40 protein-coding genes and 1 riboswitch (1 of these 41 running past the window's edge) are annotated in these 57671 nt (G+C 63.1%); of the genes, 6 read left to right on the plus strand and 34 right to left on the minus strand.

The genetic code is table 11. From position 1 onward, the window contains the following. Window positions 1–234: 234 nt before the first annotated feature. Window positions 235–1743: a lipopolysaccharide biosynthesis protein gene (locus ACS8Y6_RS14570; RefSeq protein ID WP_440855860.1), complete on the minus strand. Its 1509-nt coding sequence runs from the start codon at window positions 1741–1743 to the stop codon at window positions 235–237. Between the two features lie 814 nt (window positions 1744–2557). On the opposite strand from ACS8Y6_RS14570, the gene ACS8Y6_RS14575 reads away from it, so the two are divergent. From ACS8Y6_RS14575 to ACS8Y6_RS14585, 3 genes are all read left to right on the plus strand, one after another. Further along, complete coding sequence (locus ACS8Y6_RS14575) at window positions 2558–3565, plus strand: glycosyltransferase family 2 protein (RefSeq protein ID WP_440855861.1); 1008 nt, start codon at window positions 2558–2560, stop codon at window positions 3563–3565. Window positions 3566–3807: 242 nt separating this feature from the next. After that, entirely contained in the window at window positions 3808–4845 is a 1038-nt protein-coding gene (locus ACS8Y6_RS14580) for a glycosyltransferase family 2 protein (protein ID WP_440855862.1), read from the plus strand. After that, window positions 4845–5879: a glycosyltransferase family 2 protein gene (locus ACS8Y6_RS14585; RefSeq protein WP_440855863.1), complete on the plus strand. Its 1035-nt coding sequence runs from the start codon at window positions 4845–4847 to the stop codon at window positions 5877–5879. Before ACS8Y6_RS14580 ends, ACS8Y6_RS14585 begins: the two co-directional genes overlap by 1 nt. Before the next feature lie 6 nt (window positions 5880–5885). On the opposite strand, the gene ACS8Y6_RS14590 is transcribed toward ACS8Y6_RS14585, so the two are convergent. The 28 genes from ACS8Y6_RS14590 to hldE form a co-directional block, all read right to left on the minus strand. Next, window positions 5886–7163, minus strand: a complete 1278-nt coding sequence (locus ACS8Y6_RS14590) for a glycosyltransferase (protein WP_440855864.1) — start codon at window positions 7161–7163, stop codon at window positions 5886–5888. Between the two features lie 14 nt (window positions 7164–7177). Further along, window positions 7178–8587, minus strand: a complete 1410-nt coding sequence (locus tag ACS8Y6_RS14595; protein ID WP_440855865.1) for a putative O-glycosylation ligase, exosortase A system-associated — start codon at window positions 8585–8587, stop codon at window positions 7178–7180. A gap of 2 nt (window positions 8588–8589) precedes the next feature. Beyond that, the gene (locus ACS8Y6_RS14600; protein ID WP_440855866.1) at window positions 8590–9744 is read right to left on the minus strand and encodes a hypothetical protein; all 1155 of its coding nucleotides are present in this window, start codon (window positions 9742–9744) and stop codon (window positions 8590–8592) included. Continuing rightward, on the minus strand, window positions 9741–10937 hold the full coding sequence (locus ACS8Y6_RS14605) for a carboxylate--amine ligase (protein WP_440855867.1): 1197 nt from the start codon (window positions 10935–10937) through the stop codon (window positions 9741–9743). Before ACS8Y6_RS14605 ends, ACS8Y6_RS14600 begins: the two co-directional genes overlap by 4 nt. Next, on the minus strand, window positions 10934–12118 hold the full coding sequence (locus ACS8Y6_RS14610; protein ID WP_440849686.1) for a glycosyltransferase family 4 protein: 1185 nt from the start codon (window positions 12116–12118) through the stop codon (window positions 10934–10936). Before ACS8Y6_RS14610 ends, ACS8Y6_RS14605 begins: the two co-directional genes overlap by 4 nt. Continuing rightward, the gene (locus tag ACS8Y6_RS14615; protein WP_440849685.1) at window positions 12115–13359 is read right to left on the minus strand and encodes a glycosyltransferase family 4 protein; all 1245 of its coding nucleotides are present in this window, start codon (window positions 13357–13359) and stop codon (window positions 12115–12117) included. The genes ACS8Y6_RS14610 and ACS8Y6_RS14615 overlap by 4 nt, the downstream gene beginning before the upstream one ends. Further along, window positions 13359–15296: an XrtA/PEP-CTERM system amidotransferase gene (locus tag ACS8Y6_RS14620; protein ID WP_440849684.1), complete on the minus strand. Its 1938-nt coding sequence runs from the start codon at window positions 15294–15296 to the stop codon at window positions 13359–13361. Before ACS8Y6_RS14620 ends, ACS8Y6_RS14615 begins: the two co-directional genes overlap by 1 nt. Before the next feature lie 15 nt (window positions 15297–15311). Beyond that, entirely contained in the window at window positions 15312–16445 is a 1134-nt protein-coding gene (locus tag ACS8Y6_RS14625) for a glycosyltransferase (RefSeq protein WP_440855868.1), read from the minus strand. Further along, the gene (gene xrtA, locus ACS8Y6_RS14630; RefSeq protein WP_440849682.1) at window positions 16442–17989 is read right to left on the minus strand and encodes an exosortase A; all 1548 of its coding nucleotides are present in this window, start codon (window positions 17987–17989) and stop codon (window positions 16442–16444) included. The genes ACS8Y6_RS14625 and xrtA overlap by 4 nt, the downstream gene beginning before the upstream one ends. Then, window positions 17986–19218, minus strand: a complete 1233-nt coding sequence (locus ACS8Y6_RS14635) for a TIGR03087 family PEP-CTERM/XrtA system glycosyltransferase (RefSeq protein ID WP_440849681.1) — start codon at window positions 19216–19218, stop codon at window positions 17986–17988. The genes xrtA and ACS8Y6_RS14635 overlap by 4 nt, the downstream gene beginning before the upstream one ends. A gap of 87 nt (window positions 19219–19305) precedes the next feature. Further along, window positions 19306–20376, minus strand: a complete 1071-nt coding sequence (locus tag ACS8Y6_RS14640) for a FemAB family XrtA/PEP-CTERM system-associated protein (RefSeq protein WP_440849680.1) — start codon at window positions 20374–20376, stop codon at window positions 19306–19308. Beyond that, window positions 20337–21197 (minus strand): XrtA system polysaccharide deacetylase, encoded by an 861-nt coding sequence (locus ACS8Y6_RS14645; protein WP_440849715.1) that lies wholly within the window; start codon window positions 21195–21197, stop codon window positions 20337–20339. The genes ACS8Y6_RS14640 and ACS8Y6_RS14645 overlap by 40 nt, the downstream gene beginning before the upstream one ends. Before the next feature lie 68 nt (window positions 21198–21265). After that, window positions 21266–22468 (minus strand): ExeA family protein, encoded by a 1203-nt coding sequence (locus tag ACS8Y6_RS14650; RefSeq protein ID WP_440849679.1) that lies wholly within the window; start codon window positions 22466–22468, stop codon window positions 21266–21268. Between the two features lie 2 nt (window positions 22469–22470). Beyond that, entirely contained in the window at window positions 22471–24351 is a 1881-nt protein-coding gene (locus ACS8Y6_RS14655; RefSeq protein WP_440855869.1) for a TIGR03016 family PEP-CTERM system-associated outer membrane protein, read from the minus strand. Window positions 24352–24355: 4 nt separating this feature from the next. Further along, the gene (locus ACS8Y6_RS14660; RefSeq protein ID WP_440849677.1) at window positions 24356–25216 is read right to left on the minus strand and encodes a P-loop NTPase; all 861 of its coding nucleotides are present in this window, start codon (window positions 25214–25216) and stop codon (window positions 24356–24358) included. Continuing rightward, window positions 25213–26802: an XrtA system polysaccharide chain length determinant gene (locus tag ACS8Y6_RS14665; RefSeq protein ID WP_440855870.1), complete on the minus strand. Its 1590-nt coding sequence runs from the start codon at window positions 26800–26802 to the stop codon at window positions 25213–25215. Before ACS8Y6_RS14665 ends, ACS8Y6_RS14660 begins: the two co-directional genes overlap by 4 nt. A 63-nt stretch (window positions 26803–26865) precedes the next feature. Next, complete coding sequence (locus tag ACS8Y6_RS14670; RefSeq protein WP_440849675.1) at window positions 26866–27477, minus strand: XrtA/PEP-CTERM system exopolysaccharide export protein; 612 nt, start codon at window positions 27475–27477, stop codon at window positions 26866–26868. Window positions 27478–27680: 203 nt separating this feature from the next. Continuing rightward, on the minus strand, window positions 27681–30515 hold the full coding sequence (gene prsT / locus ACS8Y6_RS14675; RefSeq protein ID WP_440855871.1) for an XrtA/PEP-CTERM system TPR-repeat protein PrsT: 2835 nt from the start codon (window positions 30513–30515) through the stop codon (window positions 27681–27683). Window positions 30516–30681: 166 nt separating this feature from the next. Next, the gene (gene prsR / locus ACS8Y6_RS14680; protein ID WP_440855872.1) at window positions 30682–32046 is read right to left on the minus strand and encodes a PEP-CTERM-box response regulator transcription factor; all 1365 of its coding nucleotides are present in this window, start codon (window positions 32044–32046) and stop codon (window positions 30682–30684) included. A gap of 3 nt (window positions 32047–32049) precedes the next feature. Continuing rightward, window positions 32050–34155 carry an XrtA/PEP-CTERM system histidine kinase PrsK gene (prsK, locus tag ACS8Y6_RS14685; protein ID WP_440849672.1) on the minus strand — a complete coding sequence of 702 codons (2106 nt, stop codon included), beginning with the start codon at window positions 34153–34155 and terminating at the stop codon, window positions 32050–32052. A gap of 45 nt (window positions 34156–34200) precedes the next feature. Further along, window positions 34201–35607, minus strand: coding sequence for a TIGR03013 family XrtA/PEP-CTERM system glycosyltransferase (locus ACS8Y6_RS14690; RefSeq protein WP_440855873.1), 1407 nt, complete (start codon window positions 35605–35607; stop codon window positions 34201–34203). A gap of 608 nt (window positions 35608–36215) precedes the next feature. Further along, complete coding sequence (locus ACS8Y6_RS14695; RefSeq protein WP_440855874.1) at window positions 36216–36536, minus strand: PEP-CTERM sorting domain-containing protein; 321 nt, start codon at window positions 36534–36536, stop codon at window positions 36216–36218. Window positions 36537–36683: 147 nt separating this feature from the next. After that, entirely contained in the window at window positions 36684–37784 is a 1101-nt protein-coding gene (wecB, locus tag ACS8Y6_RS14700; RefSeq protein ID WP_440855875.1) for a non-hydrolyzing UDP-N-acetylglucosamine 2-epimerase, read from the minus strand. Window positions 37785–37911: 127 nt separating this feature from the next. After that, window positions 37912–40143 (minus strand): hypothetical protein, encoded by a 2232-nt coding sequence (locus ACS8Y6_RS14705; protein WP_440855876.1) that lies wholly within the window; start codon window positions 40141–40143, stop codon window positions 37912–37914. Between the two features lie 97 nt (window positions 40144–40240). Beyond that, a riboswitch (cyclic di-GMP riboswitch) is annotated at window positions 40241–40331 on the minus strand. 824 nt (window positions 40332–41155) lie between these two features. Beyond that, the gene (putP, locus tag ACS8Y6_RS14710; protein ID WP_440849668.1) at window positions 41156–42649 is read right to left on the minus strand and encodes a sodium/proline symporter PutP; all 1494 of its coding nucleotides are present in this window, start codon (window positions 42647–42649) and stop codon (window positions 41156–41158) included. Window positions 42650–43129: 480 nt separating this feature from the next. Continuing rightward, a complete protein-coding gene (locus tag ACS8Y6_RS14715; protein ID WP_440849667.1) occupies window positions 43130–43981 on the minus strand; it encodes a PEP-CTERM sorting domain-containing protein in 852 nt (283 codons plus the stop codon). A gap of 768 nt (window positions 43982–44749) precedes the next feature. Beyond that, a complete protein-coding gene (locus ACS8Y6_RS14720; protein WP_440855877.1) occupies window positions 44750–46036 on the minus strand; it encodes a 3-deoxy-D-manno-octulosonic acid transferase in 1287 nt (428 codons plus the stop codon). A gap of 78 nt (window positions 46037–46114) precedes the next feature. After that, complete coding sequence (hldE, locus tag ACS8Y6_RS14725; RefSeq protein ID WP_440849665.1) at window positions 46115–47569, minus strand: bifunctional D-glycero-beta-D-manno-heptose-7-phosphate kinase/D-glycero-beta-D-manno-heptose 1-phosphate adenylyltransferase HldE; 1455 nt, start codon at window positions 47567–47569, stop codon at window positions 46115–46117. A 123-nt stretch (window positions 47570–47692) separates the two neighbouring features. On the opposite strand from hldE, the gene ACS8Y6_RS14730 reads away from it, so the two are divergent. Then, the gene (locus tag ACS8Y6_RS14730; protein WP_440849664.1) at window positions 47693–48649 is read left to right on the plus strand and encodes a lysophospholipid acyltransferase family protein; all 957 of its coding nucleotides are present in this window, start codon (window positions 47693–47695) and stop codon (window positions 48647–48649) included. Here the strand turns inward: ACS8Y6_RS14730 and ACS8Y6_RS14735 are convergent. The 5 genes from ACS8Y6_RS14735 to groES all read right to left on the minus strand — a co-directional run bounded on the left by ACS8Y6_RS14735 (window position 48622) and on the right by groES (window position 55927). Beyond that, the gene (locus tag ACS8Y6_RS14735; protein ID WP_440849663.1) at window positions 48622–49377 is read right to left on the minus strand and encodes a 3-deoxy-D-manno-octulosonic acid kinase; all 756 of its coding nucleotides are present in this window, start codon (window positions 49375–49377) and stop codon (window positions 48622–48624) included. The genes ACS8Y6_RS14730 and ACS8Y6_RS14735 overlap by 28 nt on opposite strands. Before the next feature lie 183 nt (window positions 49378–49560). Beyond that, window positions 49561–50511 carry an ADP-glyceromanno-heptose 6-epimerase gene (gene rfaD, locus ACS8Y6_RS14740; protein ID WP_440849662.1) on the minus strand — a complete coding sequence of 317 codons (951 nt, stop codon included), beginning with the start codon at window positions 50509–50511 and terminating at the stop codon, window positions 49561–49563. Between the two features lie 287 nt (window positions 50512–50798). Beyond that, window positions 50799–53606, minus strand: coding sequence for a bifunctional [glutamate--ammonia ligase]-adenylyl-L-tyrosine phosphorylase/[glutamate--ammonia-ligase] adenylyltransferase (gene glnE / locus ACS8Y6_RS14745; RefSeq protein WP_440849713.1), 2808 nt, complete (start codon window positions 53604–53606; stop codon window positions 50799–50801). Between the two features lie 327 nt (window positions 53607–53933). After that, complete coding sequence (gene groL / locus ACS8Y6_RS14750) at window positions 53934–55580, minus strand: chaperonin GroEL (protein ID WP_440849661.1); 1647 nt, start codon at window positions 55578–55580, stop codon at window positions 53934–53936. 59 nt (window positions 55581–55639) lie between these two features. Further along, the gene (gene groES / locus ACS8Y6_RS14755) at window positions 55640–55927 is read right to left on the minus strand and encodes a co-chaperone GroES (protein ID WP_440849660.1); all 288 of its coding nucleotides are present in this window, start codon (window positions 55925–55927) and stop codon (window positions 55640–55642) included. 263 nt (window positions 55928–56190) lie between these two features. Between groES and ACS8Y6_RS14760 the strand changes: the two genes are divergently transcribed. Both ACS8Y6_RS14760 and ACS8Y6_RS14765 read left to right on the plus strand, forming a co-directional pair. Next, entirely contained in the window at window positions 56191–57477 is a 1287-nt protein-coding gene (locus ACS8Y6_RS14760) for an acetyl-CoA C-acetyltransferase (RefSeq protein WP_440849659.1), read from the plus strand. 149 nt (window positions 57478–57626) lie between these two features. Next, window positions 57627–57671: the 5' portion of a sodium-dependent transporter gene (locus tag ACS8Y6_RS14765; protein WP_440849658.1), read on the plus strand. 1305 nt of this gene lie beyond the right edge of the window; the window shows 45 of its 1350 coding nt (coding positions 1–45); the start codon lies at window positions 57627–57629; its stop codon lies beyond the right edge, outside the window.

Here is a 57671-nt window from a genome sequence, read left to right on the forward strand (position 1 = left end):
ATTTAGCCATGAACCTGGCGGCCTGTGAATGATGGGGTTTGTGGATCGCTTACGAACATTTGATTGCAGACGATACACGCGCAAGTCAGGTGCGTTTTATTGATCCGGCAGAAAAACACTTTCATGCCGGATCAATAACGCCGGCATGCCCGCCGCGGCCAGGGCGACAGCCCGAATATCAACGTTGCCGGGCTGGGCTCGGCATTTACCGGCGGCTTGGAACAGGCGGCGAAATCACGAGCTCGCCGTCGATCGAGCCGACGCACGCTTTCTCAGCAGCGCCATAACTTCTCGCCAAAGAGGATGGTCGACCAACCAGGCCCCGAATATTGCACCGATCGCTAGGGCTGCACCTGCACAGATCAGCGGGCTCCATAAATGGTCGGCAGTTGGCGGCCACAGTACACGCAACAGAATGACCGGCGCCAATGCAAAGCCGGCAAGCATCAGGCTAGGCACCAGCGCAAGGGCATAGTCTCGAAACGTGATGTCGGTGTATAAGACCAACCCGGCCAAAACACCTATAACGGCGACCGCCGTCGCAGGCACTAGCGCAACGGCTACCCATACAACGCCGAAGAAGGCCCCGCCTACTAAAGCGCTGATAGTGATGATCTGCCAAGCAGTCATCCACAATGTGGCCAAGCCTACTCGCCCAACCGCGGTGAGCAGATTCTGATACTGCAATACCAAAAGCGCCAACGCAGACGATATAGCCAAGCACCGGAGAATGGGAACGGCCGTATCCCATTGATTGCCAAAAAATATGCGAATAATGGGGAAGGCCATTAACGCCGCGAACCCCAGGAATGGCAGGCCCACACCCGTGATGTAGGTAATCGCGCGCAAAAACAACGCACCGGCTCCGCCTCCGTCACGATGCTCTCGAGAGAACGCCGAGTATGAGACGGACCCGATGGCGCCGCTGATATTGTCGTTAAACATTCGCACGAGACCGTACCCGCGGCTGAACATACCGACATCCACAAACCCAAGCATTCGGCCGATCACAAAGTCCGGCGCGGCCTCGCCAGCTTGGTTCATCATAGTGCCCAGCGTCTTTTTCCAGCCGAATTGCGCCACATCGCGCCAATTTTGCAGGCTGAAACCACGCACCCTATATTCGCGCCCCCAGTACAGACACCCCACAACAGTCGCCACCATACCGGCGACCGCCCCCCAAGCCGGGCTGTAGTAACCCCACCCGCGCCACGCAAGAAGTATGGTCACTCCGGTCTGAATAACCGCCGCCGTAATATTGATTTTATAGCGGATAGCGAACTGCATCTCGCGAACAAGCAGCGCGCCGGTGGTCGACCCAATTGGCAAGAGCAGGTAGGTAATACTGAGAATACGCAGCACCGCGCCAAGCCCCGGCTCTCTAAAAAACTCAGCGACGTAGGGGCTCGCAAGGAAAAGCAACGCCGCCAGGGTCCAGGCGATGATCAATGTAACGGTGAACGCCGAACGCTTTGTTTCCTGATCAAGGTTCTCGACCTGCACCAAGTACTCCGTGGTGCCGAAGTCGCGAAGCATATGAACGAGATTGAAGAACGCGATGGCCACCGAATACACACCGATTTGAGCCGGGGTAAGCAGCCGACTGAGAATCATGATCGACGGGACGGTGATCAGCAGCTGCGTATATTGCTGTGCACCCGAAAACAAGAGCGCGACGCGAACCGTTGCGGGTTTCGGTTTGGCATCAGATGATGCCGGACCGCGTGGACGTCGAAGACGCATTCAGCCGGCTCCTGAGTTTGCAAGGCGAAATGCCGCGCTAATAGCAAGCGATTGGCGAGTCAAACGGTGCCCCGCCTGTAGAGATGCGCCGGCATATCGATCAAATGGCAACACTGCATATGATGCATCTGAAAACTCTTTTGGATGGCTTCCGAGCGGATCCCAGCTTGTATCTGCGCCGCTAGCCGACATGAGCAATGATCGAGGCCACCAGCGCGCATGCCGCAGCCAACGGGAAGTGCGCTACCCGCTTTGGCAAATCACACAACGTGGCAATCTCCCCGCCCCTAAACCGCGCCGCAAATTCCGAGCGCCCGCCCGTCTCGCATTGCCCACTGACATGCCCTATGGGCCACGCTAGAGTGCCACACTAGTAATGGGTCCGTGACGACTATATCTGACGTTTTCTTTCGGGCACTGGTCAACTGATGTCTGGCGCAGTTGAAACCCGGCAACAAGAGCCGCTTTGCCCGACTTCCGCGGAATGAGGATATCGCCGCCCCCCTGTATTCACGCGCGCCGAAGCATCGTACATTAGGGCCAGCTCCCGTTTCATGCCAATCCAGCCTCACGGTTAGCACCTCATGAGTAGCCATACAAAGTGCCCGTTCACTCGTCTGGCACAACGCAACACGGGATGCCAGGTGCCGACATGCACTGTCATGACTTCTCATCGGCGCTTGTATAAACCGCCATCGACACCCGTAAATTGATTACGCGGCAAACCTGGGTCGGAACGCATCGAGTTGAACCGAAACAAGCCATGTCGCAGTTAACCCGCCCTCGAAGCGCCCAAATAAAGAAGTAAGGATTCGTGAACACCCAGCCTTTCGTAAGCGTCATCGTGCCCGCCTACAACATAGCCGACTATATCGGGCCGTGCTTAACATCGCTGCTTGTGCCTGAAGCCACGCAGTGCGAAATCATAGTGGTCGACGATGGTTCAACCGATGCCACGCCCGAAGTAATTGCCGGTTACGATGACCCGCGCCTGCGCGTCATTCGGCAGGCGAATGGCGGACTTGGCAGCGCTCGCAATACGGGATTGGATGCCGCCCAAGGCCATTACATCCTTTTTGTTGACGGCGACGACTGGGTTGAGCCCGATCTCATTCCTCAATGTATTTCACATATTCAACGATATCCAGATGCTGATCTGTTTGTATTTGATTACGTAGACATTACAGAGCACGGCAGTGAGAAACGGATCTGCGGCAATGACTTCTGGGGAGCTAAAAGCTCGGCGTGGAACAAGCTTTTCAAACAAACACTAATCGGAAATGATCGCTTCGACGAGGATATCTTCTATGAAGATCTGGCCGTTGTTCGGCCATGGGTTGCACGTGCCGCCGAAATACAACGAATCGACGCAGTATTATACAACTATCGCTTCGCGCGGTGGGGCTCGATCATGAATTCGTTCGACGTACAGCGACTGCTCGACTTGCCGTTGGCGGTCAATCGATGCGTGGCACGAATTGAGTCAGATGCCCGTCAGAGAGGCATGAGATCTCCCGCTGAACGACTTGGACAAGAATGGAAAACCCGGTTGTACACCTTTGAAGCGTTCATTCAGGGCGTAATCAACCGGGGACAACAGCTACCAGATCGCCATATCCGGATAAATTACGTCAAGCAATTCATCGACCGACTAAACGAGCCGGAAAGTGTCGATACCGAAATCATTCAGCGGCACCACGGCCTTTTAGTCGCTGTAGCGAGCCGTTGCCACCTGATTGGCGCACATGCCTTAGGAGATTTATTATTACACGGACTGGGCGAAATAAAAAATGGGCTCCGATCTAAGTTTGGCTTTAGTTGATTAAGAAACGCGGAAATATAACAATCCGCCCGCGTAGTCAGTCGGTATTCCGCAACTCGTATTTGGCGCAGCCTCGTCGACAACTTACTCAACCCCACCTCCACTAGCTTTGGCCGAGGGGTATTTCGCACCGGCATATTGATAACGAAAAGGTCACCTGTGGCCACTTTTTCGATATGCTACTTTGCCGCTATTACGTGTAAGCGGACCAAACGTTACGTGGCTATACGGGGATTTTGATTATGCCGCCTCAAGGTCAGGGGGTTGAACTGCCGACACTTAGCGTTATCGTAGCCGCTTATAATATTGCCGATTTCATCGGGGAATGTCTCGACTCTCTAGTGACCGAGGCCGATAGAGATCACGAGATCATCGTCGTGGACGACGGCTCGACAGACGCCACTCGCGATATTCTGGCTGATAGAAGTGCCCGACACCCACAACTACGAATCATACAGCGCAAAAACGGTGGACTAGGCGCCGCGCGAAATACGGGAATTGATGCGGCCTCGGGACGCTATTTGACGTTCGTCGATGGCGACGACTGGGTGGAGCCTGGCTACGTAGATACTTGTTTGGCAGAAATTTCGGCCCATCCTGAAATCGAACTCTGGGTGTTTGATTATATCGACGTAACTCCAGAGAGCCGCCAGCGGCAAACCTGTGCTGACGATTTCTGGTCGTGCCGAAACGCCGCCTGGAACAAAATCTATCATCGCGATTTGATTGGTGACGACAGGTTCGATGAGGGCATCCTGTACGAGGATCTAGCGGCAGTGCGGCCTTGGGTTGCACGCGCCAAGCGTAAACGCCATCTGGATCGAGCCCTTTACAACTACCGCAACCAGCGAGTGGGGTCGATCATGAATTCTATTGACACCACGAGATTCTCTGAGCTCTTTACAGCAGCCAGTCTCTGCGTTCAACGCGTTGAGATTTCACTCGGTGCAAACGGAGCCCAGGCGACACTAGGAGCGGACTGGCGGCGACGTTTCTATACTTGCGACGTATTCGTTCCAGGTTTGGTCCAATGGTCACGAAAGATTCACGAAGCGTCATTGCGTCGACGCTATGCGGAGGAATTTACGGCGTACTTCGACAAGAACACGGATGGTCTCAGCAAACGTCAGCTGGCTCGCCATTTTGGTCTAAAGTTCGCCGTAGCTGCCTTTTGTTACGAACATAATGCGTTCGCGGCTGGCGACTTTCTACTCCATCGGATGGGACGTATGAAGCGGCGCTTGATGGCTCGCATCTCCGGCGCAGGTCGTTTTACGTGATGGCCGCCCGAGATACGCCTCGCTACAGCTTCATAGTAGCGGCCTATAATGTGGAAAGCCTTATAGAAGAATGCTTAGCTTCTCTGCTATCGCAGCAGGACGGAAACTACGAAATTGTAGTCGTCAACGATGGGTCGACTGACGCAACGCTCGAGATAGTCCAGACATTCGCCGACAACCCTAAATTGACCATCGTGGATAAACAGAATGGTGGGTTGAGTGACGCCCGCAACGCCGGTCTCGAGGTCGCGCGGGGTGACTACCTGATGTTTATCGACGGGGATGATTGGATCGAGCCAGACACCTTACTGTGCTTCGAGAAAATATTGTCTGAGGAAACCGAAGCCGATCTACTAGTTTTTGGTTTCTACGAAGTTCACGGCGCGACTCGATATCATAGCCCGCATGTTGCCGATTTCTGGAAAATGACAAATTCCGCCTGCAATAAACTCTTTGCCCGAACACTATTCGATAATATCCGGTTCGATCGTGGCATCTGGTATGAAGATCTTGCGATAGTGCCCATGCTTTTTGCTCGAGCCCGACGGCCGGTTACCGTGCACGCACTGCTCTACAACTACCGTCGAGACCGTCCTGGCTCCATCATGAACACGGTTGACTTTGAGCGGGTCTACGATCTCCCTATCGCCGCCCTGCGCTGTCTTGAGCGTATCCGCACAGACGAGGCCGCTGGTCGAATTGCCCCAATGGCATCACGCTTCGGCGCAGACTGGGAACAACGCTTCCTGACTATCGAAATATTCATTCCTGGCGTACTGCATCGCAGCCGAATGATTACCGACCGCGCCGCGCGTCGCCGTTATATCGCAGAGATGATGAAGCAGCTCCCCAGCCGAGACGACATTCGTATTGATGTTGTCAAAGAACGTTATGGTTTCAAGCCCGCCCTCGGCGCCGCATGCTATCGCTTTGGCTTCGATAATATTGCGCATTTCCTCCTGCACGATACCGGCGCAATCAAGCGCTGGCTTCAGGTGCAGCTTAAGTCCTTGGGTCTTCAGCGCGCGGCCTAGCCGCGTCTAGATGGCGTTGGCAGATCGGTTCACCGTGACCGAATCAAGCAAGGTCGCCAGCTCGGCCGTGATTGCCCGGCGCGAGTAATGCGACACTCGCTCGCGCTCCGGGACGATAGTCGAGGTTTGTCCTGATTCGATTACTTCCAGAAAGCGCTTCACGCCCATCGCGATCGCTTCGACGGAGCTGGCATCCGCCTGTATACCTGCTTCCAATTCAGTGAGGACCGCCGCAGTATCCCCGTCCGCATCGACCAGCGCCAGAATGGGGCGCCGGGCTTGTAGATACTCAAACAGCTTGGCAGGCACTTGGAGATTGAATTGCGCCCCCTGGAGCAACAGCAGACCGTCTGCGGCAGATTGCTCTTGCAACGTCAGCGGATGGGACAGGCGGGGTTGCAGGGAAACGATATCCTCTATTCCCCGCTGTTTGGCTTCGCGTCGATAGCGACGCTCGTGCTGACTGTTACGCAATACGATTTGCAGGCGGTTCGCATCGATAACACCGGCCTGCTTAAGCAACTGCAACGCGTCGAACAACGCGCTCGGATCACGCCCCTCGGGATACAGATGGCCGCTGTGTAGCAGACGAATCGGGCGCGAAGCGCCGCTCGGCCTACGGGACGCGTCGGGTGGATCGAGCGATTCGTCAAAGCCATTGGGGAGCACACTAGATCTGTCGGCCAATCCGGGATACCGACGCGCGGCCTCCCGGCGTGCGCCCGGCGTTACGAACACCATATGCTGCGCCCTATTCATCGTTTCGCGCTCAATCCAGCATTGCGCGCGTTGCTGCATGGGTTGTCCGTCCGGCCGCAGAGGGTCACGGAACTCCGCGACCCAGGGCAACCCGCTCATTCGCGACAAGGCATCCGCTATCAGATGCGCAGTCGGGATCGGGTAAGTCGACCAGATAGCCTCGATCGGGTAACGGCGAATCAATCGCATACCCGTCACAATTGCCGCCGGCGCCCAACTGATCCAGCGATCGGGCGTTGCCGTGATAGCCGCATACCGGCCGCGCCAACCCATATGCCGCTTGGCATCCAGCGCCCAACTGCGGTGAACTTCGGCTTGCGAAGGCAGAACGCCGCAGTCATCGCGCTCGGCATAAACAAATGAGGACGGAGTCAAAACATGGGCACGCCACCCGTAATCAGGCAGATAAGAAGCAAAGGCGCGCGTGCGTAGTGCCCCGGCCGAGGCCGCAATGGGCGGGTAGTGAAACGCCACCATTAATACTAGACGATCGCGCTCCACCGGATGACACATTGTTTCCCGCATGGGCTGTCGACCACCTACCAAGGTGGCAGATCCTGTACGCCTTCGGCCCGCGAACCATCATGCGCACCGGTATGGGCAGTATTTTTGTGCTTTGGCGCCGAACGGCGCCGTTTTTGTTTGCGGTTTAATGGCGTGGTCGCCGGGATCGGCACCGGCGTCGGTCCGGGCGCACGGTTATGTTGGGCCACGAGACGTGTCATCAGTACTTGCATCACGGCGACGAGCGCGATCATTTGATAGTAGATATCAATGTACGGCATCGGCAGCAGCGCTCCTGCCGCGGCAAAACCGATAAGGCTAACCTGAAGCATTCCGGCCAGGTCTCCCAGCCACTGAAGCTCGGGGCCCGCCCTGGCCTGCTTCTTCACGCGAGCGAGCCCGAAATAGCCAGCCGCAAGCATAAGTACGAACAGCGCCAGCCCCACGAACCCCTGCTCGCCCAACACCTCGAAAAAGATGCTGTGGATGGCCCGATGTGCCGCGCCAGGCGGCCCATAGGTATCCCACATCGAGCCGCTCGACCATACCTCGAACCCGCCACCAACAAGGGGATGCGCCAGCGCCACGTTGGTCGCGAATTTCCACGAGTCGATGCGCCCTTGCGACGATCTGTCGTGGTGATAGTTGCTGATACTATCGATACGTGAAAAATACTGTTGGGGCATGAACGATAGAATAGCCAGCACCAGGAAGGGCGCGACGATCAATAATCCGGCCCGCCGCCGGCTTTTAAGAATCAGCATGAAACCCACGACACCCAGTGCAAGGAAGCCGCCGCGCGAATAAGTGCCGACGATGGCGACCGCCGTCAGCGCCATCACAATCCAGAGCGCTCGCCGAACCCAGCGATTGTTCGTATACAACTGCACGTAACGCATCAGCGGCAGGACCATGCACATAACCATCGCGAACGCGTTGTTATCGCGAAAGAAACTCGCCTGCGGCCCCAAAACGTGATAGCTGCCGCCGGTGAGCAAGGTAAACAGGCCGCCTTTAGCGCCCCAGAAACCGAACGAACCGACAATCACCCAGACGACCCACTGAAGTTTCTTTCGATCGGTAACCAGTATGGCGGTGACGTACGCCATAACGATCATCTTGGCAAATTCGGTTAAACGCCCGAAAGCGGCATCGGGCAACACGGCCTGGCTGGTAGTGACCGCTGCCCAGATCAAAAACAGCGCCATCAAGATCATTACAGGCTTCATGCGTAACGATCCGCGCTGCTCGGGATGTGCCACAAGACCAATCAAGGTGACAATCGCTACGAGCATGACCCAGGGAAAATTGACGGCGAAGCCCCAGGTCATGCGATGTGGGTTCAGGTAACTGAACATCATCCACAGCAGCAGGCCGATGATGGGGCGCATGAACGCCATGGGGATCGTGCCGACCACAAAAAGTAGCAACGCCAGGGAACGCATGCTCAGCGTGCCTCGAGCGATAGCATGATCGCGTCCATGAAGAACTTGGCCGCCCAGTTCGGATAGCGATCGGTCATGTAGCCCCCTTGGCGCGGATACGAACCGGCGATCGCGCCCCGCCGCTCCAAATCCATTGTGGCAAGGTCCTGCGTGGACTGCACGAATTCGATCGAGCGGCGCGCGTGGTGAATCCAGCCCTCGGTTTGATCGATGCGGGCGAGCTGCAGCCAGGCGTGGGCGATCTGAACGTCGCCGGTCAGGCAACTCCACGGCGCCGCCGCCCGCCATTGTTCATCGAGCCGACCCGGCAGGCTGCCGTCGCGGCGCTGACATTGGGCGATCCGGCCCAGACCGAGGCGCGCCGCATCGACGAAACGCGAGTCGCCGAGCCGCATGCCCGCTTCGAGCATCGCCTGCAGCGCGTAACCGAGCGTATGCGTCAGGGGCCGGCGGTTATCCTCCAGGTCATTGTTGTCGAGCCACCCGTTTGGACGCATCTGTGTCAGCGCCCAGTTCAGGTTGGCACGCGCGGCCTCGCTGTAGCGCGCCGCGTCGAGCGCGCGTGCGGCATCGAGCAGGCCGAGGGCGGTACGGGTGTTGTAGGTATTCAGTGGATGGGTGGCAAACGGCGAGCCGTGGCGGCGCCAGGCGCCGTCGTCGTCCTGGATGGATACGAGCCAGTCTGCGGCGCGTTCGAGCGAGTCCGCGAAACGCGGCTCGCCGGTGCGCTCGAAGGCGGCGGCCCAGCCGAAAAGCACCTGGCCGGTATTGAACACCGTGGGCACGAGCCGGGGCGCGGCGAGCGTGCCGGCACAGACGCCGCCGTTATCCATCTGGACATCGGATTCCCAGTGCGCCATGCGCGTTGCGCGATCGAAATAAGCCTGATCGCCGGCGTGCTCGGCGTAGGCATAGAGGGTGGGAATGATATAGCCGGTGGTTTCCGGGTAAGACGCTTCCCAGCGTTGACGTCGGGCGTCGTAGAATGCCGGCACGCCACCGTACTGGCCCACGTCGTGCGCATGCGCCAGCCACTCGGCCGCCGCGCGAAGATGGATCTCGGAATCGGACAGCGGATGGCGATCGCGCCGGGCCCAGCGCCGTAGTTCATGGCCCACCCAGCGCGGATGCGCGCGTTCCAGAAGCAGCGGGATCACGAGCGACGCACCATCAGGCGAGCCGCCCGGGCTCGCGCGCGATCGTACAGATCGAGCAAGCCGGGCCCCGGGTCCGACCGCCGCCAGAGGGCATCGACGACCCGTGCATCGCTCGGCGCAGGGAAAGCGATCGCCTCTCCCGCCGCGGCCGCATTGGCATCCGCCATCGGGTCTTTCCAGATCCGGGCCGGCGCGACGCGTGCCACGCGCGGGGCCACCTGGCCGAGCGCCTGGCGATAGGCCGCCCATGGCAGATTCACACCGTTCAACGTGGCAATTTCTTCCTGGTGGTCGGTGCGTCCGATGGTCGGCTCGATCATCACATATTCCCGGGTTGTCGCACGCCATTTGTACTCCATACCGGCCAACCCGATGACGCCCTGCTCGCGAAAGAAGCGTGTGGTCAGGGGGATCAGTGCCGCGGCCGCCTCGGGGGCGGCGACACAACGCGCCGTGCCGCCGGTCTGGCGCGGCCAGGCGCGCAGTTTGCGGCCCACGAACGATACCGGCTCACGATCGCCGTCGCCCAGGCACTGCAAGCAGAAATAGATGGTCGAATCGTCGCCGTCGACCCACTCCTGAACGACCAGATCGTCCGAGACGGTGAGCATGTCCCGCAATTGATCGCGCGCGCCATCGATCGATTCGGCGCGGCAAGCCCGGGGAAAGCGGGCAAGAAATGCGCGCTGGCGGCCCGCGGGCTTGATCACCAGCGGCGGCACCAGCGCCGAGAGCCTGTCCAGATCGTCGATCGAACCGATATGGCGGGTGCGCGGAACAACATACCCGCCGGCTTCGGCCGCTGCGTGGAAGCGATCCTTGCTTAGCAGACGTATCACCGTGTCCGCTGGCGGCAGCTGGAGAACGTAGTTGGATTCGAGGTGTGCCCGTTGCCCGGATACGGCTGCGACTTTCTCTTCTTCGGTGAGAATCAACGGCCGTCGCGGGCCCGGCTGCCGCGCCGCCCAATCGGCCAGCGCGCCGACTGCGTTTTCCGGCTCACGGTCATCGTAACGATGGAAATCAACGTAACGACTCCGCGCGGCCGGCAGGTCAGGCGAACCCGCCAGTAGATGCACCGGCACGCCTGCGCTCGCCAGGCTGCGTACCACACCAAGCGCATTGAGCCCACCGCCGACCACCACGGCCGCGGGCCGGCGACGGTATATCGAACTCGGACGCTTGCGAATCATCGGCCACCGTGCCCGGCATCCGACGCGCCCGCCGCGAGATCGTTGGCAATCGAGACCACCCGCCGCGCATTGGCGGCCCAGCTCAGGTCGCGATCGACCAGCGTCGCGCGGCCCGCCTTGCCCAGGCGCGCCCGCAGCGACTCGTCCTCGATCAGCCGCCGCATGGCGGCCTTGAAGGCATCCCGCGAGCCTGGCTCGAACAGCACGGCATCGTGGTCGGCTGTGAGAATCTCGCGCAGATTGGGCTGATCCGGCGCAATGATCGCCTTGCCGCAGGCCATGTATTCGAACAGCTTCAGCGGCGAGGCATAGGCGACTACATTGGGTAACATCGCCACATCGAACGCATTCACATGGCGTTGCACGTCGTTGCGATCGACCACGCCGGTCACGGTCACGGCATCGGCCACGCCCGCCGCTTCGGCCTGTTGCCGCAGTGCTTCGGTCGCCGGTCCGTCACCCACCAACAGGAAATGCAACGACCGCGTGTCGCGGTATTCCGCCAACAACTCGATCACGGCATCGAGCCCGTGCCACTCACGGGCGAAACCCACGAAACCGATCACCGTGGTGCGCGGATCAAGGCCGAGCCGTGTCTTGGCCGCGGGTGCATCCATCTCCGGGGCGAACCGTCGATGATTGATGCCATTCGGCGTCACCGTGATGCGCGCCGCCGCGACGCCCGCCTCGGCGACCTGATCGGCCAGAACCTGGGTCACGGCAAACACATGATCGGCGGCGCGCCAGGCGCGTCGCTCGGTCCAGCGCCCCAGGGACGCCAGTTTGAACCCACCGTATGCCGATCGCTCGGCAAACAAGGGGGCATTGATTTCTAGCAGCAGGGGCACGCCGAAACGGCGGCGCGCGATCGCCCCGGACAACAGCGACAGGTTGTAGCGCTCATAGATGACATCCGGGCGGAACGCGTCGATCGCGCGGGCCAGCCGGGCGTAGTCGACGGCGTTGTAGCCCAGTTCCATCAGTTCATAGATCGCGCCCGGAATACGGGCCTTGAGCTTCGACACCAGCCCCGACTCACCGCCGAACTCACGCTGATCGAAACCCTCGGGGCCGACGAGCCGCACCTCGTGGCCGGCGGCGCGCAGCGCCTCGACCATTTCCTCGATGTGTACGTACTGGCCGTCCTTGGACCCGATCCGGTGGTGGTACAGGATCTTCATGGCGTGCCCGAGCCCGTATCGTCCACCCCGCACCCATCCAACGCGATTCCGGTAAGCCGCGAAAAGATCGTCAATTGACCTCGGGTCGTAGGCGTCCAGCCGAACTGTTCGGCGTAGCGCCGGCGGGCTGCGCGCCCCCGCTCATCCAGCGTACCGACCGCCTTGAGGCGACGCCAACACTCGGCCATGGCGCCGGCATCCCGGGAAGCCATCAAATAGCCCGCCGGCAGACCGGTCATGATCTCCGGGATACCACCCACCGGCGTTGCAATGATCGGGCATCCACAGGCCAACGCCTCAAGCAAGACGTTGGGCATACCCTCACGATCGGCAGCGTGCATGAGCACGTCCGCGGCCGCGAAGTAACCGGGCAGATCGTCGTGCCTCACCGCACCGACGAAGCGCACGCGCGGCGCCACGCCAAGCCGCTCGGCTTGTGCTTTGAGCGCTGCCTCATCCTCACCCTGGCCAATCAACAGCAGCATTGCATCCGGGATTTCTGCCAACGCATCGATCGCTATGTGCATGCCCTTGCTTTCGGTCAAACGACCGACACACAGCCATACCTGGCCAGACAAGCCTAAGCTGTGCCGCAGAGCAGCACGATCACCCGGCCTGAATCGGAGCAGATCCACGCCATTGCGCAACGCAGCGATGCGTTGCCGATCGATACCCAGGGTATCGGCCATGCAATCACCCAGCGCACGAGAAACAGCAATCAGCGCGCCGGCGCCGTCAACGGCGCGACGGATCTGGCGCCATGGCCCGGGCATCGATGCGATCACATTGATATCAGTGCCACGCGCCGTAATCACCACCGGGCGGCGGAACCGGCTCCCCGCCATGACGGCCGCCACGCCGTCCGGATAGACATAATGGGCATCAATCAAATCGAAATCGAAGCCGTCCCGGCGCAGCCGCGACAGAGCGCGGCCGATTGTGAGAGAGAGCGTATACGGAGCGACCGTCATGCCGATTTTGGGTATGACGACGTAGCGTGGATGTTCAATCTGAATGCCGTGACGAACTTCCTGCCGAGGCACAGCTGCCAGCCGAGCATAGCCGCCAAAGCGCGGATGCGAGGAAAAGAACCAGGGCACGGGCGCGATCACACGAACATCGATCGCGCCCGTTGCCACCAACGCGCGCAATCGTTCCTCGACAAACACACCGTGATGGGGCTGTTCGGCGTTCGGGTACAGTGTCGTGACGAGCGCCACGCGAATCGGACGCTGACTCATCAAACCGCCCCACAGGCGATGACATCGCCGCTTCGAGCGATCGCATCGCCGCCCGCCTCGCGCTCGAGAAACCGCGATAACATCAACAGCGACCAGATCACCGTGCCGTGATCGCGCCGGCCGCTTGCATGATCAGCCCATATCCGGCCGAGCGCGTGCGGCTCGAAGATGCCGGATTCGACCAGCGGGCCGGCGTTGAGCGCCGCGGCGCCGATGTCGCGCAACGGACCCCGAAACCAGTCGGCGAGCGGCACGGAAAATCCCTTCTTCTGGCGATAGAGGATGTCGTTCGGCAGGTGGTGCTCGAAACTCTTCTTGAGCAGGTACTTGCCCTGCCCTCGACGCAGCTTGTAGTCGGGCGGCAGGCCGGCGGCCCAGGCAACGAATTCGTGGTCGAGCAGCGGCACGCGCACTTCAAGACCGTGCGCCATGCTGGCGCGATCGACCTTGGTGAGAATGTCCCCCGGCAGCCAGGTCTTGTAATCGAGATACTGGGCGATCGACAGCGGGTCGTCACTGCCGGCGTTGGGCGCCAGATCGTTGAACAGGTCGCGCACGCGATAGCCGCCCAGCTGTTGCTTGAAGGCGCGGCTGTAAAGACGCTCCCGCAGGTCCTCGGCCACCATCGACACGCTGTGGCAATACGCTTCGGCCGTATCCATTGCCAGCGCCTGAAAAGTGGTCCGGGCGCGCAGGAAACGCGGCGCGCGATCCATTTTCGGATAAACGCGACCGAGCATGCCGAACAGCGGCCTGCGAATCGCGCGCGGTATCCGGGCGCGTGCACGGGATTCGTTGGCATGCAGGCGATAGCGGCGATAGCCGGCAAAATCCTCGTCGCCGCCGTCGCCGGACAAGGCAACCGTGACCTGCTGACGCGCCAGTTCGCAGACACGATAGGTCGGCAACGCCGAACTGTCGGCGAACGGCTCGTCGTAGACATCCACCAGCGTATCGATCAAACCGAAGTCATCGCCCGAGATGCGATGCTCGCGATGATCCGTGTCGTACTGTTCGGCGATGCGCCGGGCGTAATCGGACTCGTCGAAGGCTTTGTCGTCGAAACCGATGGCACAGGTCCGGACCGGGTCGGGCGAGGCGCCGGCCATCAAGGAAACCACCGCGCTCGAATCCACCCCACCGGAGAGAAACGCCCCGAGCGGCACGTCGGCCACCAGCCGCATGCGCACCGCCTCGTCCAGCCGGGCGTACAGCTCCTGGGCCGCGGCCCCGTCGTCCGGCGCATCGCGCGGTCCGAAATCGACGTCCCAGTAGGCCTCGGCGCGCGGTTCGCCCTCGCCGGCGGCCCAGGATAATCGATGCCCGGCAGCAAGCTTGTAGGCACCGGCAAAGATCGACAACGGTTCCGGCACATAGCCGAGCGCCAGATAACCCTCGATCGCACGGGGTTCCAGCCGCCGCGACAGATCGGGATGCGCCATCAGCGTCTTCAGTTCCGAGCCGAAGACCAGGTCGCCGGCGGCGGTCACGGCGTAATACAGCGGCTTGATGCCGAGCCGGTCGCGCACGAGATGAATGCGGCCGGATTCGGCGTCCCAGACCGCAAAGGCGAACATGCCGCGCAGCCGCTGTACGCACGCCGCGCCCCAATGCTGCCAGGCCCGCAGCAGCGTCTCGGTATCGCAGTGACCCTGGAAACGGTACCCGACGGCTTCGAGCTCGCGGTTGATGTCGCGATAGTTGTAGATTTCGCCGTTATAGATCAGGGTGAACCGGCCGTCCTCGGTCGCCATCGGCTGTTCGCCGCTGGTGGGGTCGAGAATCGTGAGCCGTCGATGGGCCAGTCCGCAGCCGGCGACAACCGTTTGATCGTGCTGATCCGGCCCGCGATGTGCCTGCGCGGTGTTCATCGCGTCCAACACGGCCGCATTCGGGCGTCGGCCATTGCCGGTAACGATTCCTGTCAGACCACACATGGCATGTTCTCCTGATCAACGCGCCAGCAACGCATCGTAAAGCGAGCAATAGCCGGCCACCATCGAAGCCACGCTGAATTCCGCCTGCACCCGACGGCGTGCCGCCTGCCCCATCGCCTGCGCCCGCTCCGGCGCGGACAGTACACGCGCCAGCGCCGAGGCCATGGCCTCGGGCCGGCGCGCCGGCACCAGCAGGCCGGTCTCGCCGTCCGCCACCAGTTCCGGATTGCCGCCCACGGCTGTGGCCACCACCGGCAGGCCGCTGGCCATGGCCTCCAGCACGGTCAACGCGATGCCCTCGGCAATCGATGCGCAGACATAGACATCGAAATGCTTGAACCAGGCGTCGGCGTCGTCGCGCTGGCCGGCCAGCGTCACCCGCCCGTCGAGCCCGAGCTCACGCACGCGACCGGCCAGGCGTTCTTTTTCAGGTCCGTCGCCGACGATCACCAGATGTAGCGGCGGCATGCCGCTCCGGGCCGTCAAAACGGCCACCGCGTCCAGCAGATGATCGAAGCCCTTCACCGGATCGAGCCGGCCCACCGTGCCGATCACGCGAGTCCCGGCCTCGATCGCAGGCAGGCCCGGCACGACGGCCGCTTCGCCGGGCGCGAAGCGCTCGGTATCGATGCCGTTGCGAATGAGCACGATCTTCGAGCGCGGTATGCGCACATCTCGCGCCAGCCAGCCCGCCAGATCCGCCGATACCGGCACGAAACGGCTGATGGCCGGCGCGAGCAGACGACGCAGCCAGCGATACCTGGCGTTCGAACCGTTCGGATCGGCCGCGTCTCGCCCGTGTTCGGCGTGCACGATGTACCGGCAGCCGGCCAATCGGGCGGGCACGGCGGCATCGATGGCGCCGATGTTGTAGCTGTGCACGATGTCGGGCGCGAGCGCGCGCAGACGGCGATACAGGCGAAGATAGGCCGCCGGATCCTTGCCCGGCTGCTTGTCGATGGAATCGACCGTTACCCCCAGCGCTTCCGCCCGGGCGGCCAATTCGCCGCGATCACGCAGACCGATGATGTGATGCGCATACCGATCGCGCGTTGCCGCAATGACCGCGAGCGCGACCGATTCCATGCCACCGACGCCGAGCCGGTCGATCACATGCACCACCCGGGGCCGTTGTGATTGGCGCGTCATGAACCCGAGCCCCCCGCACGCCGTAGCGACGCGGCCGCATCGGCCGCGACCCGCGCCAGCTTCGCGGGCCGGGGCCGACCGGCTTCGGAGACCACCAGCATGCCGGCCGGCGTCGCCTGGCCGAGCAACCGATCGATCGATTGCCATAGCTTGAAACGCAGCGGCGAGGGCGTCCATCGCGCCCCGATGCGATAGGCGTAGAGCAGCACGCGCGTGCCGTCGCCACGCGTCGCCTTGAGCGTCAGGGTGGTGAATCCGGCGCCTTTGCCGCCCACCTTCACGGTCGTGGGGCCGGCGACGACCTGCCATGTCGAGGCGTCGTAAAGCCCGCGCCGGATATCAAGAATATCCGGGCCGTCGCTGCCGGCATCGATACCCAGGTAATCAACCCGAATCGGACGCGCGATATCGCCGTAACGGCGGGTCAAATGAACATCCAGCCCCCGTTCCGGGGGGGCGGAATTGCCGTTGGAGCCGTCGTTCAATGCCCGGTAATCGGCCAGCTGCGCCGGCAGCGTCGCCGGCCCCGGCCGGTCGTCGCTTGCCGCCAGCAAGCCGGTCACCGCATACCAGGTCGCCGGCAGCACGATCAGTGCGAGCGTCACCGGCACCATCCAGCGCATGCGGGCCGCCCCATCCTCGGGCAGGCCGTGATCGGGTTCGGGACCCGACGGCGGCGCCTGATGCCACGGCCAGCCGCATACGAACAGCAACACCAGGACCGTGCCGAAGAACTGCCAGCCAAAAATCAGATGGTCGGTGCCGGTCGCATACTGCAGGCCGAGATATTCACCGATCAGAATGGTGAAATACACCCGCAGCGCGTTGGCGATGATCGGAACGACCAGGGCGAAGCCCACGAACACCAGCCGCCGTCGCAGGCTGGTGTAGAACAGATGGGCGTAGAGCACGCCGAACGCCGTGGTGGCGACGAAGAACTTGATGCCACTGCAGGCCTGGGCCACATGCCAGGCCGAGGCCGGGGTATCGATGAAATGCCCATCCATGACGACCGGCACACCGGTCAGCTCGAGCGCCAGCACCGACAGATGGGCAGTGACCGTCTGCAGCGGCCCGACCATGAAATTGCCGAACGGGATCGCGAACAACAGATAGCCGAGTGCAAATGCGATCACCCCGGTCACCCGCGGCCCGTAGAACAGGTACACCATCACTGGCCAGATCAACACCGCCGCGATGTGGCGCGCCAGATTGATGTCCGCCACGGCACCCACGAGCCAGAGCGCGCCCAGCGCGGCCACGCCGAAGAAAGCGATCGGTCGCGGGCGTGCCGCCACCCGCGCCAGCCAGTGTCGTCGCCCCCAGACGAGAACGGCGCAGATCGGGAAGATCAGAAAGGCGTACTGAAAGGTACCGGTGTCGGCCCAGGTTTTGACAAGCGAGCGATAGCTGCTGGCGTAGAGCACAATGAACGCCACCATGCAGGCGACAAATCCCAGATGCACCGCAATCTGCGGGGCGGCGCCGGCCCGGCTCGCCGTCGCGCGCTCGATGCCGCTGCCCTGTGTCCGGCCTTCGCTCATAGTGATATCTCCGACTTGGGCATAACGTCCGGGCCCGCCGGGACGAGCAATCGATCGAGTTCGGCGACGCGCGCCGGCCACGCGTAGCGGGTCAGCACATAATCGCGTGCGGCACGCCGCCCGGCTCCGTCCGGCGCAGCGGTCAGACGGGCGATGACCGCCGCTGCGAATGCCTCGGGCGTATCGGCCACATCGCAGACCTCATGGTGCCCGGTTTCCAGCCCGGCCGCGGCCTGCGGTGTCATGACAACGGCCAGGGACATCGCCAGCGCCTCGAGCACCTTGTTCTGCAGGCCGCGTGCGATGCGCATCGGTGCGACGGCAACGCGCGCATGCGCAAGATAAGGCCGTACATCGGGTACGGCGCCGGTGACCTCCACGCCCTCATGTGCGGCAAGCGCTCGCACGTCGCGCGTGGGCCGCGTGCCGACGATGACAAATCGTGCTGCGGGCACAACGGCGCGCACGCGATCGAAGACATGCTCGACAAACCAGGTGACGGCATCGACGTTCGCGCCGTAGTCCATGGCGCCCGTGAACACGATCCGCGCCGCGCCGCCCCGGTCCGGATCGGAATAATCGGCCTCCGGGTCGAAATACCCGGCATCCACGCCATTGGCGACCGCATGCACGCGGTCGCTACACTCCGGCACCATGCGCCGGAAGAAATCCGCTTCGGCGGCCGACACGAACACGCTTGCATCGAATGTACCTGCCAGCCGGCGCTCGCCCGCGGCCAGTGTCTTCGCTTCGCGCGCATAGACCCAGCGCATCGGTGCCCGGGCGTGTCCGGCGTATTGGGCCCACTTGTCGGAATCCACATCGACAAAGTCGAGTACACGACGAACGCGGTCGTGCCGAAGCACATAAGGCGCCATGGTCGATGAGAACACCAGCACGGCATCGATGGCGCGCTCATGCATGAGCCGGTCGACCCAGGCCTGCATCTTCCGGTCGCGATAATAGGCAAAGCTCAAGGCCTCGCGACGGGCCAGAGCGGTCAGGCTCCGCAGCCGGGCCCGGCGCGGTGCAATCGGCCGTAACAAGACCTGATCGCACCACTGGTTCAGGCAACCCCGATGGGCCCAGTCATCGGGGGTGTCGACGAATGCGCCCAGATGCACCACATGCCGGCTGGAGAGCGCGCGCAGCCAGTTGAAGGCGCGAATCTTGTCGCCCTTGTTCGGGGGATAGGGTATGCGATGACACAGATAAAGCAGTTCAGCCATGGTGAGTGCGGCTGGTCATCGCGCGGCGCTGGCCGACGGATGGCAAGGGCGTCACGCCGCTGGGCCGAAACCGGTCGCTGCCCATCACTAACCCAGGTCCTTCGACAGCCAGGGGCCCACCAGGCACGTGATCGGCAGCGGCAGCTTCTGCCATGCCTTGATGAACATCGCATACTTCGGATTATTGGGGCTGATGTCCGGGATCGAGTCCAGGCCCGAGAGATAGTATTCGTAAGCCAGCGGCTCGGGCTCGAAGCCCCAATGCCGCTTGAAATGATAGGGCCCCGTATCGACCTTGCTGCGCCCGAAATCGAACAGGCGGGCGCCGCGCGCGGTAGCGTGCTGCATGAGCGCCCAGTAGAGATAATCGTTGGCCTTGAGGTCGCGGGCACTCGCCCCGGCGCCGGAGTAATACGGCAGGACCTGGTCGCGAAAATAGAAGTTGAGTACCGCCGCCACCGGCAGGCCCTCGTGGGTCACGGTCAACACGTCGCAGTCGTCACCGAACACTTGCAGCAGCTCGCGCATGTACTTCCGGGAGAATACCGGCGTGCCGAGGCTTCGCAGGTTGTAGGCATAGAGCGGATAGAGCCGATCGATCGTGCTGTCGATGGTCCAGTTCAGCCCGTTCTTGATGCCCTTGCGCACCACCGCGCGCTGCTTGCGCGGGATGAGCTGCAGGTTGTCCTCGTCGTTGTCTGCGAGTTCGCGGCGAAACGTGGTGTAAAGATCCTTGCGTGGCCAGTCGGCGTGTCGCGGCGTGCGTTCCCGCGACTCGAAGTAATCCACCCCGAGCGTGCGGGCGCGCTCGCAGGCGTGGGCATAGAGCGCCGACTCGGCCTCGGCGGTATCGGCCACCACGCCACCGTAGACACAGAACGGCGTCGAAATCAGGGCGTTGGCGAACAATCGGCTATTGACGTGGACCAGGGGCAGAATGCCCTCGATCCGACCGTCGCGCTCGGCGTACAGGAAATAGCAGCGATGTCCGAACGCGCGCTCGATGACCCGTTTCCAGCCGGCGCGATGAAAGAAGGTGGCATCGGCACTCGCCGCCACAAAGGCCTCCCAGGCGGTCTCGTCCTGGCCCAGCGTGTGCACCTGAAGCGATTCGGCACTCATGCGTTGCTCATCCTTGAAGCGGCGGCGTCGCTGCATCCGTCCTCGATCGCAAAGACCCGGTCCATGCGATCCCAGCGGAAATCCGCCAGCAGACGTCGCAGGCGAGGTTCGACCCGATGGATGTTGAGGTAATGGCGGAAACGGCGCCGGGGATCCAGCCCCGGGACGCGCGGCTGCTCCGGATCGACTTCCCATGGGTGAAAATAGAATACCGTCGGCTGTCGATCACGCCGGTTGACGCGCCGCAAGGCGGCGCGGGTGGCCCGATACGGATACAGTCTGAAAAAGCCGCCGCCGGCGCAGGGCAACCGTCGCCCGCCGATTTCCACCGTAGTGACGGGAATTTCGATCAGGCGGCTCGCCGGGCCGGGCCGAAACGGGAACCGCGGCGCCCCGGGCATGCCGTAGGCATCGTGCGTGCCCGGATAGATACTCGAACTGTAGCGGTATCCGGCCGCGGCCAGTTCGTCGAGCGCCCAGAGGTTGGCCGCACCGATCGAGAAACTCGGGGCGCGATAGCCTTTGACCGCCTGCCCGCCGGTGTCCTCGAGTACGGCCTTGGCTTGACGGATATCGGCGCCGAAGGTCTCGCGATCCTGATTGATCACACGCACATGATTCTGGCCGTGGCTGGCCAGTTCGTGCCCAGCGTCCACGATGCGACGAATCAGTGCGGGGTGACGCTCGGCCACCCAGCCCAGCGTAAAGAAGGTGGCGCGAACCCCGGCGAGCTCGAACATCGCCAGAATGCGGTCCGTGCTCGCCTCGACCCGCGACGGCATGCGGGCCCATTGCTCGAACGCAATATGCTGCTCGAAGGCCGAGACCTGGAAGTATTCCTCCACATCCACCGTCATGGCGTTCGCGCTGACGCGTGTGGGGCTGGATATCGCCTCGGGCTGCCAGTCAATGGCCGTCACGGCGCTCACTCCCGGTTGAATAGACGCCTAAGTTTATAAGCCGCGGACCCCGGCGCGACGGAGCTTGCCGCGCGGCGCTCGTTATCGGGCCATTCAGTATAGGCCGGGGTCGTCTCGGCGGAGTTTTCAGGCACGAGATCCCGCAACGTGGCTTCGAGCCGCTCGACACGAAGGATGGCATCGACCAATTCGCGGTGCGCCGCGCTGGTCTCGTGATGGCGCATCAACTCGGCCACACGCTCTTCGCCGTAAGCGCTGCGCAAGGCGCGTTCGACCGCGGCCACCCGTTCCAACAGCGGATCGAGCTGGGGCGAGGTCGGCGGTTCGCCGCCCTGCTCGGCCGCGTCGCCCATGCGCGCACGCTCATTGCTGGCACCATCGTAGATCAGACCGTCGCTGGCGAATTCCGCTTCGAATTCCTCGATCGCCGTATCCAGGTCGTCGCGGGTCAATTCACGCCGTTCCTCCAGATAACCGAGCAACAGCAATCGGTCCATGATCTGGTTGATGCGACGCGGAATCCCGCCCGACCACTCGTAGACGCGGTCGTATACCCCCGCCCCGAACGAAAGTCGATCGGCACGCCAGCCCACGGTATTCAAGCGGTGCTCGATATAGCCCGGCACCTCCGCCGCGCCAAGCGGCTCGAGATGATAAGAGGCCACGATGCGTTGGCGCAGATGCGTCATCGCCGGGCGCATCAACAAATCGCGCAATTCGCTCTGCCCGACCAGCACCACCTGGACCAGCGCCTGACCGCGTGCCTGCAGGTTCGACACGATACGCAGTTCCTCGAGCGCCGCCGTACTGCAGGTTTGCGCCTCGTCGACGATCAGCAACGCGCGCCGGCTCCGCGCCGCCGACAGCTTGCCGACCAGATTGTCGAGCATCTCGTACTTGGCCAGTCCGCGCACGGCCACGCCGAATGCCGCCGCTACCGTGGCCACGACATTGTCGGCATCGATATTGGCCATGGCCACGCGGGCAACCAGCAGATGACGCGTCTTGATCTGGTCCAGCAGAACCTGGAGCAACAACGTCTTGCCGGTGCCGACCGGGCCCGTCACCACGACAAATCCCTCGCCCCGCTCCAGCCCGTAGATGAGATAGGACAAGCCACGGGTATGACTGGCGGTTTCGAACAACCGCCGCGGGTCCGGCATCAACTGGAACGGGCGCGCCTGAAGTTTGTAAAAATCCTCGTACACGGCTAGAACGCTTTTCGGAATTGCAGCGTGATCCGGTTTTCCTGATATCCGGGGCCGTTGCTCTCGTCTCGCCATTGCCGTGAGTAACCGACCGCCGCCTCGGCACTGGGCGAGATCGCGCGCACAACGGACACGCCGGCACTGTAGTCATCGGAGCTCGAGCCGTTGCCGAAATTACCGTCGTAATGATCCCAGCTCGCCGAGGGCACGATGCTCGTGCGCGCACGCACCGCGTAGCGGGTGTCAATCTCGAGGCCGTGGCTGCGGCTGTCGGTCACGCCCGGCGAGCGGTAATTCTCGCGCTGTGCGTAGCCCGTAACCTCGGTGTGGGTCAGAGCCGTATGGAAACCGATGCGCCCCTGCCAGCGCTTGCGTATGTATGTGCCGCGATTGAGCAGTGAATTAGTGCCGTTGTAGCCGGCCCCGCCGCCACCCAGCAAGTTGCCGATCGACCCCACCGAACCGAAGGCATAGCCGGACCCGGCGCTATTGAGCGCATCGAGGCCGGGCGAAGACGGATCTTCGCTGTAACGCAGCGACAGATCGAGCAGGCGACCATGGTGCGATGCCGCCAATGAGTAGCTGGCGCCATAGAAGCGGTGGCCGTAGTTCACTTCCAGTGAATTGCTGGCACTGGCCCAGCGCGCCCCCACCTGCCAGCGCGGCGCCGACCAACGCTCGTTCCTGCCGTTGCTTCGATATTTATCCTCGACCCCGCCCTGCGTGGTGAGCGTCAGCGTCGGGGAGACGCGGTAGCCCAGTTGCAGTGTGGCGCTGTCGAAATGCTGCGTCTGGTTGGGATTGCCGCTGTAGCCGGGCGGCAGTGCGCCGGCACCGAAGACCTGCTGGTAGCGATCGATAAAGCGTTGCGCATTCCCGCCCGAGCTCTTTACCGCCTCGGTAACGACCTGTGCCTGCCAACTGAATGGCTCGACTTCGGTCGGACTGGTGATGCCGGCGGAGACACCTTGAACGGTGGTATCCGGAACACTGTTGTCGCCGTAGATCGATCGCCCGTAGCGATAACGCAGCATCCCCTGGCCCAAGCCACCCAGGGACTGGATTACATAGGGGCTGATATTCGTGTGCCAGGCGGTCGTTTTGTTCTGATTCGGCCGAATGATGTTCGAGCGTGAATAGCCCACCGACGGATCGATTACCTGTTTCCCGTACTCCGTATCGGCATCCAGATACAGATGGTTTTCAATCAGATCGATGGAGGTGCTGCCCTGCAGATCGTTGTAGATGTCGTTGTCGTGGCCATGATTGGCATAAGCCACCCCTTCGAGTTGATAGCTTGCCTGGCCGCGGATTCTGCCGGTCGAAGAACAGGCATCGATGCGCGGCGCCACCGTGGTGATGAAATCCGATTGCCGATGATGCGCGTCGAGATTGAGATTGTCGGTGTAGGTCTCGGAGCCGGAAACCGACGCCTGCACATAGCGCCCCGACGCTCGCCGGGGCGCCGCCGGGCGATCCAGAACCGACGCGGTGTCCGAACTCGCCACATCGCCCAGGCTCAAACTGGGCGCGCACCCGTTGGGTGCGAAGCCGCCGGCAAAGCCGAATGGATTGCTCGTACCCGGGCCGCCTGGCGCATAATCCTGGCTACTCGACGCACTGTTGCCGATGACAACCGGCCGATTGTCCTGGTAATCGCTGCCGGTGCCCGACGCCGTACCGGTGCGGCTCGTCGCCACGCCGCCACCCCCGGAAGTGGCCCCCGTACCCGATCCGCTGCCGGCCGAGACCTGCGCCGCCATCGCGTTCGCACCCCAGACCAACGCCAGGGGCAGCGCCATCACGCACACACGCACACACGCCGCGCGCCGCAGTGGGCCGTCGGTGGGATCGCACATGGGGATGACACGTGACGCGGGCATGGGCTTACTCCGTGCGCTCCGACTCGGCCGGGTACATGCCGTAATAGCCAGCGTGCCGCTCGCCGAACAACTGATGCCCCTGGCTCAGCACCAGACTGATGTCGGCGCCGGACGGCTCGATCAACGAAAGCGCTGCTTCGACCGCTCTTTTTTCGGTGTGCTCAGCGCGCACGAGCATAAGAATCTGCCCCACGTTGACCGCCAGCGCCTGGGATTCGGCGGTAGCCAGAAGCGGCGCGGAATCAAACAGCAGAATCCGGGCCGGATCCGCAGACAGCTCATCGAGTACCGATCTCATTCGCCGGCTCGAAAGGCTTTCCGCCGCCCGACGGCTGCGGCGCCCCGCCGGCAGGATGGACAGCCGGGCCTCGCTGGTCGGCACCACGCAATGCTCCGGGTCCGCATCGGCATGCGTCAGCAGATGCATCAGTCCCGGCTCGCGTTCAAGCCCCAGATTGCGGCTGATACCCGGCTTGGCCACATCACCGTCGATCAGGAGTACGGAATGATCCAACTCGTTGGCTAGACTAAGGGCCAGGTTGAAGGTGGTGAAACTCTTGCCCTCGCCCGGGTTGGCACTGGTGATCATGATCCGGTTCGCAGCCGACGCATCGGCTGCCATGGCATTCAGAATCGGCCGTTTGATCCGCTGCAACTCACGCCCGATCAATTGCGCCATCGACTCGGGCGGCAGCAATCCGACCCGGCGCAGCCGCACATCGTCGAGCTCCAGCGGCTCGCGCTGTCCGGGCTCCCGGGTATCGAACACGGGAGCGTCGTCGAACACTTGATCGTCGGCCCATTGCACCGGTTGCCGTCGTTCCTGGCGTTTCAGCCGCTCGGCGGCCTTCTCGACAATACTCATAGAACCTGTCCGGAGACGATGTTCGGAACCCACTGCACGCCCACCGGCAGCAGGACCAGCGCCGCGGCGAAACCGACCAGTAACGACAAACAGCAAATCACGAATACCAGCATCGACCGCCGCCGATCGGCGCGCTGCGCCGGGCTGAGCGCCAGACTCACGGCGCCGATCACGGGGAAACCGGTCGCCTCGGTCAGGTCACGCCGGCTCGAGAATACCGGGCGGATCTGGGCGAGAAACCATGCAAAGGCAACCCCGGCGGCTATCGCGCCGATCAGCGCCATGACCATTAGGATCAAGCGCTTGGGCCCGGACGGTTCGGCTGGCACTTCGGGCGGATCGATGACACGGAATTGCAACGCATTGCTGCTGTTTTGCACATCGGTCGACAGACGCGCGCTGTACAACCGTGACAACAGTTTTTCGTACTGGTCGCGCGTGACCTGGTAGTTGCGGCTGAGCTCGGCGAGCTTGGCCTGGGCGTCGTTCATCGAGTCGGCGCCAGCCTGCAGTTTCTTGAGTTGGCCCTGCTTGCGCTGGAGCGACGACTCGAGCGTGCTGATCTGCACCTTGGTGTTGTTGAGCTGATCGGACAGAGTAGAACCATTGCCGCCGCCGGACGATGATGCCCCGGAGGGCGCCTGAATCTCGCTCGGGTGGGCCCGCAGGCGGGCCAGCATATCCGTGCGCCGTTGCTTGAGCTCGGCAATCTGCCGCTTGGCATCAATCACGTCGGGGTGCTTCGGTGTGTAGCGCGTCAGCAACTGGGATAGTTTCTGCTGTTCGGCATCCAGCTGGTTGTCGATGCTTTGAACCTGCTGACTCTGGGCCGGCGGCACGCTGGCGTGGCCGGTTCCGCCGGCGCGCATCTGTTCAAGAATATTGGCCTTGCGATCGCGCGCGGTCGAAAGCTTGTCCTGGATCGAGTCGATGTCGGCGTTGAGCTTCTGCACCTGACTGACGTAATCGTTCGTCCCGGGCATGAGCTCTGCGTGGTTCTTCTTGAATTGTGCAAGCGTCTGCTCGGTCTGGTTGAGCTTCTGCTTGTACTTGTCGACTTCCTTGTTCAGAAACGAAACCGCCTGCGTGGTATCGCCGCTGTTTTTATCCGATAGGTCCATGGTCGTCATGATGCTCATGACTGCCTGCACGACCGACTGCGCCAGCCTGGGTTGTGAGCTGGTATAGCTGATGGTGTAGAGGTCGGTATTCCCCCCGCTGTTCTTCAGGGTCAGCCGCCTCTGCAGGCCCTGGATGAGGGCCTGCTCCTGCTCCGGCGTGGTCACCCGCAGGTCGAGGCCTGTCGAGCGCGCGATATCACGCAGGTGGGGGCGGCTGAGTACCGTCCGGATCAACAGACTGACCTGCTGATCGGTGTCCGGCGTGATCGCCATGCCCCGCAGCAGCGGGTCGATCGCCGATTTCGTGTCGATGTGCACGCGCGCCGAGGAGCTGTACTGGTCCGGCAGGCTGTACACATACAACCAACCCACCAAGGCAATAAGCCAGGCAATCCCCAGCGCGACCCAGCGAAAACGCCAGATATTGCGGAGCTGACCCAGGACGAGTGAGAGGATTTCCTGCATGGTCCTCGCTCAGATTAGCGCGCGATAGTGCAGGCCGTTCGGCCAGCACTATCGCGCCGGATTCTAGAAGTAGGTGCGGGGAATGATCACGACATCGCCCGGATGGACCGGGACGTTGTCGTTGATGTTGCCGTTGAGCAGGTCCGCAATATCCACGTTGAAGGTTTTCGTGTGGCCATTTTCGTGCCGTACGAGCTTGGCCCGATTACCGGCAGCAAACTGGGTCAGACCGCCGACGTTGATCATCACGTCCAGCAGTGTCATGCCGGTACGGTAAGGCATCGACTGTGGCTGCGCGGCCTCGCCCACGACCCGAACCTGGTCGGCGTAGGTGCCGTGAAACTGGGTGACGATCACCGTAACGCGTGGGTCGCGCACATACGCCGAGAGCGCGTTCTGCAGATCGCTGGCAAGTTGCTTGGGCGTTTTGTTCGCCGCTTTCATGGACTGCACGAGGGGGATGGATATCTCCCCGTCCGGCCTGACCGGCACCTGCATGCTCAGGTCGGGGTTGTTGCGGACATAAATCTTCAGCTGGTCGCCCGGGCCGATGCGATAGGTGCTGGTCGGTGCCTGGCCCTTGAGCGCCTTGGGCGGCGCCGAGGCACAGCCTGCCATCAGACCGGCCATGAGAATCGCGGCCACCCAGGTCAGAAACAAACGATTTCGAAACACTTTGCCATCCCCCATAGGCCGACACGGCCCGAGACTGTCATTACCCGGCCTTGCATCCGCCCGAGTCGGTTACGGTTGGTCGACGCTTTCGCCCCCGAAGTCCTGTTGTGCCCGTCACGACATGCCGGGCCCCGATTTTCCGCATCATGCCGCTGACTCCGTCTGATTGTAAATGAAATTCCCCGGTTGCCGGGCAAACCGGGCTAACCGGTGCCCGCGCCGCCGGCCAGCCGGTTCAATATCTTATGCGCGTGACTCGTTTCGTCCGGGCTCAGGCCGGCGGCAACCGCCTGGCCGAGCAGGGTTTTCGCGCGCTGCCTGTCGTTCGGCCTGCCACGAGCGGCCAGGGCCACGCCCAGGTGATACCGAATTTCGGGACTGTTTTTACCCGCCGATTTTTCGGCCGCTTCGAGCAACGCGATACCCGAATCCTGCTGCCCCTGGGACACCAGCATCCAGCCCAGTGTATCGGTCACCGCCGCGCTGTCCGGGGCCTCATCGTGTGCCTTGCGGGCGTAGCCGAGTGCTTTCTCGGGATGACTTTTCGCATTGATGAGCGCGAGGTTGTTCAGTGCAATCACGGCGCCGGGATGGGCCGCAAGCACCTTCTGATACAACGACGCCGCGCGCTCGGTCTGATCATTCTGCTGATACCAGGCGGCCAGCTGCAGAGCTGCCGTGGCATCCCCCGGGGCCTGCTTCAGCCATTGCTCGAGCGGCTGCGCGGGCTTGTCAAGCCGGCCGGCCCGGCGCGTGTCAAACATGGCCATGGCCAACCGGGCACCGGGTTTTTTCCGATAAGCCCTGGCGTAGGCGGCATCGGCCTGCTTGAAGCGCTTGGCCGTACGCAGGACATCGCCACGGAGCACGTCCGCATCGAAATCGCGCCCGGCCTGCCGCAGCGCGGTCACCTGCGCCAGCGCCGCATCCGTGTTGCCGGCATCCGCCTGGGCCAGTGCCAGCACGCTGGCCGCGGGCCAGAATTCGGGGGATTGCCGGCGCAGTTTCTGCAAACGCGCGATGCCGGCCTGGCGTTGGCCGTACGACAACTCGGCCTTGGCGACAGCCAGGGCGAGGTCGGGACGGTCGGGCGCCTGGCCCGCCGCACGCGCGAGCGTTTTCAAGCCGTCATCGGTCTGGCCCTGGACCAGCTGTGCGACGCCCTTGAGGTGTAACCAATCCGCCGACTTTTCGTTTGACTTGAGCTGGTTGTCGATCAGCTTCAGCGCCGGACCGGCCTTGCCAGTCACCAGATAGGCCCGGGCCAGGGCCTGATTCAATACCTCCGACTTCGGCTGGCGTGCCACGGCCGATTGCAACAGACTGATGCCCTGTGGCGCCTGGCCCGCGCGCGCGTGGAGTGCGGCGAGCGCGAGCGTCAGATCGGTGTTGTCCGGCTGCGCGCTTTGCAGCGGCTTGAGTTCGTCGACCGCCTCGGCATAACGCCCGCGCTTGGCCGCCAGGGCGGCCTGGGCCCGGACCAGGGAGTCGTCATCGGGATTCGCCTGATGCGCCTTGGCAAGCACTTGCGCCGCATCGCTGTAGCGGGCCGTCGCAACATAACTCTGCGCCAGCAGCTTCTGCATTTCGGCATCGCTCGGGTTCGCCCGGGCCAGCGTCTCCGCCTGCTTCAGCGCGTCTGCCGTTTTGCCCGTGGCCAGCGCGATCCGTACGCGGGCAGCCGCCACCGCGCGACGCTGGGCGTCATTGCTCGGCTTGATCTTCGAGAGCACGGTCTGCGCCGCGGCCTCGCTGCCCATTTGCGCCAGCGAACGCGCCAGATCGAGTTGCAGCGAGATATCGTCGATACCCGCGTTCGCCGGCTCGCCATTCGCATGATTTTGCTTGAGCTGGGCCACGACGTCGGCCAGCGCCTTGTGCAGACCGGGTTGGTCGGGGTGGCGCCGATACGCCTTCGCCAGCAGATCCCGGGCCTGCTCGCCCTGGTTCTGCGCCATCCAGAGGCCGGCCTGAAGCCGCAGAGCCGCCATATCGTCCGGCGCCTGCGCCAGGACTCGCGTAAGAAAGGGCTGGGCCGCATCGGGCTGGCCCTGGGCGATCCGGAGCCAGGCCATCAATGTCATGCTGCGCAGATTGTTCGGATCGACGTTGAGCGTGGCCTGGACGTGATTGGCCGCGTTCTGGTAGTCCCCTTGGCGGATATCCATCAACGCCTGGAGGTAGTTGCCGAAGGGGTTGCTCTGATCGGCCGCCAGAAGCGCGTCGATATTCTTCTGCGCCGCGGCCGTATCGCCGACGCGTAACTGACAATCGGCCAGCAGCGCCCGCGCACTGCGCTCCTGCGCCCCGGCCATTAACTGGGCGCCGACCTGCATCGCGTGCGTCAGACGCTCGACCGCACCGCTGCAGTTGTTTGCCCGGTAGTCGACCTGGCCGAGCAGCGCCAGCGATCCGACATCGTCCGGATGCGCGGCGACCGCCTTCGACAGCGCGGCATGCGCGCTCTTCAGATCGCCCTGCCGCAGAGCCAGCCGCGCCTGCCCCTGCAGCGCGTCCGGCAACCCCGGTTCGATCGCCAGGGCGGACGCATAGGCAGCGCTCGCCTTGTCGGTATCGCCAAGCCCGGCCCGGGCATCTCCGCGCAGGCTGGCAATCAGCGCCCGCACGTGATCGGACGAGTCGCCTTCTGGCTTGTTCAGGACTTTAAGGGCCTGCTGATACTTGCCACTCGCGACCAGCGCGCGCCCGAGCGGCAGGGCGAGCGCCGCGGCCGGCTGACCATTGGCCTTGGCTTTTTCGAACTGGTGGATCGCATCGTCGTATTGGCGTTCTGCCAGCGAAGTGTGCCCCAGCAGGGCCCAGGCGACGCCATTGTCGGGGTGCTTGCGCAGCACCGTTTTCAGCTGCACCTCGGCGGCATGATAGTCGTGCTTCTCATAGGCCTGGCGCGCCTTGCCCACCCGTTGCTCGGGCGAAGAGAACGAACAACCGGTAATCAATACGGCGGCCGCCAGGCAAAACACAAGCGCGCCTGCGATCCGCAACGGTCTTTTCTGAAAACTGCTTGACTCGACCATGACTCCCCCTGGATCTGTTGCCGGCTCACACGGCCCATGCGCGGCCATTATGTTCGAAAGCAAACACTGCTGGCGCAGTGTAGCCCGGTACCATGAACGCTCGACAACACGGTGCCGGGCAACATACCCGCCCCGCGGGCCGTTTGACCGAACACGGCAACACACCCTAGTTATTCTGCTCGATCCCATGCTTGCGCATCAGATCGTAAATGGCGGGCCGCGACACGCCCAGTAACCGGGCAGCCTGCGAAATATTGCCATCGGCCCGGCCCAGACTCTTTTCCAGCGCACTGCGCTCGGCGGCATCGCGGACCTGCCGCAGATTGAGCTGACCGTCATCCATATCCGATGTGGTCTCGCTCAGCCCGAGATCCGTGGCATCGATCAATTTGCTTTCGGCGAGAATAACCGCCCGATTCACACGATGCTCCAACTCGCGCACATTGCCGGGCCAATCGTGCTGCTCGATGGCGGCCAGCGCGTCCGGCGAAAAACCGCGCAGCGTTCGACCGTGTTCTTCGTTGGCCCGCTCGAACAGCGCTTTCGCGATCGCGATGGCATCGCCACTGCGTTCGCGCAGCGGCGGGATACGGATGGTTATTTCAGCAACGCGGTAATACAGATCCTCGCGGAAATCGCCCTGTTGGATCAGCGCCTGGAGATCGCGATGCGTCGCACAGATCACGCGTGCATCGACCGGAATCTCGTGGCGCCCGCCAACACGCTCGATCACGCGTTCCTGGAGAAACCGCAGGAGCTTGGCCTGCAGACTTGGGGCCATGTCGCCGATCTCGTCGAGAAAAAGCGTGCCGCCCTCCGCCAACTCCACCTTGCCGAGCGTCTGCTTCTGCGCGCCGGTGAAAGCCCCCTTCTCGTAGCCGAACAGTTCGCTCTCAAGCAGGTGCTCGGGGATCGCCGCACAGTTGATCGCGACGAACGGACGCTCGGCCCGCGGGCTGAGCCGGTGCAACGCGCGCGCCAACACCTCCTTGCCCGAACCGGTGTCGCCCTGCAGCAACGTGGTTGCACTGGTCGGCGCGATCTTTTCGATCTGGCGGACAATACGCCGCATCGACTCACTGGTCGCGATCAGGCCATCGAGCGGGCGGTCCGCGTCGGCCCGGAGGCGGCGGTTCTGGCGCTCGAGCTGCCAGATATGGAAAGCACGCTGGATAATGAGTTCGACGACCTGGATTTCGACCGGCTTCTGGTAAAAATCGTAGGCGCCCGCCGCGATCGCCTTGATCGCGCTATCCTCATCGCCATTGCCGGTCACGACAATCACCTTGGTCGCCGGCGCGAGCCGCAGAATATCCGACAGTGCGGCCATTCCTTCTTCGATCCCGTCAGCGGCCGGCGGCAGGCCGAGATCGAGCAGCACGACCTGGGGTTCATGGCGGCGAACCCGGTCGATGGCACTGTTTCGGTCCGCGGCGAAAACCGGATCGTATTGATCAAAGCTCCAACGCAGCTGTCGCGTCAATCCCGGATCGTCTTCGACGATCAGTAGTCGTTCGGCCACTGCATTCATGGATCAGGTTCTCCCCTCGACAAAGACCGGCTCGGCCGATGCATCGGCGACCACCGGCAGCACCATCGCAAACCGCGTCCCTCGACCCGGCGTACTGACGACGAACACATCACCACCGGCCGTGCGCGCAAAATCACGGACCTGGTAGGCCCCGATCCCCATGCCCCGCGTCGACTTCGTGCTCACGAACGGCTGGAACAGAGAATCGCGAATGAAAGCGGCGGTCATCCCTTCGCCGTCATCACTGACCGCGATTTCGATACCACCGTCGCGGAACCGCGTTTCAATCTCAACCTGCCCGTGTTCACCGGTCGCATCCTGGGCATTGCGCACCAGATGCCGCAGCACCATGATCAATCGGTCACGATCCGCATTCACAACGGCCCCGCTCGCCGCCCCCCGCCGGACCGGCGCCGGGGACGTCCCGGCCAGCTCATCGATGAGTTGATCGATGGCGGCGTCGACATCCACGCGCTCGGTGCGATTCTCCGATCGCGACACCTTTTGCAGCTGGTTGAGCACACCCCGCATACGGGTGACCGAGTGCTCGATAGTGGCAATCATGTCATCGACAAAGGCGGGGTTGTGTTTGTGCCGCTCGGCATTCTCCAGCATGAGCGACTGCTGGCCGGCAATGTTTTTCAAATCATGCATGAGAAAGGCCGTCAGTCGGTTGAAGGCCTCGAACTGACGTGCCTGGGTCAACGCGCGGTTGGCTTCCTGGTAATCGAGATACACCCCGATCTGCTGCGCGAACGCCTTGAGCAGATCGATTTCCTCCCAGTTGAGCTCGAACGAGGCCCGCGGCTCGGCCAGCACGAGAAAACCGACCAGCCGGTGCTGGCCCGCAAACAGCGGAATCATCAACCGTGCGCGCTCGAGCGTCATAAACCAGCCGGGCGCCTCGAAACCACCATACTTGTCGGGGTCGCGCCCGAATTCCGCGCGGTCGACCACCCAGGCCGTCTCCCCCAGATAGACGGCCAGCGCCCCGGTCAGGGGTTCGGACACATCCGCCGCGGCCGCCATGTTCCATTCCGCAACACAGGTGAAACGCCCGTCACGCGCGAGCCAGAGGGCGCCCGCCGGACTGTCCACCGGTTGCGCAATCGCCCGGATCGCCCGCTCGTATACGTCGAGATCACCATCGTCACGGCTCAGCCGTCGCGTCAGCGCCAGCCATTGCTCGCGATAATCATAGCGATACTGCAACAGATGCTTGTGTACGAGCACACGGGCATGACCGCGAACCTGACCGGAGAGGAAAAACACCACCAGCAACAACGTGGCGGTCACGGTGAACAGCAGCGCCGTCACTTCGGCCCAACTGCTGTCGAACCGGCGGATATACGTACTGCCGCCGGCCACGACCATCAGATAGGCGCCGGCCACGATCAAGGCGCCGGTGCGAAAGATCACCTGATTGGACACACTGACCCGTGCCGACCACTGGGCGTTACGCGCCGCGGCCAGCCCGATCAACGGCGCGACGAGCGCGTTAACGGCACCGCGTGCGTTCCAGACCGACAATGCGATGCGATGAGCGGCCAGGGCGCCCGAATACATCACGAAGTCGTATGCGAACAACGTGGCGAGCGCCAGACAAAGATACTTCACGGCCCAACGGGCATCCAGATCACTGGCCCGATAGGTCTGTTCGACCAGCACCAGCCCATAAAGACTCATCACGATCGCGCCCACCGTGAACAGCACGCTGTGGCCGGTGGCGATCATTCCGGAGGGGCCGGCCAGACGCCACAACAGGTAGCCCATGATCGAAACGGGCAAGGTGACGGCGATCCCCCGCAGCCAGCGATGGCGCATCGACATCCGGCCGACCGGAACGAGCCAGGCCGCAGTCACCAGCCACAGCCCGGTACGCGCGGTTTCCACGACATCGAGCAGCGGACCACTGATGGTAATCAGCGGCGCCGCGGCCAGGAACGTAAACCAGAAGCCGGTCATCGCGCTGGCCACCAGTAAAAGCCGCGAGGCGCCGTGATGCGCGCGGACCCCGAGCATGATGAAAGCCGTCAATACAAAGAAGGCCACCGCCCCCACGCCGTTGGACAGCAACCACACCTGGGTGATGTCGAGATCGGGAAACATCGCGACGGATCCGATATCAGCCGCGCAGGCGGCCTGAGCCGGCGTTCACCGGCTGCCCTTGCGGAACAGCACGACCTCGATCGTGTTGATCAGGATGAGCAGATCGAGAAACAGGCTGCGATTCTTGACGTAATACAAATCGAGCTGCAGCTTGCCGTTGGCATCCTCATCCGAGGCGCCGTAGGGATATCCCAGCTGGGCCCACCCGGTCACCCCCGGTTTGACGCACTCGCGCACCCGGTAATAAGGCAGGATCGTGACCAGGTGCTGGACGAACTCCGGACGCTCTGGCCTGGGCCCCACCAGGCTCATGTGGCCAAAAAACACATTCCAGAGCTGCGGCAGCTCATCAATGCGTAACTTGCGGATGGTGTGGCCGACCCGTGTGATACGCGGATCGTCCTGCGCAGCCCACTGCGGCCCGGACATGGCCTCGGCGTCGACCCGCATGCTACGAAACTTGTAGATCGGAAATTCCCGGCCGTTGAGCCCGACTCGCGTCTGCCGAAAGAGCACCGGCGCGGTGAGACCGTCTTCGATCTTGATCGCGACCGCAGCCACGACCATGAACGGCCAGAGCACAACAAACAGCACGAGGGACGCCACCAGATCCAGCAACCGCTTGAGCACATGATCGACCGCTCCCTGGCGGAAGCCGCGCGAAAAGATGATCCAACTGGGCTGCAGAAGCTCGGTTTTCACTTTCCCGGTCTGGCGCTCGTAAAACGTGAGCATGTCGACGACGTTGATCCCCGAGACCCGGCATTCGATCAGCGCATCCGACGGAAAATTGTGGCGCCGATCATCCATGGCCACCACGACTTCGTCGACATCGTGTTGGCGAGCGTACTCGGACAATGTTGTATCGACGTGGCACCGCAACGCATCCGACACCATGACGGGCTCACCCTCGATCACCACACAGCCCACCAATTTGAACAACGACTGGTCACTGCGGCGGCGCAGGAACGCCAACAACTCGGCGGCGTTGTTGCCGGCACCGTAGAATAAAACCCGCCATGGAGAAGATTTTTGACCGACTGTCGCGTCGAAGACGAACTGCACAATCGCGATACCAACCAACGACAGCAAAAGTGCCAGGGCGAACACACCGCGACCGAGGTAAAGGCCGGGCAGGATGTAATAAACCACGATGGCGAACACCGCGCCGAAGGCGATAGCCACCAGAACACGAACAAACAAGGCCAGGTAGTTATTTTCCCGATGCGGTCGGTATACCCCCATCGCGCTCAGGCACAGCACGAGGATCACCGCATAGGCCATGGCCTTGAGCGTCATCATGGGATAGTCGGCAATCACCGGGGCGTCGGCCGTGATGTAGCGAATATTGACCGCAGCGAACACCGAACCGATCAGCAGCAGGAAATGCAGCAGGCCCAGCAACACGAACTTGACATGCACATGGTGATTAAAGATACGCAGCGTATTCATGACTCCCCAAGCATTGAAGGCGCCCCTCTCCTTCGACCGCGTCACGCTCGTTGAAAGCGTCTCTACCGAGCCGCCAGGCGTTGCGTCACACCTGACCGCCCATGAATCGACCGCCGCGCACAGGCCTCGCACGCCCCACGATCGAAGACTTCAACAAAGTCGATACTACCGCAATCGGCATGCGGCGGTGATGGCACGTTAATTATTTCGACGGTTCCGCCCGGAATCCATCCAGTGGGGCTCGCGGGCGCACGGCACTCACTGCCGCGGCACCGCGAGCCGCGCACCGCCTCGCGCAAAAACAACTCAACCCAAAATCAAAACCTTACAAGAAGCACGCCGCGCGCTGGCGCCCATCGGCTCGTACGCACGACTCGCAACCACTTCGGCCCACCGATCAGAAAAGCCAAATCATCTTTATAAATTAAACACTTGCCGACACGTCCCAAATGACAGTTTTTGCGACACCCGTTTCACGCTCGCGACGAAGCGCCCCGCATGCATAGTAGTGCAACAAAAAGCCCCCGGCACCGTCAGGCATCGGGGGCTCACACCATCGCCACTGCCGCACGCGCCATCGCGATCCGATGACGGCGCCCGGCCAGACGTCAGTCGCCGGCAGCGCGGGACCGCCGCCGACGCGAGGCAACGCCTACTCCAATCATGGCAACACCCAGGCCAAACATGCCCCAGGTCGCCGGCTCGGGCACATCACGGCGTTCGCGATAGCCCATGATTTCGCCGTGCCGGAACACATCCGGCCTGTAGTAAGTGGACCCATGAGACAATAAATACCCAGCTCCGTCGGGCGCAGAATCACCCGGCGACGTTGCCAATGCCATGGGCGCCGCACCCAGGCACAAGGCAACAATCGCGGCACGCACCATAAATTGAGTACGGCGAGATTTGCTAGTCATCATGTTTCTCATCGAAAAAACTCCAGTCCGCACACAGGCGCTTTGTTACGGCGCCAGTATAACAAGTTTTTCCGCGCGCCCAGCGCTGCATTCAACGCCGGGCCGCACCTCCGAACAGCAGGCCTCGGGCGTGTCTGCTTTTCCGACGCCGATGCCCTCTCACGCATGTCGCTTCAGGCTATCCACGATTCGCTCGGCCGCATGTCCATCCCACAATGGGAGCGATACACGGGGCCGATCGCCGCTCATTCGCATCGCGCCCCGCACTGCGTCGAACAGTTCCTCGCCGCACACGAGACGATTGGTGCCCTCGCTTAGCGTTATCGGGCGCTCCGTGGTATCCCGAAGCGTCAAGCACGGGATGCCGAGGTACGTGGTTTCTTCCTGCATCCCCCCCGAATCGGTAATCGCGAGCGCAGCCCTCAGAAGCAGATTCATGAAACGCACGTACCCCTGCGGCTCGATCAGCGAGATCCCGGCGCATGCGTCCAGCCGCCGCCAGAGACCATTTTCGACGAGCCGACTCCGGGTACGTGGGTGCACCGGGAAAACGAGCGGCAAGTCAGCACTTATGCGAATGAGGCGATCAACCAGCGTCGCAAGCGTCGCGGGATCATCGACATTCGACGGACGATGCAACGTGACGACCGCGTAATTGCCGGCAGCGAGCCCCAACTCATCGCAAGTTCGATCTGCCTCGATACGCGAGCGCATCAACTCGAACGTGTCGATCATCACGTTGCCCACGAATTCAACACGTTCTCCGGGAATACCCTCCAACCGAAGATTCTCGTTCGCGTCGGCCGAGGGCGTCCACAGCAAATCTGCGACCGCATCCGTCAAGATCCTATTGATCTCTTCCGGCATGCTGCGATCGCCGCTGCGAAGCCCTGCCTCGACGTGGCCGACGCGAACCCCGATTTTGGTGGCGGCAAGAGAGCACGCGAGTGTGGCATTGACGTCGCCCACCACGATGACCCAATCGGGCCGATGTTCAAGGCAAACGCTTTCGTATGCCATGAGCGTGCGCCCGGTCTGCTCGGCATGCGTGCCGCTGCCGATGCCAAGATGGACATCCGGCTCGGGCAGCATGAAGTCCGCAAAAAAGGCAGCCGACATATTGTCGTCGTAATGCTGCCCTGTATGTATTAGCCGAGTGCTACACCAGGACTCACGTGATAACGCGTTAAAAAGCGGCGCCATTTTTATGAAATTCGGCCGCGCGGCGGCGACCAGATCTATACCGAGCTTTGCGACCATGCCTCCCCGCGCTGAATGCAATCAACGATAGAACAAACGGCACACAGTGTACCCTGCCACCATTATCGAGCGGGCGGCACACCAGAGGCGAGGATCCGGACGGTGGCCGGCCGGATCGCGTCGTTCTTCAGCGTGGCACGACCGCGAAATTCGCATAGTTCGAATAATCCGGCTTGACCGAACGATTAGAAAAAACGGTCCACGCGTCAGCCGACTTAGCGATACTACTGTTAGCAGCGGCAGCGAGCGCGATCTGTAAATTTGACGGAAACCCCGTCGGCGAACTCGAATAGCCGTCCATCTCCCCGATCTTGTATGTGTGGGTCGACGAACTCATAGCATTGACCATTTGCTGGGAGTTGCATTGCAATCCTGCCAAGGTCGGATAAGTCGCCTTGTAAACTTCAGACAGGCTCGAGTACTCCGGCGATCCGGATGAATCTCTGACCTGGAACTTATAACCAGAGGCTTCGAGCCAACAAAATCCACCGGTTGAGCCGTTCGTAGCCGAGGTCATCAACCCGACCTGGAACTGCGCCATCCACTTTAACAGCGCCTGCGCCTGCGGCACGCCCTGCGCGGCAGCATGGCCCACCGCCCAGGTGAAAAAATCCTGCTGCCAAGGCGCGATACCGACGTTCGACTGCCCATTAAGCGGATAAATAATCGCCCCGCCCCCGTCTAGCACATGCAACGGGTGAGCAGACGACTGGTTGACATACGTATTGATGTAATCGCTAACGATGTAATTAATCTGATCGGTGTAATACTTCTTCAGCGGGTCCCCGTCCGGCGTGGCGAATGCCGCATCGGAAATACTACGCAGCGTCCAGGCCTGACCACGAACCTGCGGATTGGCGACGATGAGCCGCCCTTTCGCGTAGCCGCGATATCCCGGATTGGTCCAGAGCTCGTCGTAACTCGCTTCGAACTGCATTTCTTCGAGGTAATAGAAGTCGCCGGTCACGAGATACGATACGTAGCCGATCGACGGCTGGTGAGCAATGTTGAACACATAGGGGTTAGCGCAGGTGCCACCACATGCGGGCAATAGGTCCTTCTGGTACTGCCCGCCAGCGGTCCGCGCATAATTCAGGGCGGCGATCGTTACGTACGGGTGATTTGTAATAGTGAGAGGCCTCCCGGTGGCATCATCGCGATAATGAAACCCATAGCTACCTGCCGCATCGTCATTCGCCAGCATCCAATTAAAGGCTCGACGATCACCTGAGACAACGAAAGCGCTCGTCCAGCGCGGCAACGGCCCGATAGCGGGCTGCGCCCCCGTCGTCCCCATATAAGGCGTTTGGTCCGCGTGGGTCATGGGCGCGGCACTTTGCGTAACACTATTAAGGAAACTGCTGGTAGGCGTAACGGCCGCGTATTTCGATATCGCGCCGGACTTCTGTAAATAAGCCACATCCGGTTTCACATACATCGACGGATTACCCTGGCTCCATAACACGTGGTGCCAGCGCGCCTGTGTGTAATGCGTGATGCCAGTGGCGGAATAATTCGAACTACCGACGTTAAGCACGGCGTCGTACGTCTCGTTCGAGGGCGACACATTGTAGGCTTGGTCATTTTCAATGACCGAGTCGACACGAACGTTACCGATGCTCCCGTCAGCGGCCCGATACGCCCGCACGTTGAAGAAAACACGCAGCCGAGGCGCCGTGGCGTTGCCGCTGGTCAATGTGGCCGGCACAATCCACTCGCTTGCGAGGCCGCCCGCCAACCAGCGCTTGCAGCTTCGCTGCCCCCACGCGGGGCAGGTTCCGCTCTGGGCGATCTGCTCAAGTGCGTTGCGCGCATTCGCCGTATAGGTCGTACCGCCGAGCGTGATCCGGACGTTTGCCGTGAAGTTGGTGCCCAGCAGATCACCAAGCGACACAGTACCCAGCCCCAGGCCCGCGTTGTGGGCCACCGCATACAACTGCAGCGTGGTCGCCTTGCCGCTGGCCGGCGCCGGAAGTTGCACCGTGACAACACTGTGTCGAACAGACCCGTCTGCCCAAGTCGCCTTGCGATCCACCTGGGTCGGTAGCATCTTGCCGTTGACGGCGGCCACCACATGCTGACTGGCGCCCACGTCACCTTTCGCGAACACCTGGCCAAAGGTCACGTCCACGGTACTGGCAGAGTTGCCACTGCCGTAATTCTGCACACTGACATCCGTGATATGACGCGCCGCGCCGCTGGGCAGGCTGGATGAACTGCTCGACAGGCTTCCCGAGTTGCCTCCGCCCGCCGGCTGACTGCTCGTGCTGCCCCCGCTGCCGCCAGAGCCTCCGCCGCAGCCCACCAGGACAGCCGCTACAGTGACGCAAATGAACATGATTGTCAGGCGATTGGCCATAGAAACCGGACCTCTAAAGAGGATTCCGTCGCCAGTGCGAACCCCACGGCACACTGCGGAATCTTGAATCATCAAAATTCGCTGCCTGCATTCGTCCAGCGGCAGCCCAGCCGTCCTGGCACGTCTGAGCGTGCTTTAGATCCGTGGCTTTGCGTCACCGTCTTTCGACGGCTTTGCCTTTATCCCGGAAACGAGCCAAACAATGTATTGCCGCACAACCCATGCACAACGCAGCCAGGCCGGACCGCCTGAGCCCGAGCGGCTCTCGCGGCGCCGTTGGCGCGTCCTGCCGGGATAGCAACCCGCATACGACTCTGCCTGCCGTTCTTCAGGCTCCGTGAAAACCCGGACGTACTTTCCCCAGGTCGGCGAACAGTACGCAAGCGGAATGTGCAAGTCCACTATTATGAATTCATGAAAACACGTCGAGAACGCGGTGCGCGCCGCGCAGCGCTACGGTCTCCGGGCGATCCTCAAATGGCGGCGGCTAATCCCGCCACTCCGGTCTCGCCCGGTTTGCAAGACATGACAAGCCGTTATCGTGTCTTGTTTGCCCAATTGGTTAACACACGCGTGCGGCGTCTCGGCGGGCCCGCTTCGGCACGGTCCTGGACCCTGGCAATACGAAGGTCGAGGATTACACGATCGTCAGAAAGTCGATAGTCGCGCGCGATGCGAGGTTGCGGGCCGGGCGGTGAACAAGGCCCGAGGTGCCCCTTCGCGTGGCGCCCTGCATCGATGGCCCGGGCGCACCGTCCGGCGTTGCCGGGTATGCCCGCGGAATAATCCCGATCGGCGCCGTTCTCCCGGATTGGGTACGGCGACGGGCACTGATAGCGCCCATGAAAACGCCGAATGACGGCCGTGGAAATGGCTGGCGTGGCAGGCTACGTGCCATGGACAGATGGAAATCGGCTCGCCCTACCGCCACGCACGAATGAACGATCCAGGCATCTCTGCCTGGATCGGCCAGGACCTCTGGCGGCCCTGGCCCGATCGAATCCCCCTGGAATCAGCTCGCCTCGAGCGCTCGATATTCCCCGTGCGTCTCGGTCAACAGACTGACCACGACGATTGCGATCCACGCCACGATGAAGCCCGGAATGATTTCATAGACCCCCGGTCCGCCAAGGAAGCTGCCGTCCCAGCCCATCGATATCCAGAAGATCACGGTTACCGCGCCGGCCACCAGGCCCGCGACCGCGCCGCTTCCCGACATCCGTCGCCACGTGAGCGAGAGAATCATCAACGGCCCGAATGCGGCGCCGAAGCCCGCCCAGGCGTGGCTGACGAGCCCGAGAACCTGCGAATTCGGGTTACGCGCAATGAATGCCGCGACGACACCCACCAGCAGCACGCTGAGCCGCCCGATGAGCACGCTTTCGCGCTCGCTGGCCTCCTTGCGCAGAAACAGCCGATAAAAGTCCTCGGTAAGCGAAGAGGACGACACCAGCAACTGGCTGGAGATCGTGCTCATGATCGCCGCCAGCAGCGCCGCATACAGGAAACCCGTGATCAGCGGATTGAACAGCAGGCGCGCCAGGATGATGAAGATGGTCTCCGGGTCGTTCACGGTTAACCCATTACGCATGGCGTACGCGCGGCCGAATATACCCAGGCTGATGGCACCGGCCAGCGAGATGAACATCCAGGTCATGCCGATGTTGCGCGCCTTGGGCACTTCGGCCACCGACCGGACCGCCATGAAGCGCACGATGATGTGCGGCTGACCGAAATAGCCCAAACCCCACGTCACCGCCGAGAAGAACCCGATGATCGTCAGCCCGTGCGTCCAGGAAAGGAAATTCGGCCCGGCCCCCGCCAGCGTTTGCGACGCCTGGGCGTAACCGCCACCACCGCTACCGAACAGCACGACGATAGGCATCAACACCAGAGCCACCATCATGATGCAGCCCTGGACGAAATCGGTAAGACTCACGGCCAGAAAGCCGCCGACCACGGTATAGGTCAGCACGATGATCAAGGTCAGCCAGACGCCGACATCGTATTCGCTGAGCGAGCCGATATGGATAAGCCCGCCGAATGCACTGGTGAACAGCTTGCCACCTGCGACCAACCCCGAGGCCGTGTACACCGCGAAAAACACGACGATGATGATCGCCGACACCGTGCGTAGCGCCATCGCTTTGCTTGGAAAGCGGTTCGCCAAAAACTCAGGGATAGTCAAGCTGTTATCGTACCGTTCTGTCTGCTCGCGCAGACGCGGCGCCACCACGATCCAGTTGACGAACGCGCCGACGAACAGGCCGATGCCGATCCATGCCTGAACCAGGCCCGCCACATAAAGCGCGCCGGGCAGCCCCAGAAGCAGCCATCCACTCATGTCCGATGCGCCGGCGGACAGCGCGGCCACCGCCGGACTGAGATTTCGCCCGCCGAGCATGTAACCTTCGGACGAATCCGTTGCTTTCCGCCAGGCATAGAACCCTATGCCCAGCATCAAGAGAAAATAAAGGATCAAGCTGATCCATACACCAATTGCCATGATGCCCCCGTGTTCGGATCGAGTAATTAGCCTTACAACTTTACCGGTAATTGCACGAATGACCAGTGCAACAATAGGTTGACGATCCGCCACCAGGCTTGTCGCCGTTCGCGCAAACGCCTCGGGCCGCGGTTTTCGGTTTACACGCCGGCCCGCCTTCGACCTTAGTCGCGCATGCGACCCAACCGGCCCAGCGTCCCTTCAATCGCGCACGACACGATACGGGTTTCGGTCCACGCTTGCATGCCGCTTCGGGTCAACGTCTGGCGGATAAGGGGGAGCCGCGCGATTCCACGTCGACCGAGGTGACTTGGCATGCAGCCGCTGGTGGTCGGGCAGGCCGTGACGACAGACCGTAGCGGCCCGGCCGCATGTGAACCGCATCGAACGAACCTTAAAAAAACGGCCCGCCGAGGCGGGCCGTTGTCCGGGATTACTACGAGGCCGGCCAGGCCGGCGCTGTCATCATCACAAGGACATTCAGACGTCGCGCTTCTGAATCCGACGAGCGGCGAAACCGATCATCAGCAGGCCGGCGCCAAACATGGCAATCGAAGAGGGTTCCGGGACCGGACGAACCGACTCGACGGTCGCCACGTAGTCCTGGTAGTCGCCGTCGGTGCCATCTTCCCAGCCCAACAGATACTCGCCAGCAGTCGCAGTGCCGCTGCCGTCCGCCGCGTAACCCACCATTCGGGCCTCACCGCCCTTATTCAGGGTGCTATCCGAATAATAGGTCTTTCCGCCTATGGTGAGAAAATACCCGAATATGCCGGTACCGAAATCAACATCATCGCTGGTATACAGCCTTTTCTGCGTGCGTGCGTTTTCGATGTATGAATAAAAAACACCACTCCTGGAGTAATTCAGGTAGCCCTTAGTGTTTATGTCCTGATTCGCGCCGTTCTGAGTGCCTCCGCCGAGCAAGTTCAACTTTTTCGACGGATCCGTCATGCTATAGACGCCGAAAGTGGCATCCTTGAAGTTCTTCGTATATGTCGCTTCAAGCACGCTGACACTGGTGCCGGTGCCACCAATCTGCCAATGACCATTGTTCACCTGAGGCGAACCGGCGTTCAGACCAGAAAACAGTCCTTTGCCGTCCAGGCCGGTGCCATAGTCCGAGCTGTTGGCGATGTCATATAGCGACGGCTCGCTACCGCTCGTATTGACGTCGATCTGGTTGGCGAAGGCGGTGCCGGTGAAAGCCAGGGCGGCAATCACGACAGCCGAACCATAAAACTTATTCATCATCTTCAGCTTTCCCGTGTCGGGATGAGTGGACCACCGAAAATCGCTCGGCTGCGTCGCTGTAAGCAATGTGTATGCCATCTATTTTATCTTTTAATTTCAATAGTTTTTGCATTTAATGCATGGCGCACATTCGCTGTTGGCAACTTTTCCGACAGGCCGACCCATCGGCCAGTGAATGACCGACATGGGATCTTGCCGCCCGGAACGTTTTCGATTCAGGCGACACCGGACGGCGGCGCCAAACCGCGCCACCCCGGGCGCGGCACAACGCGCCCCATTCGGTCGGTTTAAGGCCCCGAAGGCCGGACTTTGGGTGCAAGACACGGCGCGGGGCGCCCCGTGTAACGGAGGCGCCTGGACATGTGCCGCGCCCAATCCGACAAGAAAGCGTGCGAGGTGCGTCCATGTGGAACGGCAACCCGCCATCGCCTGTCAGGTTTTCCGACGGGAACGGCTTTCAGATACGCCCCGGGCCAGGCCGACATGCATCCCGGGCCCAACGTCCGATGCCGCCGTTCGGGGCGATCCGGTGGGCGCATAAGCGCAAGATCCTTGATGGGCGGGCCACACGATACTGCCGTCGATACGGTTCGCCGCTGCCCTGCCACCATGACCGCCGCTCACCAATGCCTGGAAACCACGGGACGACGAGCCGTCCCTGGGCAAATGCGGTGAGTGGCGGCAACGCCGCGGGGCGTGAGCAGGCGCCGAGATAAGGCGATGTACTGGCGTTGCAGGACTCGCGCACGGGGTAACGTCGATACGCGCCGCGCTTTGTTCCGGTTCATCGAGTCGGCGGCAGCGCGGCGTACGCCTGTTGATGTTGATGGATAGCGCGCGCCTGCTTCAGCACGATGTGCTGATCACTTCTTTCAGCAGTTGCACCGTCCGGCCGAGCGCGCCGCGGTGTATGGCCACGGTCGCCGCGAGGCGTTGCCGCGCGGCTTGCCGCGTGTCCGGGTCCTCCAGCCAACCGGCGGTGATGTCGGCCACGTCGCAAAAGTCCCGAGCGATCGCGGCGCCGCCGGCTTCGATCATCGGCGCCATCGCATCGCGCCACTCGGCCACATGGGGGCCGGTTGTGAACACACAGCCCACGGCCGCGGGCTCGATCACATTATGACCGCCGACACCGGGCGCCAGGCTGCCACCGACGAACGCCACATCCGCCAGCGCATAGAGCATTTCCAGCTCGCCGATGGTGTCGACCAGCACGATATCCGTCCGATCATCGACGGGGTCGCGGCGGCTGCGGCGCGCGTACTGCCATCCAGCGCGCGCCAGCAGACCCGCCACCGCTTCGAAACGTTGCGGATGGCGCGGCGCCATCACCGCCAGGGCCTTCGGGTGTCGCGCCCTGAGCAAAGCGAAGGTTTCAAGTAACTGCGCTTCTTCGCTGTCATGCGTACTGGCCGCCAGCCAGACAGGCCGCGACGCGGCCTGCCATGTCTGCCGCAGTTCACGCGCCTCCGCTTCGGCATGCGGGCGTTGTCGACGATCGTATTTCAGGTTGCCCGTCACCTCGACGACCCGCGCGGGCGCGCCTGCTGCAATGAATCGCTCGGCATGAACCCTGTCGGCAGCGGCGATTCGGGCAAAACGCGTCAGCATGAAGGTCGCGGCCCGCGATACAGGCCAACGCCGATACCGCCGCGCCGAGCGTGCCGACAGGCTCGCATTGACCAGAACGAGCGGCACCCCCGCGCGCCCGGCGGCGGATACGAGATTGGGCCAGAGCTCCGTCTCGGCCAGAATTCCCGCCGCCGGGCCGATGCGACGCAGGAACCGGCGCGTGGCGCCGGGCGTGTCGAGCGGCAGATAACAAAGCGCGACACGGCCGCCAAGGCGCCGCGCGGCCTCGGCCCGCCCGGTCGGTGTAAACGTGGTCAACACCATACGATGATCGGGGTAGCATTCGATGAGTGCCTCGATCAGGGGAGTGACCAGGATCACTTCCCCCACGGACGCGGCGTGCACCCACAACGCGGGGCCGTCGACCGGGTCCAAGAAGCCGAGCCGTTCGCGCCAATGGTCGCGATAGGCCGGCTCGCGGCGACCGCGCCAGGCGAAGTAGCCGAATGCCACGGGCAGGACGAGCCGGGTCAGACCGGAATAGAGCCAGCGCCAGATCACGTTGCGCCTCGGCGGCGTCCACCGGCCTCACCCGGCGTCAGCATGGCAAGGCGTGGCCGGCGGGGCGGCAGGACGCCGTCAACTATCGTCGTCGGCGCGTAGCCGCGCCACGATCGCCGTGGTCGAAAAGCCGGGCACGAATTCGAGCGTACGCACCTCGCCGCCCGCTTCGAGAACACAGGCACCACCCGCAATCCCGGAGACCTCATAATCGCCCCCCTTGACCAGCACATCCGGCAGCAGTCGGCAGATGAGCCGTTCCGGCGTGTCCTCGGCGAAGGGCACCACCCAGTCGACGGCCGCCAGCCCGCGCAGGACCTGCATGCGGTGCGATAGATCATTGAGCGGCCGGCCCGCCCCCTTCAGGCGCGCGACCGAGGCGTCGTCGTTGACCGCGACGACCAGCCAGTCGCCGAGCGCCCGCGCCGCCTCCAGATAAGCGATATGCCCGGGATGCAGGAGATCGAAACAGCCGTTGGTCATCACGATCCGCTCACCGTGCGCATGCGCCTGCACGAACCACTCGGCCAGCGTGTCCTCGTCGACCACGCCGCGGTCGCTGGTGCGTTGCGCGCGCGCGGCCTGACGCAGTTCCGCCGGACTGACCGTCGCCGTGCCCAGCTTGCCCACCACGATGCCCGCGGCCAGATTGGCCACCGCGGCCGCGTCCGACAAACTCAGGCCGGCGCCGAGACCGGCCGCCACCATGGCGATCACCGTGTCCCCCGCGCCGGTGACGTCGAACACCTCACGCGCGCGCGCGGGCAGATGCAGATCGCCATCGGCGGCGAACAGGTTCATGCCCTTTTCGCTGCGCGTGATCAACAACGCCTCGAGATCCAGCGTGCGGCGTGTATCCGCGGCGTGCGTCGTCAGCCAGCGTTCGGTATCCATGCCCATCTCGCGCGCGCCCCGGCCGACATGGGCCTCGAACTCGGCCGCGTTCGGCGTGATGAGATTGGCGCCGGCATAGCGCTGCCAGTCGCGCCCCTTCGGGTCGACCAGCACCGGCACGCCCGCGTCCCGGGCCAGACGGATGATCTCGGCCACATCAGCCAGCGTTCCCTTGCCGTAATCGGAACAGATCAGCACATCCGTGGCCGCCAGCGCGGCGCGGACCCGGGCCAGCAAAGCCGCGCGGTCGAAAGCGCCGTCGAGTGCGAACGAGCGCTCGAAGTCCAGCCGGATGAGCTGCTGATTGCGGCTGACGATGCGCAGCTTGGCGATGGTCGGGTGACCGGGGCTGTCGACCAGGCTATCCACGATCCCGGCCTCGCTCAGCAGGCCGCGCGTGGCCGCGCCCGGCTCGTCTTCACCGACGACGCCGATCAGATGCGTCCGTGCCCCGACCCGCGCCAGGTTGAGCGCGACGTTGGCCGCGCCGCCCAGACGACGCTCCTCGTCGCCGATACGCACGACCGGCACGGGCGCCTCGGGCGAAATACGCCCAGTGTCGCCGTACCAGTAGCGGTCGAGCATGATATCGCCGACAACCAGAACGCGGCTGTCGGTAAACGACGGGATCCGATCCATCCGGGGTTTATTCGCGGGCCTGTTTCGAGCATGATACAAAGCCGGTTGCAGGCTGTGTAGCGCGCCGCGCCGATGCGACCCGACAATGGCAGCCGGCAGCGCACGCCGGCCCGCGTAGGCTGAATGGCAGTTTCCAACCTCCAACACAACGACGAGCCGCGTCTGATCGCCCCGCGTTTCTGGCCCAGCTGGCTCCTGATGGGCCTCGGGTGGCTGCTCAGCCAGCTCCCGTACCGGATCCAGATGGGGCTCGGCGCCGGACTCGGGCGGCTCGCCGCGCATATCGTGCCCGGGCGCCGGCGCGTGGCCGACATCAACCTCAGGCTATGCTATCCGGACTTGTCGGATACCGAACGCCACGAGCTGCTCGACGCGCATTTCCGCTCGGTCGGCCAGGGCGCGCTCGAGACCGGAATCTGCTGGTGGGGCAGCCAGGCCAAGGTCGACGGTCTGGCCCATGTCGAAGGCCTGCATCATCTGGAGGATGCCGCCACCCGCGGTCGCGGCATTATTCTGCTGTCGGCGCATACCACATCGCTGGAACTCGGGGTGCGCATGGCGCAGCCCTACCTGGCCGAGCTGGGGTTCCGGACCACGGCCATGTACAAGCCGCCGCGGGATCCCGTGGTCGAACGCGTGATGCGCCGGCGACGCGAAGCCCATATCGGCGGCGCCGGCATCGCGGACAACGACGTGGTGGCCCTGCTTGCGGCGCTGCGCCGCGGCGACGCCGTCTGGTACGCCGGCGACCAGAAAGCCGGCCAACGGCTCAGCGCGGTGGTGGATTTCTTTGGCCAGCCGGCCCGTACCCATGTGGCGGTCAGTCGCATGGCGGCAATGACCCGGGCGACCGTCGTTCCGTTTTTCACCCTGCGGCGCGCCGACGGCGCGGGCTATCGGCTGATCATCAAACCGCCGCTGACCGATTTTCCGGGCCCGGACGAAGCCGCCGATGCGCGCCGGATGAATGCGATTATCGAATCGGTCGTCAATGAGGATCCGGCGCAGTATTTCTGGTTACACCAGCGCTTCAAACGCGACGGTTACGACCCCTACAAACCGCCGAAGGCGACGCGATAGCCCGTCCGCAACGCCTGCCAATCCGCTTCGCCGAAATGAAAGCGCGTCCCGCGAGCGGCGAACTTGTCGAGAGAACGGCGCAGGCGTGCCAGGTTGGCCTGGCGCCAGCTGCCCGCCCCGCGAAAGCGCGCGCGGTCGAAATCGATCAGATAAATTCGGTCGTTACCGGCCGTCAGAATATTGCGCGCGTTCAGATCCGCATGCCACACCCCGGCACGATGCAGCGCCGCGATCTCGCCGCCCAGGGTGTGCCAACCCGCCGCCGGCATGGGCGTGCGCCCGAGCCTGTCGGCCAGCGGCTCGGTGTTCGGCAGGGCCCATGTGATCAAGTCCGCACCGTAGCCCAGGCCGGCCCGGTACACGGCGCGCGCCGCCACCGGCTTCGGCACCGGCAGGCCCCGCTCGTACAACGCCGCCAATAGCCGAAACTCCCGCACCGGGCGTGTTTGCATATCCCCGGTCCAGAGGTAGCGATCCGGATTGAGGTGCGCCAGCAGACCGCCGCGTCGATAATGCCGCAGCACCCAGACCGCCTCGTTCATGGCGCGAAAAAAATAAGCCGCTCCACGGCCCGCCGCACTGGACAACAGGGCGTCGCGCGCGCGCAGGGCTTCCGGGTCGAACCAGTCGGCGCCCGGCGGCTGTCGGCCGAAAACCCGGCCATCCCATATCGCAATGCCGCCGCCATGCCTGGCGCTGGCCGTATCGACAGTATCCCGGCCACTCAACCGGCGATCTCCTGGCCCGTCGCGACAGCCGCGCCCGGACGGAACACGCCAAGCCGGGGGCATAACGAAAACCGCGCCAGGCGACTGCAAGCATGGGGCAAGCACGGGTTGAAGCGGCTGGGGTACATTAAATACTGTCTCGGGCGCTTGTTGCGGCAGTCGCGGGCGGCGAGCGACATGCGGCTATGTCCGGTACATGGCCAGCCAGTCGAGATAGCGCGGCACGCCCTGCTCCACCGACATGAACGCGTTCGGATAGCCGGCGGCCTGCAACGCCCCCATGTCGGCTTCGGTAAAGCTCTGATAGTGCCCGAGCAACGACTGCGGGAACTGGATATAGCGTTTCTCGCCCCGGCCATGCCAGGCGATCACGGCGTCCGCGACCTCATTGAAGGTCTGGGACCGGCCGGTGCCGCAATTGAAAATACCCGAGACCTGCGGGTGATCGAACAGCCAGAGATTGACCGCAACGACGTCATCGACATGAATGAAGTCGCGCCGCTGCTCACCGTCGCCATAGCCATCCGAGCCGGCGAACAGACGGCATTCGCCGTCTTCGACGATCTGGCTGGAAAAATGCCGGGCGACGCTCGCCATGCGGCCCTTGTGCCCTTCGCGCGGGCCATAGACATTGAAGTAGCGCAGACCCACCACCTGCGAATGTCTCGTCTTGGCCCGGGCCCGCACATACTGGTCGAAAGCGAACTTGGAGAACGCATACATGTTGAGCGGGTCCTCGGCCTCGCGGCGCTCGACGAAATCCGGGCCCATGCCATAGACCGACGCCGACGAGGCATACAAAAACGGGACGCGATGCTGGGCGCACCAGGCGTGCAGCGTCTTCGAATAGGTGAAGTTGCGCGCCATGACGTAGCGGCCGTCCCATTCGGTCGTATCCGAACAGGCGCCCTGATGAAACACGGCATCGACGCCCCGGGGCATGTCGTCGGCGGCCATGCGGCGCTCGAGTTCGTCGTATTCCAGATAATCCGAGAAATCGAGATCGGCCAGGTTGAGGCATTTGTGGCCGTCGGTCAGGTCGTCGACCACCAGGATGTCGCGGATACCGCGGGCATTGAGCCCGGCGACGATGTTGCTGCCGATGAATCCGGCCGCCCCGGTGACAATGATCATTTCGATGAACTCCCTTGCGACAAACCTGCCACGTCCGCCCCGATCTCCGCGTGTCGGCAGCCATCGCGCCCGGCCATGGCCACGGCAGTATAACCGGCCACCCGCGGGCGCCGGGCGGCGGTACGACGCGCGGCGCGATCCGGCCGGCGCACGGGCGCGGCACCGCCATGGCGACAGCGTACGCACCGCCCGTCGGCGCGATCAACTCGTTGCGCCAGGGCGTGTTGCCGTCGATATCGCCGGCGTGTGACGTGCGGGCGCCATCGTCGGCCCGCCCCTGCTTCGACTCACGCGGGCGCGCCGGGGACATCGGTCGAATCATTCGACGTGCCGGCCGGGCGATCTATCCAGTGTGCCCATAGATCGGCCACGGCCTGACGCTCCGCTTCACGCCGGCTGCCCCGGTCGATCATGGCGCGCTGACCTTGCAAGGCGGCGGCATGCACCACGCGCCGGTAATCGCGATAGGCACGGGTCATCGTGCGGATATCCGCGTAACGGGCGCGCTGGGCCGACTCCATGGTCTCCAGAATACGGATGGCGTCGGTAAAGATGAGCAGTTCCGGACAATCGTGACCGTAGGCCAGAGCCGCGTACTGCGCCATGAATTCGATGTCGATGAGACCGCCCGGCATCTGCTTGACATCCCAACGCCGGTCGGTGGTCTCGTCCTTCACCCGGCGCATCCGTTGCCGCATCGAACGCACTTCGGCGGCCAGCCGGGCCGGATCGCGCTCGGTGGCCAGCAGTTCGCGGCGCAGGCCCGCAAAGCGCGCCCCCAGGCCGGGGGCACCGGCCACCGGCCGCGCCCGGACCAGCGCCTGGTGCTCCCAGGTCCAGGCCTGCTCGCGCTGGTAACGAGCGAATGCCTGGATATGCGTGACCATGAGCCCGGCGTTGCCCGAGGGCCGCAGCCGCATATCGATCTCGTAGGCCCGCCCGGCCGGGGTCGCGGTGGACAGGATATGAATCAGTCGCTGCGCCAGGCGGGTGAAAAAGACCTGATGCGTCAGCTCGCGCCGCCCGCCCTGTGTCGACGCTTCCGATGGGCTGTCGTAGACGAACACCAGATCGAGATCCGAGGTATAACCCAGCTCCAGCCCGCCGAGCTTGCCGTACGCGATCACCGCGAACGGCGCGCGCCGGCCGTCTTCCAGGCGCGGCTCACCGTAGCGATCGCTCATCTGGTCCCAGGCCATGCCGAGCGCGACCTCGAGCACGACCTCGGCCAGCGCGGTGAGATGATCGGAGACGATCATCAGCGGCATGGCGTTGGTGACGTCGGCCGCGGCGATGCGCAGCATGGCCTTCTGGGTGAACCGTCGCAGCGCGTTCATGCGCTGGTCCAGATCCAGCACATCGAATGCCGACAGATCGTCGGCCAGCTCGGCCTCCAGTTCGGACCGGCGCGGGGGATGGTAAAGCTGGCGCGGGTCGAGAAAAGAGTCGAGCAGCGCGGGCTGTTCGGCGATGCGCTGGGTGATCCATTCGCTGGCCCCGCACAACCGCATCAACGTCGACAGGGCCGCCGGGTACTCCACCAGCAAGGCGATGTAGTTGCTGCGCCCGACGATCTCGCTGATCACCGACAACGTCCGCAGCACCGAACGCTCGGGGTCGTCGGTGTTCGCCGACGCCGCGATCACTGCCGGAATCAGTTCGCCGAGCCAGCGCCGCCCGCGCGCCTCGAGAATGCGATACCGGCGCTGGTCCTGGAGATCCACAAGCGCCTGGCGTACCGCCGCGGTATCCTCGATGCCGTAGCGTTCGAGCAGATCGTCGGCCTCGGCCGCGGACAGCGTCTGCTGCCAGAGCGCTTCGAGCGCGGCATGCTCCCGATCGCTGGCGCCGGCTGTTTCCTTGGAATCGGGACTGGCGAAGACCTGCTCGAACAAGGCGTGGACCTCGCGCCGCACGCGTTCGGTTTCGGCGGCCAGGGTGTCGCCGTCGGCCATTGCCATGGCACGCGCCAGTCGATCGCGCTCGCCGGCATCCGCCGGAAATTCGTGCGTCTGGCGATCGTCCACCATCTGCAGCCGGTTTTCCAGCCGCCTCAGGAACACATAGCCGGCATCCAGCCGCTCGGCCGTTGCGGCCGCCAGATGGCCGCTCTCGGCCAGCCGGGCCAGCGTCGGGCGCAGCCGATTGTCCTGCAGCTCGGGCTCCTGGCCGCCCCGGACCAGCTGAAAGACCTGGGCCAGGAACTCGATCTCGCGAATGCCGCCGTAGCCGAGTTTCACGTCTGCCTGCGAGTCGCGCCGCGCCACCTGGCGATCGATCATCGCCTTCATCTCGCGGATCGACTCGAACGCGCCGTAGTCGAGATAGCGCCGATAAACGAACGGCCGCAGCGTCGCGATCAACCGCTGCCCGCCTTCGATGTCGCCCGCTACCGGCCGGGCCTTGATCCAGGCATAGCGCTCCCACTCGCGCCCATGCGCCTGGTAATACTGCTCCATCGCCCCGACCGAGCCGACCAGCGCGCCGGCGTCGCCGAACGGGCGCAATCGCGTGTCCACCCGATAGACAAACCCGTCCGCCGTCGTTTCGGACAACAGTTTGACCATGCGCTGGGCCACGCGCCGGAAGTAACCGGCCGCATCGAGATCGGCATCGATCTCGATGCCGCGCGACTCATCGAACGCGAGAATCAGATCGATATCGGAGGAAAAATTGAGTTCGCGCCCGCCGAGTTTTCCCATGCCGATCACGATGAGCCGGACCGCCCCGCCCTGCCGATTGCGCAGCGCGCCGAAACGCTCGGCGACTTCGGCCTCGGCCTGACGCAAGGCGTATTCGATACATTGGTCCGCCAGCGCGGACAGATCCGCGAGCACGCGGTCCAGGCCGTCGATTGCGGCCAGGTCCCGCCAGGCGATCGCCACCAGAAACGCATTGCGGGCCCCGCGCAACGCGGCGCCGGGGTCGACATCGCCGCACTCGCGGACCCAGCGCGCGACATCAATCTCGAGCGCTGTGGCCGAGTCGGCCATGGCCGCGACCACCCAATCCGGCGATGTTTCCAGGCAATGGCGATACCAGCGCGCCACGAAATCGCTCGCCGCGCATGGATCGATCGGGGCGTGTTGCGGCACGGCCAATGGCGCTTTTCCTCGGAACGGCGTGGTGGGCATGCCGTCGATTCTGTCTCATTCGGCGCGCCGAACTCCAGCCCGGCTCACCATCGACCGGGCCGGGTGACTCACGACCATGGCGCACGCCCCATGGATACCAGGGTATGGCCCGGGCCGAGCGGGGCGCCTTGTCCCGGCATAGCTCGACTGGTTTCGGGCGCCCATCGCCGGGGCGCCGCGTGCGGCGACAGTCGGGCCGGACGCGATCAAGGCCTATTCCCCCAAGCCCAAAAAAAAGCCCCGCACGGGGCGGGGCTCTTCAAGGCTCGCATCAGGCGAGACAGGCGACTACATCATGCCGCCCATACCGCCCATGCCACCCATGCCGCCCATGTCGGCACCACCCTTGTCGTCGTCCTCCGGGACGTCGGCCACGGTGGCCTCGGTGGTCAGCAACAGGCTGGCGATGGAGGCCGCGTTCTGCAGCGCGGTACGGCTGACCTTGGTCGGGTCGAGAATACCCATTTCGACCATGTCGCCGTATTCGCCGGTGGCCGCGTTGTAGCCGTAGTTGCCTTCGTGGGAAAGCACTTCGTTGACCACGACCGACGGCTCGCCGCCGCTGTTGAACACGATCTGGCGCAGCGGCTCTTCGACCGCACGACGCAGCAGACGGATGCCCGCGTCCTGGTCGTCGTTGGCGCCCTTGACGGCTTCGATGGCCTTGAGCGTACGCAGCAGGGCCACACCGCCACCGGGCACGATGCCTTCTTCGACCGCCGCACGGGTGGCGTGCAGGGCGTCTTCGACACGCGCCTTCTTCTCTTTCATCTCGACTTCGGTAGCGGCACCGACCTTGATCAGCGCCACGCCGCCGGCGAGCTTGGCCACGCGTTCCTGCAGCTTCTCCTTGTCGTAGTCCGAGGAGGAGTCCTCGATCTGCGCACGGATCTGTTTGATGCGGCCCTCGATGTCGTCGTTGGAACCCTTGCCATCGATGATGGTGGTGTTTTCCTTCGAGATCTGGACCTTGTTGGCCTCGCCGAGGTGATCCAGGGTGGCGTTTTCCAGGGTCATGCCGATGTCTTCGGAGATGACCTGGCCGCCGGTCAGGATCGCCATGTCTTCCAGCATCGCCTTGCGACGGTCACCGAAGCCGGGCGCCTTGACGGCGGCGACCTTCACGATGCCACGCATGTTGTTCACCACCAGCGTCGCCAGGGCTTCGCCCTCGACGTCTTCGGAGACGATCACCAGCGGGCGATTGGCCTTGGCCACGTTCTCCAGCAGCGGCAGCATGTCGCGGATGTTGGAGATCTTCTTGTCGAACAGCAGGATGTAGGGGTTATCCAGCTCGGCCGTCATCGTCTGGTTGTCGGTGACGAAGTACGGCGACAGGTAACCGCGATCGAACTGCATGCCCTCGACCACGTCGAGTTCGTTGAACAGGCTGGAGCCTTCTTCAACGGTGATCACGCCTTCCTTGCCGACCTTGTTCATCGCGTCGGCGATGATCTTGCCGATTTCCTCGTCGGAGTTGGCCGAGATCGAGCCGACCTGCGCGATCGCTTTTTCGTCGTCGCACGGCTTGGACAGCTTGGCCAGCTCGGCGACGGCCGCGTCGACGGCCTTGTCGATGCCGCGCTTGAGATCCATCGGGTTCATGCCCGCGGAAACGGCCTTCACACCTTCGCGCACGATGGCCTGGGCCAGAACCGTGGCGGTCGTGGTGCCGTCGCCGGCGACGTCGGAGGTCTTGGAAGCAACTTCCTTGACCATCTGCACGCCCATGTTCTCGAACTTGTCCTCAAGTTCGATTTCCTTGGCGACGGAGACGCCGTCCTTGGTAATCGTGGGCGCGCCGAAGCTCTTGTCGAGCACCACGTTGCGGCCCTTCGGACCCAACGTGACCTTCACCGCGTTGGCCAGGGTGTTGACACCGCGGACCAGACGCTGACGTGCGTCTTCGCCGAAACGTACTTCCTTAGCAGCCATTGCTCGTTATCCTTGATTCGTTGATTGGTGGTTGACTAATGGATGCGCCAAACGGGCTGTTAACCCAGCACCGCCAGGATGTCGTCCTCGCGCATCACGACGACTTCGTCGCCGTCGACCTTGATCTCGGTACCCGAGAACTTGCCGAACATCACCGTGTCGCCGACCTTGACTTCAGGCTTGCGGACTTCGCCGTTGTCCAGCGGCTTGCCATTCCCGACCGCGATCACTTCGCCGCGCTGCGGCTTCTCGGCCGCGGAATCGGGAATGACGATGCCCCCGGCCGTCTTCTGCTCTTCTTCGATCCGCTTGATTACGATGCGGTCATGTAGAGGACGGATATTCATGCCACCCTTCTCCTCGAAACTGTGAAGGTTGTTGATAAAAAGCCCGACGGCTCATTGCCGCCACCCAGACTGCCGATTGGCAATCTTGATCACCGCAATTGATGCGGCCTCGCGGCCCCCTTTCAAGAGCAGGCGCACAAATTTTTAACCCGCACCGCCGCCGATCCAAAAGTGAAACGTCATCTTGTCGGAATTGAACTGAGGCAGTATCGTGCGATACGAGTCAAGTCATGCCGAGTGTTCTCGGCGATCCCGGAGGTTCCATGGCCGAATCCACAATGCGTCGCGTCGCCATCGTCGGCAGCGCCCGGATCCCGTTCTGTCGTTCCAACACCGCGTATTCGCATCAGTCGAACCAGGACCTGCTGACGGCGGCCTTCAAGGCGCTGTCGGAGAAGTATCGCCTGGCCGGCGAGCTTATCGGCGAGGTCGCGGCCGGCGCGGTGCTCAAGCACTCGAGCGATTTCAACCTCACGCGCGAAGCGGTGCTCGGCACCGACCTGGATCCGCACACCCCGGCTTTCGACGTCCAGCAAGCCTGCGGCACCAGCCTGGAAACAACGATTCTGCTTGCCAACAAGATCGCCATGGGCCAGATCGAGTCCGGCATCGCCGGCGGCACCGACACCACGTCGGACGCCCCGATTGCGGTCAACGAGGCGCTGCGCAGGATTCTGCTCGATATCAATCGCGCGAAGTCCGGCGGTGAGCGAGCCAAGCTGCTCGCCAAACTTCGGCCACGTCATCTCGTACCGAACCTGCCGGGCGTGTCCGAGCCGCGCACCGGCATGTCGATGGGCGAGCACTGCGAGCTGATGGCCAAGGAATGGAAGATCTCGCGCCGCGCCCAGGACGAGTTGGCACTCGCCAGCCACAAGAATGCCGCGCAGGCGTATGTGGATGGCTTCTACGACGATCTGGTGTTCCCGTATCTGGGCGTGGAGCGCGACAACAACCTGCGCCCGGATTCGAGCATGGAGAAACTGTCCAAGCTACGGCCGTCGTTCGACAAGGCCAACGGCACGCTGACCGCCGGCAATTCCACACCGCTGACCGACGGCGCATCCAGCGTGCTGCTGGCGAGTGAAGACTGGGCCCGGGAACGCGCGCTGCCGATCCTGGCCTACTTCACGCCCTACGCGCGCACCGCCGCAGTCGACTACGTGGACGGCGGCGAAGGGCTGCTGATGGCGCCGACCTATGCCGTGCCCGAAATGCTCGACGCAGCGGGCCTGACGCTGCAGGACTTCGACTTCTACGAGATTCACGAAGCCTTCGCCGCCCAGGTGCTGTGCACGCTCAAGGCATGGGAGTCGAAGAAATACTGCAGCGAGCGTCTCGGCCGCGACGCGCCGCTGGGCTCGATCGATATGTCGAAACTCAACGTGAAGGGCTCCTCGCTCGGGCTGGGTCATCCGTTCGCGGCCACGGGCGGGCGCATCGTGGCCACCCTGGCCAAGATCCTGGACGAAGCCGGTTCGGGACGCGGGCTCATTTCCATCTGTGCCGCCGGCGGCCAGGGCGTGACCGCGATTCTGGAAAAACCGTAGTACCGCCCTGGACAGGGCACGGGCATCGGGCCGGCGGCGCTGGCCTGATGCCCGTTTTGTCTTTAGCCTTCCCGGCATCACCCAGCGCCTGATGCCCCTATGACCCGTCGTATTCGTCACCGCCGGCCGCGCGCGGCCGGAGTCCGCGCATGAGCGCGACACCGACACGCGGCGGCTGGGCCTCGCGCTTCGGC

It is taken from the genome of Salinisphaera sp. RV14 (assembly GCF_052044135.1).
In the GTDB taxonomy this organism is placed as follows: domain Bacteria; phylum Pseudomonadota; class Gammaproteobacteria; order Nevskiales; family Salinisphaeraceae; genus Salinisphaera.

Coding starts and splice junctions, on each gene's coding strand:
- ACS8Y6_RS14570 (WP_440855860.1), bottom strand. CDS start 1,743: ATGCGTCTTCGACGTCCACGCGGTCCGGCATCATCTGATGCCAAACCG.
- ACS8Y6_RS14580 (WP_440855862.1), top strand. CDS start 3,808: ATGCCGCCTCAAGGTCAGGGGGTTGAACTGCCGACACTTAGCGTTATC.
- ACS8Y6_RS14585 (WP_440855863.1), top strand. CDS start 4,845: ATGGCCGCCCGAGATACGCCTCGCTACAGCTTCATAGTAGCGGCCTAT.
- ACS8Y6_RS14590 (WP_440855864.1), bottom strand. CDS start 7,163: ATGCGGGAAACAATGTGTCATCCGGTGGAGCGCGATCGTCTAGTATTA.
- ACS8Y6_RS14595 (WP_440855865.1), bottom strand. CDS start 8,587: ATGCGTTCCCTGGCGTTGCTACTTTTTGTGGTCGGCACGATCCCCATG.
- ACS8Y6_RS14605 (WP_440855867.1), bottom strand. CDS start 10,937: ATGATTCGCAAGCGTCCGAGTTCGATATACCGTCGCCGGCCCGCGGCC.
- ACS8Y6_RS14610 (WP_440849686.1), bottom strand. CDS start 12,118: ATGAAGATCCTGTACCACCACCGGATCGGGTCCAAGGACGGCCAGTAC.
- ACS8Y6_RS14615 (WP_440849685.1), bottom strand. CDS start 13,359: ATGAGTCAGCGTCCGATTCGCGTGGCGCTCGTCACGACACTGTACCCG.
- ACS8Y6_RS14620 (WP_440849684.1), bottom strand. CDS start 15,296: ATGTGTGGTCTGACAGGAATCGTTACCGGCAATGGCCGACGCCCGAAT.
- ACS8Y6_RS14625 (WP_440855868.1), bottom strand. CDS start 16,445: ATGACGCGCCAATCACAACGGCCCCGGGTGGTGCATGTGATCGACCGG.
- xrtA (WP_440849682.1), bottom strand. CDS start 17,989: ATGAGCGAAGGCCGGACACAGGGCAGCGGCATCGAGCGCGCGACGGCG.
- ACS8Y6_RS14635 (WP_440849681.1), bottom strand. CDS start 19,218: ATGGCTGAACTGCTTTATCTGTGTCATCGCATACCCTATCCCCCGAAC.
- ACS8Y6_RS14640 (WP_440849680.1), bottom strand. CDS start 20,376: ATGCAGCGACGCCGCCGCTTCAAGGATGAGCAACGCATGAGTGCCGAA.
- ACS8Y6_RS14645 (WP_440849715.1), bottom strand. CDS start 21,197: ATGACGGTGGATGTGGAGGAATACTTCCAGGTCTCGGCCTTCGAGCAG.
- ACS8Y6_RS14655 (WP_440855869.1), bottom strand. CDS start 24,351: ATGCCCGCGTCACGTGTCATCCCCATGTGCGATCCCACCGACGGCCCA.
- ACS8Y6_RS14660 (WP_440849677.1), bottom strand. CDS start 25,216: ATGAGTATTGTCGAGAAGGCCGCCGAGCGGCTGAAACGCCAGGAACGA.
- ACS8Y6_RS14665 (WP_440855870.1), bottom strand. CDS start 26,802: ATGCAGGAAATCCTCTCACTCGTCCTGGGTCAGCTCCGCAATATCTGG.
- prsT (WP_440855871.1), bottom strand. CDS start 30,515: ATGGTCGAGTCAAGCAGTTTTCAGAAAAGACCGTTGCGGATCGCAGGC.
- prsR (WP_440855872.1), bottom strand. CDS start 32,046: ATGAATGCAGTGGCCGAACGACTACTGATCGTCGAAGACGATCCGGGA.
- prsK (WP_440849672.1), bottom strand. CDS start 34,155: ATGTTTCCCGATCTCGACATCACCCAGGTGTGGTTGCTGTCCAACGGC.
- ACS8Y6_RS14690 (WP_440855873.1), bottom strand. CDS start 35,607: ATGAATACGCTGCGTATCTTTAATCACCATGTGCATGTCAAGTTCGTG.
- ACS8Y6_RS14695 (WP_440855874.1), bottom strand. CDS start 36,536: ATGAGAAACATGATGACTAGCAAATCTCGCCGTACTCAATTTATGGTG.
- wecB (WP_440855875.1), bottom strand. CDS start 37,784: ATGGTCGCAAAGCTCGGTATAGATCTGGTCGCCGCCGCGCGGCCGAAT.
- ACS8Y6_RS14705 (WP_440855876.1), bottom strand. CDS start 40,143: ATGGCCAATCGCCTGACAATCATGTTCATTTGCGTCACTGTAGCGGCT.
- putP (WP_440849668.1), bottom strand. CDS start 42,649: ATGGCAATTGGTGTATGGATCAGCTTGATCCTTTATTTTCTCTTGATG.
- ACS8Y6_RS14715 (WP_440849667.1), bottom strand. CDS start 43,981: ATGGCATACACATTGCTTACAGCGACGCAGCCGAGCGATTTTCGGTGG.
- hldE (WP_440849665.1), bottom strand. CDS start 47,569: ATGGATCGGATCCCGTCGTTTACCGACAGCCGCGTTCTGGTTGTCGGC.
- ACS8Y6_RS14730 (WP_440849664.1), top strand. CDS start 47,693: ATGGCAGTTTCCAACCTCCAACACAACGACGAGCCGCGTCTGATCGCC.
- rfaD (WP_440849662.1), bottom strand. CDS start 50,511: ATGATCATTGTCACCGGGGCGGCCGGATTCATCGGCAGCAACATCGTC.
- groL (WP_440849661.1), bottom strand. CDS start 55,580: ATGGCTGCTAAGGAAGTACGTTTCGGCGAAGACGCACGTCAGCGTCTG.
- groES (WP_440849660.1), bottom strand. CDS start 55,927: ATGAATATCCGTCCTCTACATGACCGCATCGTAATCAAGCGGATCGAA.
- ACS8Y6_RS14760 (WP_440849659.1), top strand. CDS start 56,191: ATGGCCGAATCCACAATGCGTCGCGTCGCCATCGTCGGCAGCGCCCGG.